At 74.5% G+C, this 52397-nt stretch carries 48 protein-coding genes, 1 tRNA gene and 1 rRNA gene; 39 read left to right on the plus strand and 11 right to left on the minus strand.

Going from position 1 to position 52397, the window contains the following annotated elements; all coding sequences use genetic code 11:
• The 3 genes from rrf to ACYVG5_RS19465 all read left to right on the plus strand — a co-directional run.
• Positions 1-94 (plus strand): 5S ribosomal RNA (gene rrf / locus ACYVG5_RS19455); the annotation flags it as partial.
• A 1475-nt stretch (positions 95-1569) separates the two neighbouring features.
• Positions 1570-2619 carry a tetratricopeptide repeat protein gene (locus tag ACYVG5_RS19460; RefSeq protein WP_460683459.1) on the plus strand — a complete coding sequence of 350 codons (1050 nt, stop codon included), beginning with the start codon at positions 1570-1572 and terminating at the stop codon, positions 2617-2619.
• A gap of 84 nt (positions 2620-2703) precedes the next feature.
• Positions 2704-3060 (plus strand): single-stranded DNA-binding protein, encoded by a 357-nt coding sequence (locus ACYVG5_RS19465; protein WP_222050345.1) that lies wholly within the window; start codon positions 2704-2706, stop codon positions 3058-3060.
• Between the two features lie 33 nt (positions 3061-3093).
• Here the strand turns inward: ACYVG5_RS19465 and ACYVG5_RS19470 are convergent, their stop codons facing one another.
• Positions 3094-4404, minus strand: coding sequence for a DUF1015 domain-containing protein (locus tag ACYVG5_RS19470; protein ID WP_222050344.1), 1311 nt, complete (start codon positions 4402-4404; stop codon positions 3094-3096).
• A gap of 81 nt (positions 4405-4485) precedes the next feature.
• Between ACYVG5_RS19470 and ACYVG5_RS19475 the strand changes: the two genes are divergently transcribed.
• The gene (locus ACYVG5_RS19475) at positions 4486-5643 is read left to right on the plus strand and encodes an HAD-IIA family hydrolase (protein WP_222050343.1); all 1158 of its coding nucleotides are present in this window, start codon (positions 4486-4488) and stop codon (positions 5641-5643) included.
• 65 nt (positions 5644-5708) lie between these two features.
• Here ACYVG5_RS19475 and ACYVG5_RS19480 read toward each other — a convergent pair whose 3' ends face one another.
• The gene (locus ACYVG5_RS19480) at positions 5709-6047 is read right to left on the minus strand and encodes an SCP2 sterol-binding domain-containing protein (protein WP_222050342.1); all 339 of its coding nucleotides are present in this window, start codon (positions 6045-6047) and stop codon (positions 5709-5711) included.
• Positions 6048-6326: 279 nt separating this feature from the next.
• Between ACYVG5_RS19480 and ACYVG5_RS19485 the strand changes: the two genes are divergently transcribed.
• The 4 genes from ACYVG5_RS19485 to recN are packed head-to-tail and all read left to right on the plus strand — an operon-like array spanning position 6327 to position 10150.
• Entirely contained in the window at positions 6327-6482 is a 156-nt protein-coding gene (locus ACYVG5_RS19485) for a hypothetical protein (RefSeq protein WP_460683460.1), read from the plus strand.
• The gene (locus ACYVG5_RS19490; protein WP_222050340.1) at positions 6482-7279 is read left to right on the plus strand and encodes a TlyA family RNA methyltransferase; all 798 of its coding nucleotides are present in this window, start codon (positions 6482-6484) and stop codon (positions 7277-7279) included. Before ACYVG5_RS19485 ends, ACYVG5_RS19490 begins: the two co-directional genes overlap by 1 nt.
• Positions 7276-8352, plus strand: a complete 1077-nt coding sequence (locus tag ACYVG5_RS19495; protein WP_222050339.1) for an NAD kinase — start codon at positions 7276-7278, stop codon at positions 8350-8352. Before ACYVG5_RS19490 ends, ACYVG5_RS19495 begins: the two co-directional genes overlap by 4 nt.
• Positions 8327-10150 carry a DNA repair protein RecN gene (recN, locus tag ACYVG5_RS19500; RefSeq protein WP_222050338.1) on the plus strand — a complete coding sequence of 608 codons (1824 nt, stop codon included), beginning with the start codon at positions 8327-8329 and terminating at the stop codon, positions 10148-10150. The genes ACYVG5_RS19495 and recN overlap by 26 nt, the downstream gene beginning before the upstream one ends.
• Before the next feature lie 105 nt (positions 10151-10255).
• Here recN and ACYVG5_RS19505 read toward each other — a convergent pair whose 3' ends face one another.
• Positions 10256-11161, minus strand: coding sequence for a TetR/AcrR family transcriptional regulator (locus ACYVG5_RS19505; protein WP_460683461.1), 906 nt, complete (start codon positions 11159-11161; stop codon positions 10256-10258).
• A 204-nt stretch (positions 11162-11365) separates the two neighbouring features.
• On the opposite strand from ACYVG5_RS19505, the gene steA reads away from it, so the two are divergent.
• The 9 genes from steA to ACYVG5_RS19550 are packed head-to-tail and all read left to right on the plus strand — an operon-like array spanning position 11366 to position 22388.
• Positions 11366-12550: a putative cytokinetic ring protein SteA gene (steA, locus tag ACYVG5_RS19510; protein WP_222050336.1), complete on the plus strand. Its 1185-nt coding sequence runs from the start codon at positions 11366-11368 to the stop codon at positions 12548-12550.
• Positions 12547-13491, plus strand: coding sequence for a copper transporter (locus ACYVG5_RS19515; RefSeq protein ID WP_222050335.1), 945 nt, complete (start codon positions 12547-12549; stop codon positions 13489-13491). Before steA ends, ACYVG5_RS19515 begins: the two co-directional genes overlap by 4 nt.
• Positions 13488-14324 carry a hypothetical protein gene (locus ACYVG5_RS19520; RefSeq protein WP_222050334.1) on the plus strand — a complete coding sequence of 279 codons (837 nt, stop codon included), beginning with the start codon at positions 13488-13490 and terminating at the stop codon, positions 14322-14324. The genes ACYVG5_RS19515 and ACYVG5_RS19520 overlap by 4 nt, the downstream gene beginning before the upstream one ends.
• A complete protein-coding gene (murJ, locus tag ACYVG5_RS19525) occupies positions 14321-16015 on the plus strand; it encodes a murein biosynthesis integral membrane protein MurJ (protein ID WP_460683462.1) in 1695 nt (564 codons plus the stop codon). Before ACYVG5_RS19520 ends, murJ begins: the two co-directional genes overlap by 4 nt.
• Positions 16008-17201 carry a glycosyltransferase family 4 protein gene (locus tag ACYVG5_RS19530; protein WP_222050333.1) on the plus strand — a complete coding sequence of 398 codons (1194 nt, stop codon included), beginning with the start codon at positions 16008-16010 and terminating at the stop codon, positions 17199-17201. The genes murJ and ACYVG5_RS19530 overlap by 8 nt, the downstream gene beginning before the upstream one ends.
• Positions 17198-19627 carry a hypothetical protein gene (locus ACYVG5_RS19535; RefSeq protein WP_222050332.1) on the plus strand — a complete coding sequence of 810 codons (2430 nt, stop codon included), beginning with the start codon at positions 17198-17200 and terminating at the stop codon, positions 19625-19627. Before ACYVG5_RS19530 ends, ACYVG5_RS19535 begins: the two co-directional genes overlap by 4 nt.
• Complete coding sequence (locus ACYVG5_RS19540; protein WP_460683463.1) at positions 19611-21341, plus strand: CTP synthase; 1731 nt, start codon at positions 19611-19613, stop codon at positions 21339-21341. Before ACYVG5_RS19535 ends, ACYVG5_RS19540 begins: the two co-directional genes overlap by 17 nt.
• On the plus strand, positions 21341-21946 hold the full coding sequence (locus ACYVG5_RS19545) for an NUDIX domain-containing protein (RefSeq protein WP_222050331.1): 606 nt from the start codon (positions 21341-21343) through the stop codon (positions 21944-21946). The genes ACYVG5_RS19540 and ACYVG5_RS19545 overlap by 1 nt, the downstream gene beginning before the upstream one ends.
• Positions 21947-21968: 22 nt before the next feature.
• Complete coding sequence (locus tag ACYVG5_RS19550) at positions 21969-22388, plus strand: GlcG/HbpS family heme-binding protein (protein WP_222050330.1); 420 nt, start codon at positions 21969-21971, stop codon at positions 22386-22388.
• Here the strand turns inward: ACYVG5_RS19550 and ACYVG5_RS19555 are convergent.
• From ACYVG5_RS19555 to ACYVG5_RS19565, 3 genes are all read right to left on the minus strand, one after another.
• A complete protein-coding gene (locus ACYVG5_RS19555; protein ID WP_222050350.1) occupies positions 22375-23085 on the minus strand; it encodes a hypothetical protein in 711 nt (236 codons plus the stop codon). The genes ACYVG5_RS19550 and ACYVG5_RS19555 overlap by 14 nt on opposite strands.
• Positions 23086-23193: 108 nt before the next feature.
• Entirely contained in the window at positions 23194-24774 is a 1581-nt protein-coding gene (locus ACYVG5_RS19560) for an ABC transporter permease (RefSeq protein ID WP_222050329.1), read from the minus strand.
• Complete coding sequence (locus ACYVG5_RS19565) at positions 24771-25679, minus strand: ABC transporter ATP-binding protein (protein ID WP_222050328.1); 909 nt, start codon at positions 25677-25679, stop codon at positions 24771-24773. The genes ACYVG5_RS19560 and ACYVG5_RS19565 overlap by 4 nt, the downstream gene beginning before the upstream one ends.
• Before the next feature lie 95 nt (positions 25680-25774).
• On the opposite strand from ACYVG5_RS19565, the gene ACYVG5_RS19570 reads away from it, so the two are divergent.
• The 5 genes from ACYVG5_RS19570 (at position 25775) to ACYVG5_RS19590 (ending at position 30155) form a co-directional block, all read left to right on the plus strand.
• Positions 25775-26260, plus strand: coding sequence for a GbsR/MarR family transcriptional regulator (locus ACYVG5_RS19570; protein WP_222050327.1), 486 nt, complete (start codon positions 25775-25777; stop codon positions 26258-26260).
• 141 nt (positions 26261-26401) lie between these two features.
• The gene (gene ald, locus ACYVG5_RS19575) at positions 26402-27517 is read left to right on the plus strand and encodes an alanine dehydrogenase (protein WP_222050326.1); all 1116 of its coding nucleotides are present in this window, start codon (positions 26402-26404) and stop codon (positions 27515-27517) included.
• Entirely contained in the window at positions 27496-28503 is a 1008-nt protein-coding gene (locus ACYVG5_RS19580) for a site-specific tyrosine recombinase XerD (RefSeq protein ID WP_460683464.1), read from the plus strand. Before ald ends, ACYVG5_RS19580 begins: the two co-directional genes overlap by 22 nt.
• Before the next feature lie 157 nt (positions 28504-28660).
• Positions 28661-29581 carry a ParA family protein gene (locus ACYVG5_RS19585; protein WP_222050325.1) on the plus strand — a complete coding sequence of 307 codons (921 nt, stop codon included), beginning with the start codon at positions 28661-28663 and terminating at the stop codon, positions 29579-29581.
• Positions 29582-29654: 73 nt separating this feature from the next.
• Positions 29655-30155 (plus strand): hypothetical protein, encoded by a 501-nt coding sequence (locus ACYVG5_RS19590; protein ID WP_222050324.1) that lies wholly within the window; start codon positions 29655-29657, stop codon positions 30153-30155.
• Between the two features lie 163 nt (positions 30156-30318).
• Here the strand turns inward: ACYVG5_RS19590 and ACYVG5_RS19595 are convergent, their stop codons facing one another.
• Positions 30319-30522, minus strand: a complete 204-nt coding sequence (locus ACYVG5_RS19595; RefSeq protein ID WP_460683467.1) for a DUF4396 domain-containing protein — start codon at positions 30520-30522, stop codon at positions 30319-30321.
• Positions 30523-30554: 32 nt separating this feature from the next.
• Between ACYVG5_RS19595 and ACYVG5_RS19600 the strand changes: the two genes are divergently transcribed.
• Genes ACYVG5_RS19600 through ACYVG5_RS19610 form a run of 3 tightly spaced genes read left to right on the plus strand, consistent with a single transcriptional unit; the run spans position 30555 to position 33307 of the window.
• The gene (locus ACYVG5_RS19600; protein WP_222050322.1) at positions 30555-31418 is read left to right on the plus strand and encodes a segregation and condensation protein A; all 864 of its coding nucleotides are present in this window, start codon (positions 30555-30557) and stop codon (positions 31416-31418) included.
• Positions 31415-32398, plus strand: coding sequence for an SMC-Scp complex subunit ScpB (gene scpB, locus ACYVG5_RS19605; RefSeq protein ID WP_222050321.1), 984 nt, complete (start codon positions 31415-31417; stop codon positions 32396-32398). Before ACYVG5_RS19600 ends, scpB begins: the two co-directional genes overlap by 4 nt.
• 39 nt (positions 32399-32437) lie before the next feature.
• Positions 32438-33307, plus strand: coding sequence for a pseudouridine synthase (locus ACYVG5_RS19610; RefSeq protein WP_222050320.1), 870 nt, complete (start codon positions 32438-32440; stop codon positions 33305-33307).
• Between the two features lie 189 nt (positions 33308-33496).
• Here ACYVG5_RS19610 and ACYVG5_RS19615 read toward each other — a convergent pair whose 3' ends face one another.
• Entirely contained in the window at positions 33497-35875 is a 2379-nt protein-coding gene (locus ACYVG5_RS19615) for a beta-xylosidase/alpha-l-arabinosidase (protein WP_222050319.1), read from the minus strand.
• A 37-nt stretch (positions 35876-35912) separates the two neighbouring features.
• Positions 35913-36920, minus strand: a complete 1008-nt coding sequence (locus ACYVG5_RS19620; RefSeq protein ID WP_222050318.1) for a LacI family DNA-binding transcriptional regulator — start codon at positions 36918-36920, stop codon at positions 35913-35915.
• Positions 36921-37233: 313 nt separating this feature from the next.
• On the opposite strand from ACYVG5_RS19620, the gene ACYVG5_RS19625 reads away from it, so the two are divergent.
• The 10 genes from ACYVG5_RS19625 to ACYVG5_RS19670 all read left to right on the plus strand — a co-directional run bounded on the left by ACYVG5_RS19625 (position 37234) and on the right by ACYVG5_RS19670 (position 46974).
• Positions 37234-38541: an ABC transporter substrate-binding protein gene (locus tag ACYVG5_RS19625; protein WP_246630990.1), complete on the plus strand. Its 1308-nt coding sequence runs from the start codon at positions 37234-37236 to the stop codon at positions 38539-38541.
• Positions 38542-38584: 43 nt separating this feature from the next.
• Positions 38585-39460 carry a carbohydrate ABC transporter permease gene (locus ACYVG5_RS19630; protein ID WP_460683465.1) on the plus strand — a complete coding sequence of 292 codons (876 nt, stop codon included), beginning with the start codon at positions 38585-38587 and terminating at the stop codon, positions 39458-39460.
• A complete protein-coding gene (locus ACYVG5_RS19635) occupies positions 39457-40365 on the plus strand; it encodes a carbohydrate ABC transporter permease (protein WP_222050316.1) in 909 nt (302 codons plus the stop codon). Before ACYVG5_RS19630 ends, ACYVG5_RS19635 begins: the two co-directional genes overlap by 4 nt.
• A gap of 57 nt (positions 40366-40422) precedes the next feature.
• On the plus strand, positions 40423-41610 hold the full coding sequence (gene xylA, locus ACYVG5_RS19640; protein WP_222050315.1) for a xylose isomerase: 1188 nt from the start codon (positions 40423-40425) through the stop codon (positions 41608-41610).
• Positions 41611-41617: 7 nt separating this feature from the next.
• On the plus strand, positions 41618-43054 hold the full coding sequence (locus tag ACYVG5_RS19645) for a xylulokinase (RefSeq protein ID WP_222050314.1): 1437 nt from the start codon (positions 41618-41620) through the stop codon (positions 43052-43054).
• Positions 43055-43085: 31 nt separating this feature from the next.
• Entirely contained in the window at positions 43086-44162 is a 1077-nt protein-coding gene (locus tag ACYVG5_RS19650; RefSeq protein ID WP_222050313.1) for an ABC transporter ATP-binding protein, read from the plus strand.
• 112 nt (positions 44163-44274) lie between these two features.
• Complete coding sequence (aroH, locus tag ACYVG5_RS19655) at positions 44275-44637, plus strand: chorismate mutase (RefSeq protein ID WP_222050312.1); 363 nt, start codon at positions 44275-44277, stop codon at positions 44635-44637.
• A 140-nt stretch (positions 44638-44777) separates the two neighbouring features.
• Positions 44778-45470 carry a (d)CMP kinase gene (cmk, locus tag ACYVG5_RS19660; RefSeq protein ID WP_222050311.1) on the plus strand — a complete coding sequence of 231 codons (693 nt, stop codon included), beginning with the start codon at positions 44778-44780 and terminating at the stop codon, positions 45468-45470.
• Positions 45467-46813: a ribosome biogenesis GTPase Der gene (der, locus tag ACYVG5_RS19665; RefSeq protein WP_222050310.1), complete on the plus strand. Its 1347-nt coding sequence runs from the start codon at positions 45467-45469 to the stop codon at positions 46811-46813. The genes cmk and der overlap by 4 nt, the downstream gene beginning before the upstream one ends.
• A gap of 87 nt (positions 46814-46900) precedes the next feature.
• A tRNA-Pro gene (locus ACYVG5_RS19670) sits at positions 46901-46974 on the plus strand.
• Positions 46975-47079: 105 nt separating this feature from the next.
• Here the strand turns inward: ACYVG5_RS19670 and ACYVG5_RS19675 are convergent.
• Together ACYVG5_RS19675 and ACYVG5_RS19680 are read right to left on the minus strand one after the other, a co-directional pair.
• Positions 47080-48051, minus strand: coding sequence for a tyrosine-type recombinase/integrase (locus ACYVG5_RS19675; protein WP_460683466.1), 972 nt, complete (start codon positions 48049-48051; stop codon positions 47080-47082).
• Positions 48052-48559: 508 nt separating this feature from the next.
• Entirely contained in the window at positions 48560-48787 is a 228-nt protein-coding gene (locus tag ACYVG5_RS19680) for a helix-turn-helix domain-containing protein (RefSeq protein ID WP_222050308.1), read from the minus strand.
• A gap of 474 nt (positions 48788-49261) precedes the next feature.
• On the opposite strand from ACYVG5_RS19680, the gene ACYVG5_RS19685 reads away from it, so the two are divergent.
• The 4 genes from ACYVG5_RS19685 to ACYVG5_RS19700 are packed head-to-tail and all read left to right on the plus strand — an operon-like array spanning position 49262 to position 52237.
• Positions 49262-49834, plus strand: a complete 573-nt coding sequence (locus ACYVG5_RS19685) for a hypothetical protein (protein WP_222050307.1) — start codon at positions 49262-49264, stop codon at positions 49832-49834.
• A complete protein-coding gene (locus ACYVG5_RS19690; RefSeq protein ID WP_222050306.1) occupies positions 49828-50742 on the plus strand; it encodes an ATP/GTP-binding protein in 915 nt (304 codons plus the stop codon). The genes ACYVG5_RS19685 and ACYVG5_RS19690 overlap by 7 nt, the downstream gene beginning before the upstream one ends.
• The gene (locus ACYVG5_RS19695) at positions 50739-51422 is read left to right on the plus strand and encodes an SAF domain-containing protein (RefSeq protein WP_222050305.1); all 684 of its coding nucleotides are present in this window, start codon (positions 50739-50741) and stop codon (positions 51420-51422) included. The genes ACYVG5_RS19690 and ACYVG5_RS19695 overlap by 4 nt, the downstream gene beginning before the upstream one ends.
• Positions 51423-51430: 8 nt before the next feature.
• On the plus strand, positions 51431-52237 hold the full coding sequence (locus tag ACYVG5_RS19700; protein WP_222050304.1) for a hypothetical protein: 807 nt from the start codon (positions 51431-51433) through the stop codon (positions 52235-52237).
• Positions 52238-52397 lie beyond the last annotated feature (160 nt).

Consider the following 52397-nt stretch of genomic DNA (forward strand, 5'->3'; position numbering starts at 1 on the left):
AACGCCCGGTCTCATTCCGAACCCGGAAGCTAAGCCTTTCAGCGCCGATGGTACTGCCCGGGGGACCGGGTGGGAGAGTAGGACGCCGCCGGACATCCTTTCGAAACGGGGGTCGGAGCATTGTGCTCCGGCCCCCGTTTTGCTTTTGTCTGCCATGTTCGCCCAGGCGTGGGCTCTGTTGCGCGTGCCCGTCCGTGGCGCGACAGTCGGACCGACGCCGCCGGGTGCGCCCCCAAGGGCGAGCGCCCGATGACCCAGTGAGGTACGTAGAACACCATGACAACTCCCCGACGAGGTCCGGCCGGTTCCGATCGTGGGCGCGGGGCGGGCGGTGGATCACGCGGTGGCAGCGCCGGCGGCTCGCGACAGAGTGGCGGCGGCGGACGCACCCCGCGCCCGGCTGGGCACCGGGGGGCTCGTCCTACCGAGGGCAGTCGAGAAGGTGCTCCAGGGAGGTCCGGGTCGTCACGTGACGATGCTTACCGCGCCCGCGGTGGTGCCGCTGGAGGCGAGTGGGGTGGCGGGTCGGCCGGCGGCCGGCCGCAGCGGGATCGTCGTCAGAATGGCGACCGCCCCCAGCGGGACCGCGTTCAAGGTGGGCGCCCGTCGGGTGACCGTCCGCAGGGCGGGGGTCGGCCGTCGGGTGATCGTCCGGCGTGGCAGGACCGGCGTCCCTCGGGTGACCGCCCGCAGGGCGGTGGCCGCCCGTCGGGTGATCGTCCGGCGTGGCAGGACCGGCGTCCCTCGGGTGAGCGTCCGCAGGGCGGTGGCCGTCCGTCGGGTGATCGTCCGGCGTGGCAGGACCGGCGCCCCTCGGGTGACCGCCCGCAGAGCGGGGGCCGCCCGTCGGGTGATCGTCCGGCGTGGCAGGACCGGCGTCCCTCGGGTGACCGCCCGCAGAGCGGGGGCCGCCCGTCGAGTGAGCGTCCGCAGGGCGGGGGCCGTCCGTCGGGTGATCGTCCGGCGTGGCAGGACCGGCGTCCCTCGGGTGACCGCCCGCAGGGCGGTGGCCGCCCGTCGGGTGATCGTCCGGCGTGGCAGGACCGGCGCCCTTCCGGTGAGCGTCCGCAGGGCGGTGGCCGTCCGTCGGGTGATCGTCCGGCGTGGCAGGACCGGCGCCCCTCCGGTGAGCGTCCGCAGGGCGGTGGTCGGCCTTCGGGTGATCGTCCGGCGTGGCAGGACCGCCGTCCCTCGGGTGACCGCCCGCAGGGCGGGGGCCGTCCGTCGGGTGATCGTCCGGCGTGGCAGGACCGGCGTCCCTCGGGTGACCGTCCGCAGGGCGGGGGCCGTCCCTCGGGTGATCGTCCGGCGTGGCAGGACCGGCGCCCTTCCGGTGAGCGTCCGCAGGGCGGGGGCCGTCCCTCGGGTGACCGTCCGGCGTGGCAGGACCGCCGCCCCTCCGGTGACCGTCCGCAGGGCGGTGGCCGTCCCTCGGGTGACCGTCCGGCGTGGCAGGACCGCCGTCCCTCGGGTGACAGTAACGAGCGCCCCACCCGTGACCGGCCGTCGTGGCAGGACCGGCGTCCCGGCCAGGATCGCCGCCCCGGCGGTGGGCGCCCCGCGGACACCGTGGCCGAACGGCGCCCCAGCGGGCCCGAGCTGCCGGAGTGGGCCGACGTGCGCGAGCTCGACCCGGCCGTCCGAACCGCCCTCCGCGGGCTCGAGTCGCGGAACGCGGAGACCGTTGGCCGTCACCTCGTCGCCGCCGGTGGCCTCCTCCGCGAGGATCCTGAGCTGGCGCTCGAGCACGCCCGGGCGGCCCGCGACCGCGCGTCCCGCATCGCTGCCGTACGCGAGGCCGTGGGCGTGGCTGCCTACCACGCGAGCGACTTCGCGGAGGCCGCGCGGGAACTGCGCGCCTACCGGCGGATGACCGGGGACGAGAGCTACCGCGCGGTCCTGGCCGACTGCGAGCGCGCCCTCGGCCGGCCGGACAACGCCCTCCGTCTGGTGCACGAGGCCCTCGACGCCAACCCCGAGCCCGACGAGGTCGTCGAGCTGCGGCTCGTAGAGGCCGGCGCCCGGCATGACCTGAACGAGCTGCCCGCCGCCCTCCTGGTCCTGGAAGCGGCCCTCGGTGGCCGCCCCACTCCCGGAGGACTGGGCCGGGCCGACCTCGGTCAGCTCCGGCTGGCCACCGCCTACGCCGACCTCCTGGAAGAGCAGGGCGACGGTGAACTGGCGGCCGAGTGGTTCGGCGCCATCGCCGCTGTCGACCCCGACGACCTGACCGGCGTCTCCACCCGCTTCGGCGATGAGGACGGCGATGAGGACGACGGGGAGGACGACGGGGATGACACGGACGAGCAGCGCGGCGGTGCCGAGGCGGCCGGAGCACAGGCTGAGCCTCAGGTTCAGGTTCAGGCTCCGGTCGGGGTAGAGGGGGAGGGCGCAACTCCGCAGCACGAGTTGATCGACGCCACGGGTGACGAGGAGTTCGACCTCGGGGACGCGGTGGAACCGGACGACGTCGAGGCCGAGGTCGCTGAACTGCTCGGTGAGGCACCGCCGGCGCGGGCGGTCCTCGAGGCCGACCACAGCCGCCTCTTCCAGGAGGCGCCGGGGCAGGCCGCGGACGAGGATCCCGGGCCGGGCGAGCAGGACCCTCCGACGAACTGAGCTACCGCGTCCACACCGGCCGGCGCCGTCCACAGTTGCCGGACGGCGCTGGCCGGGCCCCGTCCCCGGGGCGACTCTCGGGCCATGAGCCTGTCAGTCATCGACCGGAACGACGTCGTCCTGCGTGGCCGGCTGTCGGCATCCCCGGAGTTCCGCCCGCTGCCCAGTGGCGACACCCTCCTCGTGTTCAAGCTGGTCGTGCGGCGGGAGACCCCCCGCCCGCGCGGGCCGAAGTCCGACATCATCACCTGCGTCAGCTACCTCCCCGCCCTCCAGCGGTACGCAGCCGCCTGGACGCCGGACGACGTGGTGGAGGTCGAGGGGGCGCTGCAGCGGCGGTTCTGGCGGACCCCCACGGGCACCGCCATTGCTTACGAGGTCAACTGCCGCCGCGGGCGCAAGGTCCCGGGGGCAGCGCGGCGGGCGCCACGGACGGCGTGACCGCGTGCGGTCACGCCGTGTGCCGGCGGCCGGTCAGCCGTCGTGCGGTCGCAGTACCAACCCGGTCCGGGGCTTGGGCACGAACAGGGTCGACTTGCGGGGCATCCGCGCACCGGCCCGCGCGACGGCCGCCACGTCGGCCGGCGACGGCGAGTGCAGGAGGACGGCGACGCCGGCCCGCTCCCGTGCCGATCTCAGCGCCTCGTCGACGTCGTGGGCGACCAGCACCGACGCCGGGTCGTCGGAGCGGCCCCACAGCCGACCGAACAATCCGTGGTGGGCCAGCACCACGTCCAGTCCCCGCCAGGCCTCCGGCGCCTCCGCGGGGACGGCATCGCGCACCGCGCCGGTGGGTGCCGACAGCTCCGCCACCCGCTGTCCGTCGGTGACCAGGAACGTGGCCGGGCCAGGGCCCGCCGGCCAGCTCCGCAGGAACGCGTCCGTGTCCCCGTCGGGAGGGGTGAGCTCCCGGACCGTGAAACCGGCGGCGGCCGACGTCAGCGCCGTGTCCATGGTGAGGTCGGGCACCACCCGGTGAATCGCTCGCAGGTGCAGCCCGCCGGGTCCCATCGGGGTCACCAGCGCGAGAACGGCGCCGGCGTGCGCCGCACCACTGCGCTGGTGCTCCGTGGCGGCGGCGAACCGGTGGTGACCATCAGCGATGACCGCAGCGGTGCTCGCGAAGGCCGCGGTGAGCGCGTCCAGGACCGCCGCGTCGGTCACCCGCCAGAGCCGGTGCCGGACGCCGTCGGGATCGGCGACCTCCAGTGTCGGTGGCCCCACGGCCGCCGCCTGCGTCAGCGCCGCGACCGCGGCGTCGGTGTCGTGCGCCAGCACGATCGGCTCGAGGTCCGTGCGGGTCGCGGCCAGCAGAGCGCGGCGCCCCTCCACGGCAGGGGCATAGGTGTCCTCGTGCGGGAGCACCGCCGCGGACCCGCGAGGAGGGAGGGCGACCGCCCCGAGCCACCCCGTGGTGGCTGCTCGTCCCGGTGGTGCCATCTCGTAGCGCCAGAGCGCGGGCACCGGGTCGCGGACCAGGACCCCCTCGTCGAGCCACCGGTCGAGGGTCGCCGCGGCGGTCTCGGCCGGGTGGCGGTCACGCGCAGCACGACCGCCATCCTCGCGCTCGTTCGCCTCGACGTGCGGGAGGATCAGACGGACGATGTTGTGCGGGTCCTCCCCGGCCAGGCGCTCGCGGCCCGCCGCGGTCACCAGGTCGTAGGCCGGGGAACTGACCCTGGCCAGGTGCGAGGGATCGTGCCGCCGGTAGGTCAGCGCCCTGATGGGGCGGACCTGCAGCCCGTCGGGCCGGGGGAGCGGCTGGTCCACCGGCGGAACGGGCACACCGTCGATCGTAGGTCGGCGCCGGCCGATCGGCCCGAGGCGGCTGCGCGGCCTCCGGGCCCTGCGTGGTGCGATCGCCGGATGACCACCTCGCGCACCAGCCCCGCGGCGCGGCTCCACGGCAGCGCGGACCGTGCCCCCTCGCCCCTCGCAGCCGGCTCCGCCGAGCCGCCTGCGGTCCTCTTCGACGTGGCGCTGCTCGACCTCGACGGCGTCGTCTACGTCGGTCCCGCGGCCGTTCCCGGCGTTCCGGCCGCGCTCGAGGCCGCCCGCCGGGCCGGCATGCGCCTCGGGTTCGTCACCAACAACGCCGCGCGCACCCCGCAGCAGGTGGCCGACCACCTGACCGAGCTGTCCGTGCCCGCCGAGCCGGACGACGTCATCACCAGCTCCCAGGCAGCCGCCTCGGTCGTCGCCGCGCTGGTGGGTAGCAACGCACGCGTCCTGCCGGTCGGGGGCCCCGGCGTCGCCGCGGCGCTCACCGCCGCCGGGCTCACGGTCGTCGAGCGGGCCGAGGACGCCCCGGCCGCCGTCGTGCAGGGGTACGGGCCGTCGGTCGGGTGGACGCAGCTCGCCGAGGCCGTCGTCGCGGTCCGCGGGGGCGCGCGGCACGTGGCCACCAACGCCGATGCGACCATCCCCTCACCACGCGGCGTGCTACCGGGCAACGGGGCTCTCGTGGGAGTGGTCAGTGCGGTCACCGGCCAGCCACCGCTGGTCGCGGGCAAGCCCGACCCGGCGATGCACGCCGAGTGCGTCCGGCGCACCGGCGCCCGGCGCCCCCTTGTGGTCGGCGACCGGCTCGACACCGACATCGAGGGTGCCCGCCGCGCCGGGGCGGCCAGTCTGCTGGTGCTGTCCGGTGTCACCGGGCCGCCCGAGATGCTCGCCGCGGGGCCGGACCACCGGCCCGACCTGCTCGCCCGGGACGCCGCCGGCCTGCTCACCGTGCACCCGCCGGTGGTGCCGGTCGACGGGGGATGGCAGTGCGGAACCTGGCGGGCGCGCGCCGGCGGGCCGGGCGTGGTGACGCTCGTGGCAGGAGGCGCGGTCGGCCGTGGAGCCGACCGCGACGCACCCACCCGGGCGGGCAGCTCCGGAGACGACCTGGACGGGCTGCGGGCGCTCGCCGTCGCCCACTGGGCGGCGGCCGGGGAGCGGCCTCAGCCGGCCGTCGTGCGGGCCGGCGACGACGCCGCTGCGCAGGCGGTGACCGCCTGGGGCCTGGAGGTGCCGTGAACCCGTCCGCGGGATGCATGCCGGCATGCGCCGTGCGTGGGCCGGTGCGTCGCCCACGCCCGGGATCAGAGCATCGAGCGGAGCCGGAGCATGTCGCGGAGCCCGGCTTCCAGCTTGACCCGTCCGCTGGCCCACGCCGGCGTGAACGACAGCTGCCCCGACGTGAGCGCCAGGAGGTCGTCGCTGGACATGGTGAGGCGGATGTCCGCCTTGGGCGCCGACGGGCCGTCCGGAACGGCGGTCAGGTCGTGCACCGACCCGCCGGCCAGCCGCCCGCGCACCAGCTGGCCCAGATCGGTCAGCCGGCAGGAGACCGAGCGGTCCAGGCCCCGGGCGCCGTCCGAGGCGGCCAGCCGGCCGACGAAGCCCTCCAGGGCGGTCATGCACTGCTCGAGCGTCGCCACGTGCGGGGTGCCTCCTCCGGCGGACCGATCGCGGACGCGGCGTCCACGGGGTCGGACGGGGACGCTACCTCCCGGCTCCGGGTGCGGATCCCGATCGCCGGTCGCCGGCGGTGGCCGCCCGCCGGCGACCGTGCACGGTCGGTTCGGGCCGGTAGCCTCGGACGAGCCCGACCCTGGCGCTGACCGCCCGACGGAACCGGAGGAGGACCTGTGACCGAGCCCCACCCGCAGCACCCGGTTCCGGGGTCGCAGCATCCCGTCCCGGGCCCTCCGCGTCCCGTGCCGGCACTCCCGCGCGACGATGCCCTCGGGTCCGAGCAGCCCGCCGACCCGTTCGCCGGTCTCGCCGGGCAGCCAGTGGCCGAACACGTCGCTGTGTACGAGGCGGAGCACGACCGCCTGCGGCGCGAGCTGTCGACCATCGATCAGCTCTGATGGCACGACGCAGCCGGCTCGACGCCGAGCTCGTTCGCCGTGGTCTCGCGCGGTCGCGGGAGGACGCGGTCCACCTGATCGCCGAGGGGCGCGTGCTCGTCTCCGGACAGGCGGCCACCAAGCCGGCCACCGGCGTGGAGGCCGGCACGCCGGTGCTCGTCCGCACCGACCCCGACGAGCCCCGGTGGGTCAGCCGGGGTGCCCACAAGCTGCTGGGCGCACTGGCGGCCTTCCCCGTCGAGGTCGGCGACCGCCGAGCGCTGGACGCAGGTGCGTCCACCGGAGGTTTCACCGAGGTGCTGCTCAGCCGGGCCGCCCGTGAGGTCGTCGCCGTCGACGTCGGGTACGGCGAGCTGGCCTGGTCGCTGCGCACCGACGAGCGGGTCGTGGTGCACGAACGCACCAACGTCCGCGACCTGTCGCCCGGGACGATCGGCGGGCCGGTCGACCTGATCGTCGCCGACCTCTCCTTCATCTCCCTGCGCCTGGTGCTGCCTGCGCTCATCGCCTGCGCCACGCCCGACGCCGACCTGCTCCCCATGGTCAAACCGCAGTTCGAGGTGGGCCGGGACCGGTTGGGCGCCGGGGGAGTGGTCCGGGACCCGGCGTTGCGCGCCGACGCCGTGCGCACCGTGGCGCGGGCCGCGGCCGACCTCGGCTGGGGCACCGCGGGAGTGGTGGCCAGCCCGCTGCCCGGCCCCGCCGGGAACGTGGAGTTCTTCCTCTGGCTGCGGCGGGACGCACCCGCACCGGAGCCGGCCGACATCGAACGAGCAGTCCAGGAAGGACCCCAGTGAGTCAGAGCGCCTCCTCGCCGCCGGAGCAGGCGACCCGGCGGGTGCTGCTGGCCGTGCACACGGGCCGGGCCGACATCGTCGAGCTCGCCCGGGCAGCGGCCGCCCGGCTGGCCCGGGCCGGCATCGTGGTCCGGGTGCTGGACGACGAGTCCGTCGCGCTGGCCATCCCCGGCGCCGAGGTCTGCGCCTTCGGCCCGGACGCAGCCCTGGACGCCGAGATCGTTCTCGTCCTCGGTGGCGACGGGACGTTCCTGCGCGCCGCCGAACTGGCCCGGGCCACCGACGCCGCACTGGTCGGGGTCAACCTCGGGCGGGTCGGGTTCCTCGCCGAGACCGAGCCCGAGACGGTCGAGGACACCCTCAGCGCTGTCGAGCACTGCCGCTACGAGGTCGAGGAGCGGCTGACCATCGAGGTCGCGGTGCTCGACGCCGACGGCCGTCAGGTGGGGGCCACCTGGGCGCTCAACGAGGTGTCGGTGGAGAAGGCCGAACGCTCCCGGGTCCTCGATGTGGTGCTGGCCATCGACGGTCACCCGCTCACCAGTTTCGGCTGCGACGGCGTGCTGTGCGCCACCCCCACCGGGTCCACCGCCTATGCGTTCTCCGCCGGCGGCCCGGTGGTGTGGCCCGACGTCGACGCGCTGCTCGTGGTGCCGACCAACGCCCACGCCCTGTTCGCCCGGCCGCTGGTCACCTCGCCGACCTCGGTGCTCACCGTCGCCGTGCCTCCCGACGGCAACCGGGCACGCATCTCGGCCGACGGCCGCCGCATCATGGAGGTGCCCGACGGCGGCCGGGTCGAGGTGCGCCGCTCCGACCGGCCCGTCCGCATCGCCCGGGTCAACCACACCTCCTTCGGTGACCGGCTGGTGGCGAAGTTCGGGCTGCCCGTCCGCGGTTTCCGGGACGCCCGCTCGCACGGCCCCGGCCACGAGGCCCCGGGCTGGCGCAGCGTTCTCGACCGGGAGATCACCGCCACCGACGGCACCACGGCGCCCCGGGGCGTTCCCGGCCCGCAGAGCCGGCACCACGGGCAGGAGGTGACCGGTGGCGACCAGGACGGCCGGGCGTGAGTCCGTCAAGAAGTCCGGGAAGGCCCCGACGCCACCGGCCCCTGACCCCGTCGGCGCGGCACCGGGCAACGGCGCGCTCGCCGAGCTGCACATCCACGGCCTCGGGGCCATCGACGACGTCACCCTCGAGCTCGGGCGCGGCCTGACCGTCGTGACCGGCGAGACCGGTGCCGGCAAGACCATGGTGGTGACCGGGCTGACCCTGCTGTTCGGCGGCCGTGCCGACCCCGGCCGTGTCCGGGCCGGTGGCCGGGCCGGCGTGGAGGGCCGGCTGCTGCTCCCACCCGAGTCGCCGGTGTGGGCCCGGGCCGCCGACGCCGGCGGCGAGCCGGACGAGGACGGCACCCTCATCCTGGCCCGCACGGTGAGCGCGGAGGGGCGCTCGCGGGCGTATCTCGGCGGCCGGAGCGTCCCGGTGGGCGTGGTCGCCGAGCTCGCGGAGGACCTGCTGGCCGTCCACGGGCAGACCGACCAGCTCCGGCTCACCCGGCCCGCCGAGCAGCGGCGCGCGCTCGACCGCTACGCCGGTCCCGAGCACCTCGCCCTGCTCGACGAGCACCGTGCCGCCCACGCGCACTGGCGCCGGCTGGCCGACGATCTCGACCGCCGGCGCAGCCAGGCCCGCGAGCTCGCGCAGACCGCCGACGTCCTGCGGCACGGTCTCGAGGAGATCTCCGACTTGGCCCCCGAGGCCGGGGAGGATGAGGCGCTCGACGCGCAGGCCACCCGGCTCGGTGACGCCGACGCGCTACGGGCGGCCGCCGACGAGGCCCGGCTGGCCCTGGTCGGCGACGTGACCGGCGACTTCGGTGGGGGAGCTGAGCTCCCGCAGGACGCCACCACGTCCCTCGCCGTTGCCGAGCGGGCCCTGGCCGGTTCCAACGACCCGGCGCTCGTCCTCCTGTCCCGGGACCTCGCCGACGCCGTCGCCGTGGTGTCCGACGTCGCCGTCCAGCTGGCCGGCTACGTGGCCGACCTGGATGCCGACCCGGCCCACCTGGCCGAGGTGCTCGACCGGCGCGCCGCGCTCACCGCGCTGGTCCGCAAGTACGCCGACCCCGGCGAGGGGTTGGCCGGGGTGCTGGCCTGGGCGGCCGACGCCACGGACCGGCTGGCCCAGCTCGACGTCTCCGACGAGGCGCTCGAGGCCCTGACCGCCGCCCGGGACACCGCCCGCGAGGAACTGGCCGCGCTGTCGGCCCGGGTCACGGCCGGCCGCACCGCCGCCGCGGAAGGGTTCGCCGCGGAGGTCGGCACCGAGCTGGCCGGACTCGCGATGAAGAACGCCCAGGTGTCCTTCCGGATCGACACCGACGCGGACCACCCGGGCCCGGAGGGCGTTGACGAGGTCGCGCTGCTGCTGTCCCCGCACCCGGGCGCACCGGCCCGGCCGGTGCACAAGGGCGCCTCCGGCGGGGAGCTCTCCCGGGTCATGCTCGCCATCGAGGTGGTCTTCGCCGGCGCCGACCCGGTGCCGGTGATGGTTTTCGACGAGGTCGACGCCGGTGTCGGCGGGCAGGCCGCCGGCGAGATCGGGCGGCGGCTGGCCCGGTTGGCCCGCGAGCACCAGGTCGTCGTGGTCACCCATCTGGCGCAGGTCGCCGCCTTCGCCGACAACCACCTCGTGGTGGACAAGTCACCGGACACCGCGCAGGGCGTCACGGCCACCGACATCCGGGCCGTGGACGGCGAGGACCGGGTCCGGGAACTGGCCCGGATGCTGTCCGGACTGGCCGACAGCGACACGGGGCAGGCGCACGCGCGGGAGCTGCTCGCCGTCGCGGCGGGGCGGCAGTAGCAGGGCCCGTTCCGCGACGGGCGGGGAGGAGGGGGAACGCGGTTTGTGGCCCCCTCCCGGGTCCCGGCCCGAGCTTGCGAGGGTTGGGGAGGAGGGGGTCCTTTCTCAGCGGCGCTTGGCGTACCCGGCCAGGCCGAACTGGAGCAACGCCAGCCCGCGGCGGCCCGTGGCGCGCAGCTCGGCGACCAGCTCGGGCCCCGAGGCGCCGGCCAGCACCCGATCGCGGGCCAGCTCCAGCATCGCGGCGTACAGCCCGAGCACCGCGTGCGCGGCCAGCCACGGCTCGAGCGCCGCCGCCGGGGAGTGCGTCTCCAGCGCGATCTCCTCGGCCAGCGCGTCGGTGAGCGTGCCGAGGATCTCCCGCTCCCGCACCTGCAGGGTCCGGCTGCCCCGGATCACCCGGGCCATCTCCGCCACGCCGTCGGCTGCGGCCGGCGAGCCCAGCTGGCTCACCGCCGCCACGACGAAGCTGCCGGCGGCCGCGGCTGCGGACTCCCCGGCCGGACGGCGGCGCACCGCCGCGACCAGGGCGGCCCCCATCGGCGGGTCGGCCTCGAAGACCAGCCCCTCCTTCACCGGGAAGTGGTTGAACACCGTCTTCTCCACGACCCCGGCGCGCTGGGCGATCTGCTGCACGCTGACGGCGTCGAAACCGCGCTCGCTGAACAGCGCGGCCGCGGCGTCCACGATCGCCTCGCGGGTCTGCTGGTGCCGCACCTCGCGCTTGTTCGGGCCGCTGCGGGTCCGCCCCCGGCCGGCCTTCCGCGGGACGCCCGCGGCACCCTCCGCGGGGACGTCGGTGCCTCTCCCGACGGATTCCGGGGCGGCGGCCGTCCGGACGGCGAACTCGACCACCTGGGCGGTCCCGTCTGACTCCGGCGAGCCGGCCGGTCCGTCGCCGGCGCGCTCCCCGGGCGCGGTGCCGGGGGCCCCGGCCCGCGCTGAACCGACGTCACCGACCTCCTCGACGTCGTCGCCGTACCCGGGCACCTCGGCCACCACGTTGCCCACGACAGTCGCTGTACGCGGCTGTGCGGCCGCCCCACCAGTCACGACAGTCACGCTAGTGACGGACCGATCACCCTTCCGCGGAGCTGGCGCGACGCCGCGCCGGGCGTGTCGCGTCGGACCCGGTGTCGTTCACCGAGCGTGATCGAATCGTTGCAAACGCGCGTCGGCATCGGGTCGTCGACCCGCCCATGGGAGCATCGGGAGATGCGCATCGGCACCGTGCGGCGCGGTAGGGCGTCCGAGACGGCACCCGGGGTGAACGGGACCGTTCGCGTCGACCGCCGGACCAAGAACCTGACCAAGCGGCTGCGGCCCGGCGAGATCGCGGTGATCGACCACATCGACATCGACCGGGTCAGCGCCGACTCGTTGGTCGCCGGCAAGGTCGGCGCCGTGATCAACGCGGCGCCCAGCATCTCCGGGCGCTATCCCAACCTCGGTCCCGGGATCCTCGTCGCGGCGGGGATCCCGCTGATCGACGGCGTGGGCAAGGACGTCCTCACCCGGATCAAGGAGGGCGCGGCGGGTCGCGTCGAGGGCAATCAGCTGTTCATCGGCGACGAGGTGGTCGCCGAGGGCGTGCGGCAGGACGACGACTCGGTCGCCGCCGCGATGGCCGAGGCCCGCACCGGACTCTCCGCGCAGTTGGAGGCCTTCGCCACCAACACCATGGAGTACATGAAGCGCGAGCGCGCGCTCCTGCTCGACGGGGTCGGCGTCCCGGACGTCACGACCACCATCGACGGCCGGCACGTGCTGGTCGTGGTCCGCGGCTACGACTACAAAGAGGACCTCCAGGCCCTCCGCCCCTACATCCGCGACTACCGGCCGGTCCTCATCGGTGTCGACGGCGGCGCCGACGCGATCAAGGAGGCCGGCTACCAGCCGGACATGATCATCGGCGACATGGACTCGGTCAGTGACTCCGTGCTGCGCTGCGGGGCCGAGGTGGTCGTGCACGCCTACCCCGACGGGCGGGCGCCCGGGCTGAAGCGCGTGCAGGACCTCGGCGTGGACGCCATCACCTTTCCGGCGGCGGCCACCAGCGAGGACATCGCGATGCTCCTGGCCGACGAGAAGGGAGCGACCCTGATCGTGGCCGTCGGCACGCACGCCACGCTGGTGGAGTTCCTGGACAAGGGTCGCGGCGGCATGGCCTCGACCTTCCTCACCCGGCTGCGGCTGGGCGGCAAGCTGGTCGACGCCAAGGGGGTCAGCCGGCTGTACCGCAGCCGCATCTCGACCCCCACGCTGGTGGTGCTCGTCCTCGCGGCGTTCCTGGCGATCGGCTCGACGCTGGCGGTGTCCACCGCGGGCCGGGTCTACCTCGACCTGCTCATCGACCAATGGGACAGCTTCGTGTTCTGGCTGGAGAACCTCTTCTCGTGATCGACTTCCGTTACCACCTGGTCTCCCTGATCGCGGTCTTCCTGGCCGTGGCGCTGGGAATCGTCATCGGGACCACCCAGCTCAACGGCCCCGTGCTGTCGAACCTCGAGGCGCAGGTGACGGCCCTGCAGGAGGACAAGCGCCAGCTCGAGGACGAGACCCAGCAGCTGCAGATCGCGCTGGACGAGGACGGCGCCTTCGACGAGGCCGTCGGCCCGACGCTCGTGCAGGACACCCTCGCCGGCCGCAGCGTCGTCCTGGTCGTCGGCAGCCCCGACGTGCCCACCGACGTCGTCGAGGGCGTGACGGCGCTGCTGGGCAGCGCCGGGGCCACCGTCACCGGCAGCATCCGGCTCGCCGGCGCCTACAGCGACCCCGACACCGCCAGCAGCCTGCAGTCCTACGTGACCGGCCCCGGACGGCCGCCGGGTGTCGTGCTGCCCGAGACCGACGACACCGGGGAACTGGTGGCCGCGCTGCTGGCCGGCGTGCTGATGGTGCCCGCCGACGGTGCGGCACCGCCCGATCCCGGCGCGACCTCCTCGGTGCTGGCCGGGCTCGAGGAGCTCGAGCTGCTCAGCCAGGACACCACCTCGGTGAGCCCCGCGAACTTCGCCGTCCTCCTCACCGCGGGTGGGTACCCCGAGGACGAGGACGCAGCCGAGCGCAACGACGCGCTGATCGACCTGGTCACCGCGCTGGACGCCCGTGGCTCGGGCGCCGTGGTGGCCGGGGACTCCACGTCGGCGACCGAGGGCGGCCTGGTCGCCGCGGTGCGTGCCGACGCCGCGGTCACCTCGGACGTCTCCACCGTCGACAACGTGGAGACCCCGGCCGGCCGGATCACCACGGTCCTCGCCGTCGCCGCCGAGGGACGCGGCACGTCGGGTGCGTACGGCACGGGCGAGGACACCCTGCCCGTTCCCGTTCCCGCGCCGTGACCGCCGGGCGTCGTCTCGCGCTCGCGGCCGGGGGCGCGCTGGCCGCGCGGGCCGGGCTGGCCGCGGCCGCGGTCCTGGACGCCGGGCCGGCCGGGGCCCGCTGGCAGCGCACCAACTACGCCCGGCGCCCGGTGACCCTGCTCGGCGGGCCGGTGCTGGCCGCCGCCGCGACCGGCACGGCCATCGCGGGCGCCCCGGCGGGGCAGCGGGTCGCCGCGGCGCTCGTCGGCACGGTGTCCGGTCTCGTCGGCGGCTACGACGACCTCGCCGGTGCCCGGCCGGAGCAAGCTGCGGACAAGGGCCTGGCGGGGCACCTGGCCGCGCTGCGGGCCGGGCGGATCTCGGCCGGCGCGGTGAAGGTGGCCGGCATCGGGGCCGCGGCCGCGGTCGCGGCCGTGCTGACCCGGCGCGGCGCCGGCGGCTCCGCACTCGTCGACGGCGTGCTCACCACCGGCCTGGTGGCCGGGACGGCGAACCTGCTGAACCTGCTCGACCTGCGTCCCGGCCGGGCCGGGAAGGCGGCCGTCGGTCTGGCCGTGGCCGGCGTGGGTGGGCCGGCGGGTGGCCTGGCGGCCGGACCGCTGGGCGCCGCGCTCGGTGTGCTGCCGGCCGACCTGGGCGAGCAGGTGATGCTCGGTGACTGCGGCGCGAACGCCGTCGGCGCCCTGCTCGGGCTCCGGTTGGCGGCGCTGCCCGGCCGGCCCGTCCGGATCGCGCTGCTCGGTGTGGTCACCGCCCTGACGCTGGCCAGCGAGAAGATCAGCTTCACCCGGGTGATCGAGTCGACGCCGGGGCTGCGGGAGCTCGACCGACTCGGCCGCCGCCCGGCGTGATCCCGCAGCCGGGCCTGCCGGCCGCGTCGCGCCTCCCTTCCCCGCGCGGCCGCCGGGCGCTGACGGGCGTCGCCGCCGCGGCGCTGCTGATCTCCGTGCTCACGCTGCTGGCCCGGATGGCCGGTTTCGGCCGCACGCTGGTGTTCACCAACACCGTGGGCGCCGGCACCACGGGCGACACCTACGTGGTGGCCAACAGCGTTCCCAACATCGTCTTCGAGGTGGTGGCCGGCGGCGCGCTGGCCAGCCTCGTCGTCCCGATGCTCGCCGGCGGGATCGCCACCGGCGACCGCGAGCAGGTCCGCCGCACCGCCTCGGCGCTGCTGGGCTGGACCCTGCTGCTGCTGGTCCCGCTGGCGGTGCTGCTCGCCGTGCTGGCCCGGCCGATCGCGGCGCTGCTGCTCGGCGCCGACTCCGCCGACTCCGCGCAGGTCGACCTCGCCGCGCGCTTCCTGCTGGTGTTCGCCCCGCAGGTGGTGCTCTACGGCATCGGCATCGTGCTGACCGGCGTGCTGCAGGCCCACCGGCGGTTCGCCGGCCCGGCGCTGGCGCCGCTGCTGTCGTCCGTGGTCGTCGCCGGCGCCTACCTGCTGTTCGCCGGCATCGGCGGGGGGCGGCAGATCGCCGACCTGTCGACCGCGGCCGAGCTCGTGCTGGGGGTCGGGACGACGCTCGGCGTGGTGGCCCTGAGCCTGTCGTTGCTCGTGCCGCTGCGCCGCCTGCGGCTGGGGCTGCGCCCGGCGCTGCGGTTCCCGGTCGGCGCCGCCCCCCGGGTCCGGCGGCTCGCGCTGGCCGGGGTGCTCACCCTCGCCGGGCAGCAGCTGGTCGCCCTGGTGGCGATCCGGCTGGCCAACGACGGCGCCCCTGCCGGCACCCAGGTCACCTACCTCGCCGGCATGACGGTCTTCCTGCTGCCCTGGGCCGCCCTCGCGGTGCCGCTGGCCACCTCGGCCTACCCGGGGCTGAGCGAGCGGGCCGAAGTGGGGGACGAACCCGGCTACCGGCGTGCGCTGGCCCCGGTGCTGGTGCTCACCGTCGTCTCGGCGGCGGTGGCGGCCGCCGGCCTGGTCGCGGTCTCCGGCCCGCTGGCCCGGGTGTTCTTCGCCACCGAGGACGGCAGTGGCCCGGCGGCGGCGCTGCAGGCCACGATCGTCGGCTTCGCGCCCGGGCTGCTCGGTTACGGACTGGTGGCGCTGCTGTCCCGGGCCCTCTACGCCCGCGGGCTGTGGCGCGCGCCCACGGCCTGCGTCGCCGGTGGCTGGCTGGTCGCCGTGGTCGCCGACATCGTGCTGGCCCGGGCCTTGCCGGCGGCGGACCGGGCCTGGGCGCTCGGGGCCGGGCACAGCGTCGGAGTCACCGTGGCCGGGCTCGCGCTGCTGGTCGTGGTGGGCCGGATCGCCGGACCCGGGGCGCTGGCCGGGCTGGCGCGCACCGGACTGCCCGCGCTGCTCGCCGCGGTGCTGGGCGGGGCCGCGGGGGTGCTGGTCGCGCGCCGGCTGGGCGCCGACCCGGTCCCTGACGACGGCGTCCTCGCCGCACTGGGCGTCGGGGCGCTGGCCGGCAGCGCCGTGCTCGTCGTCGCCGCGGCGGTCATGATGGGAACCGCCCGTCGGCCCCTGAGATCGGCGGTGCGCGGGCTGCGGACTCCGACAGCTCCCGACGGCACGGACGCGGAGGTGGCGGATGGCTGAGTCGAGGCAACGGCCCGGTGGGGAGCCGGCGCCGCAGCCGCGCCCGCTGGCGGAGCGACGGATCGCGGAGGTGCTGGCCACCAGCACCGGCGGCGTCGGCACCCATCTGCGCTCGGTGCTGCCCGCGCTGGGCCGGGCCGGTGCGGCCGTGCGCGTGTGCGGGCCGCTCGCCACCGAGGAACTGTTCGCCTTCACCGCCACCGGAGCGGACTTCCGCCCGGTCGGCATCTCCGCGGGGCTCGCCCCGCTGGCCGACCTGCGCGCGGTGCTCGCGCTGCGCCGGGCCACCACCGGCGCGGACCTGGTGCACGCCCACGGGCTGCGCGCCGGGCTGGTCGCTGCCGCGGCGCGCCGGCTGGCCGGGGAGCGGGCGCGGCCGCTCGTGCTCACCCTGCACAACGCGCTGCCCGAGGGCGGTGGGCTGCGCCGGCGGGTGCTCCAGGCGGCCGAGCGGGCCACCATCCGCGGCGCGGACCTGGTGCTGGCCGCCTCCGGCGACCTGGCAGCCAACGCCCGCCGGCTCGGCGCCCGCGACGTGCGGGTCGCTCCGGTCTCGGCGCCACCTCTCCCGCCGGCCCAGCGCAGCCGGCCGGAGGTGCGCCGCGACCTGGGCCTGGACGACGACCTGCGGCCGCTGGTGGTGGCCGTCGGCCGGCTGCACCCGCAGAAGGGGTACGACGTCCTGCTCGACGCGGTGCAGCGCTGGACCACCGATCCGCGGTTGCGGTCGGCGCCGCCGCGCGTGGTGATCGCCGGCGACGGCCCGCTGGAACAGGCGCTGTCCGAGCAGATCGGCGCCCGGCGGCTCCCGGTCAGCCTGCTGGGCCGGCGCACCGACGTCGCCGACCTGCTCGGCGCCGCCGACGTGTGCGTGCTGCCCTCGCGGTGGGAGGCGCGGTCGTTGACCGCCCAGGAGGCGCTGCGGGCCGGCACGCCGCTGGTCGCCACCCGGGTCGGCGGGATCCCCGAGCTGGTGGGCGACGCGGCGGACCTGGTGCCGGACGGGGATGCCGCCGCCCTGGCCGACGCCGTCGCCGCGGTCCTCACCGACCCCGGGCGGACGGCGCGGCTGTCCGCGGCCGGCCTCCGCCAGGCGGCCAGCTGGCCCGACGAGGCCGGCACCGCCCGCCAGCTCGTCGCCGTCTACCGCGAGCTGCTCGGGCCGCCCGGCGGGCCGCACCGGTGACCCCCGCCGCGCGGCTGGCCGGGCTGCTGCTCGCGGTGGGGATGCTCCTGGGGCTCGCCGCACCGGCCGCCGCCGCTGCCGGGGACGGGGCGGACGGCGCCGCCGCCGACCGGCGGGCCGCCCGGGTGCTCGTCGTCGGCGTCCCCGGCCTGGTGTGGGGGGATCTGGACCCCGACCGCACCCCGCAGCTGTGGGACCTCGCCGAGGGTGCTGCCATCGGGGCCATGTCGGTGCGCGCCGCCCGGTCGACCACCTGCCTGCTCGACGGCTGGGCCACCCTGGGCGCGGGCAACCGGGCGCGTTACCCGGGGCCGCCCGAGCCGATCCCGCCGGTCCCGGTCGAGAACGAGGCGGGCGGGGCGACGGACGACGCCGGCGGTGCGCCCGACGACGGCGAGCCCCCGGCTCTCGACGCGTCCTTCTCCTTCTGCGGGCTGGAGCAGCAGACCGCCTCCCTCGGCCTGCACCAGCCGCAGACCACCCTGGAACGGATCGCCGAGGACGAGGCCACCGCCCGCTTCGGCGCCGAGCCCGGCGCGCTGGGGGGTGCGGTCGGCTGCGCCACCGCCGTCGGTCGGGCCGCGGCGCTGGCCGTCGCCGGGCCCGACACCGAGCTCACCGTGCACCAGCGGCTGCCGGCCACCGCCGAGCAGATCGCCTCGCTGCTCCTTCCGTGCCCGCTCACGGTGATCTCCCTGGACCAGCTCACCGACGCCGGCCGGCCGAGCCCCGACCAGACCGACACCGGTACGCAGCCCGCGCCCCGGCAGGGTGCGCTGGCCGACATCGACCGGCAGGTCGGCCTGCTCCGCGACGCGGTGGCCGCGCTGCCGGGGGAGACGCTGCTGCTGCTGCAGGGCATCTCCGAGGTCAACGACGGCCGTGCGCAGCTGCACGTCGGCCTGGTCTCCGGCGCGGGCACGAGAACCGGGTGGCTCACCTCGGCCAGCACCGGCCGGGCGCCGTTCGTGCAGCTGATCGACGTGGCCCCCACGGCGCTGCGGGCGCTGGGGATCGACCAGCCGGCGTCCATGAACGGCCAGCCGATGACCGTGGCCGGCGACCGGCCGGCGCTGCCGGCGGCGATCGCCGAGCTCACCGACGCCAACATCCGGGCCTCGACCCACTACCGCAGCACCAGCCTGTTCTTCTCCTGCCTGGTGGTCGTCAACGCGCTCCTCGTCGCCACCGGGATGCTGGTGCTCGGCGGGTGGGGGCGGCCGCTGTCCCGGTGGCCGCTGCGGTCGGCCGGCCTCCGGTGGCGGGCGGCGCTGCGCGCCGGCTGCCTGGTCGCCGCCGCCCTCCCGGTGGCCACCTACCTGGCCAACGCCCTGCCCTGGGAGCACGCCGCCTCGCCCCGCTGGGCACTGGCCGGTGCCGTCCCCGCGGTCGCCCTGCTGGTCGCGCTGGTCGCCGGGCTCGGTCCCTGGCGCCGGTCGCGGACCGGCCCCGCGGTCGTCGTCCTCGCCGTCACCCTGGCCACGCTGGTCGGCGACGTGCTCACCGGCTCGCACCTGGAGCTGGACGGGCTGCTCGGCTACGACGCGATCGTCGCCGGGCGCTTCGTGGGGTACGGCAACCTCAGCTTCGGGCTGTTCTCGGTCAGCGCGCTGCTGCTCACCGCAGCGGCCGCCGCCGTCGTCGCCCGCTCCGGCCGGCGCGGCGGCGCCGGGGACGGCACGGACCGGCGGGACGCCGCACCCGCCGACGGTGGGCCCGGCCGGGCGAGGTGGCTGCTGCCGGTGCTGGTCGCCGGCGCGGCCGCCGTGGTCGTGATCGGCGCACCGGCGCTGGGCCGCGACTTCGGTGGCGTGCTCGCCGCGGTGCCCGGGTTCGTCGTCCTGGGCATGCTGCTGGCCCGCATCCGGGTGACCGTCGGCCGGCTGGTGGCCGTGCTCGCGGCCGCCGTCGTCGTGGTGGGCGCCGTGGCGGTGCTGGACTGGCTGCGGCCGGCGTCCGAACGCAGCCACCTGGGGCGCTTCGTCGCGCAGCTCCTCGACGGCGAGGCGTGGACGGTGGTGCTCCGGAAGGGGCAGGCGAACCTCGGCATCCTGACCGGCAGTCCGCTGGCCTGGCTGCTGCCGGTGGCGCTCGGGGCGGCGCTGTGGCTGCTGCGCCCCGGCGGCCTGCTCCGCAGCCGTCCCGGCGCCGGACCGGCCGGGTTGCCGGCTGCCGATGCCCGCGTGCTCCGGTCCGGGCTGACCGCCGTCGCGCTCAGCCTGGTCGTGGCAGCCGCCGCCAACGACTCCGGCGTCGCCGTGCCGGCGACGGCGGCCGCTCTGCTCCTCCCGCTGCTGGTGTGGCTGGTCGCCGGGACGCTCCCGCCGTCGTCCCCGGACGACGGCGCGGCCGACGGCACCCCGGGTTCGACCCCGGGTGGTGGTTCGACCCGTGTTAGCGTGAGCGCCCGTGGGTCGACTGGCTGAAGCTCGTGATCGCGGATCTCTCTCCAACTCCCAGCCGACGAAGTTCGTCTTCGTCACCGGTGGCGTCGTGTCGTCACTGGGCAAGGGACTGACCGCCAGTTCGCTGGGCGCGTTGCTGTCCAGCCGCGGGCTGCGGGTCACCATGCAGAAGCTGGACCCGTACCTCAACGTCGACCCGGGGACGATGAACCCGTTCCAGCACGGCGAGGTCTTCGTCACCGAGGACGGCGCCGAGACCGATCTGGACATCGGGCACTACGAGCGCTTCCTCGACACCGACCTGACCGGCCGGGCGAACGTGACCACCGGGCAGGTCTACTCCGACGTGATCGCCCAGGAGCGGCGCGGGGAGTTCCTCGGCGACACCGTGCAGGTCATCCCGCACATCACCAACGAGATCAAGTCCCGGATCATGGCCGTCACCGCCGCGCCGGACGCGGCCCGGGTCGACGTGGTGATCACCGAGATCGGTGGCACCGTCGGCGACATCGAGTCGCTGCCCTTCCTCGAGGCCGCCCGCCAGGTCCGGCACGAGATCGGCCGGGACAACTGCTTCTTCCTGCACATCTCGCTGGTGCCCTACATCGCCCCCTCCGGTGAGCTGAAGACCAAGCCCACCCAGCACTCGGTCGCCGCGCTGCGCAGCATCGGCATCCAGCCCGACGCGCTGGTCTGCCGCTCCGACCGGGAGATCAGCGACGGGCTCAAGCGCAAGATCAGCCTGATGTGCGACGTCGACGCCGACGGGGTCATCTCCTGCCCGGACGCGCCGTCGATCTACGACATCCCCCGGGTGCTGCACCGCGAGGGCCTGGACGCCTACGTCGTGCGCCGGCTCGGCCTGCCGTTCCGGGACGTCGACTGGACCGTGTGGGGCGACCTGCTGGACCGGGTGCACGCGCCGAAGCAGACGGTGACCGTGGCCCTGGTCGGCAAGTACATCGATCTGCCCGACGCCTACCTGTCGGTCACCGAGGCGCTGCGCGCCGGTGGGTTCGCGCACCGCTCGCGGGTGGAGATCCGCTGGGTCCCCTCCGACGACTGCGAGACCGCCGAGGGCGCCAAGGCCGCGCTGGCCGGCGCCGACGGGGTGTGCATCCCCGGCGGGTTCGGGGTCCGCGGCATCGAGGGCAAGCTCGGCGCGGTCCGGCACGCCCGGGTCAACGGCATTCCGCTGCTGGGGCTCTGCCTGGGCCTGCAGTGCATGGTCATCGAGGCCGCCCGCGACCTGGCCGGCATCTCCGACGCCAACTCCAGCGAGTTCGACCCGGACACCCAGCACCCGGTCATCGCGACCATGGCCACCCAGGTCGACGTGGTCGCCGGCACCCGCGACATGGGCGGCACCATGCGGCTGGGCAGCTATCCCGCCGCCCTGCAGAAGGGCTCGGTGGTGGCCGCCGCCTACGGGTCCACCGAGATCACCGAGCGGCACCGGCACCGCTACGAGGTCGCCAACGCCTACCGCGACCAGCTGTCCGCCGCGGGGCTGGTCTTCTCCGGCACCTCACCGGACGGCACGTTGGTGGAGTTCGTGGAGCTGCCCGCCGACGTCCACCCGTTCTTCGTCGGCACCCAGGCCCACCCCGAGCTGAAGAGCCGGCCCACCCGGCCGCACCCGCTGTTCGCCGCGTTCGTCCACGCCGCCATCGGCTACCAGGACGCCGCCCGGCTGCCGGTGCCCGACGACGAGAGCGAGAAGGTCGGCATCTGATGGCTGCAGCACCCGACGGAGCCCGTCACGACTACGAGGTGCTGGCCTCCGAGGAGGTCTACCAGGGGCGGGTGATCTCGCTGCGCCGGGACACCGTGGCCATGCCCGGCGGTGGCGACAGCAACCGGGAGGTCGTCCACCACCCCGGCGCGGTGGGGGTGGTGGCGCTCGACGACGAGGGCCGGGTGGTCCTGCTGCGCCAGTACCGGCACCCGATCGGGGAGCACCTGTGGGAGCTGCCGGCGGGCCTGCGCGACGTGGACGGCGAACCGCCGCTGGAGACGGCTCGCCGCGAGCTGGCCGAGGAGGTCCAGCTGTCCGCCGAACGGTGGTCGCTGCTGGCGACCCCGTACTCGACCCCGGGCTTCTGCGACGAGATGGTGCTGGTCTACCTCGCCGAGGGGCTCACCGACGTCGCCCTTCCCGACGGGTTCACCGTCGAGCACGAGGAACTGGACATGACGATCGAGCGGGTTCCCCTCGCCGACGCCGTCCAGCAGGTCTTCGACGGGCGGATCCGCAATGCCCTCGCCGTGATCGGGGTGCTCGCCGCGGCCCAGGCCAGGGCCACCGCTCCGCAGCTGCGCCCGGTCGACGCGACCTGAGGGCGGATGGCAGGGTGAGCGGGTGCTGACACATGACCAGGCCCTGTCCCTGCTCGCCGCCGCCCGTACCGAATCCGAGCGGGTCGGCATCCCGATGTCCTTCGCCGTGACGGACCCCTACGGCCACCTGCTGGCCCTGCTGCGGCTGGACGGCGCTCCGTGGATCTCCGCCGAGGTCGCCCAGGGCAAGGCGTGGACGGCCGCCGCCTACGGCATGCCCAGCGCCGGGCAGAAGACCAAGATGGACCCGCTGCCGAACTTCGCCGGCGCGCTCACCGAGATGACCCACGGCAAGTTCACCCCGCAGCCCGGCGCCGTGCCGGTGTTCGACGGCGGTCGGCTGATCGGCGCGCTCGGTGCCAGCGGGGGTACCGGCCAGGAGGACGAGGACGTCTGCTCGGCCGCAGTCCAGGGCTCGGGTTTCTCGGTCACGAAGGGCTGACGTCGGGCAGCGACAACCCCAGCCGGCGCAGTTCCAGGCCGGCCAGCGAGCGCACCGCGGCCGGGTTCCCGGCCCGCCACCCGGCGCCGGTGCCGGCCGGGAGACCGGCCAGCTCCGGCAGCGGGGCGGTGGCCAGGGCCCGGGCCGCGAGCAGCTCGAGGTCCGGGCCGTGCGCGCCGGCGGGGACGCTGTCGCCGTCCCCGCCGTCCCCGCCGTCCCCGCCGTCCCCGCCGGGCGCCCCGGCACGACGGGGCGCCCGGGCACCGCGGGCCAGCCGGTCGGCGGCCGCGGCCTCCCGCGCCCAGCGCAACCGCCCGGGCGCCCACCACAGCAGCAGCAGGCCGACGGGCAGCACGACGAGGACGACGGCGAGCACCGTGGCCAGCGTCTGCACCGCGTCCTGGGTGCCCTGTCCGGCGTCCGCGACCGAGCTACCGGCGTCCCCGAGGGTCGAGAACGGGTCGGCCAGTTCGTCCCCGGCCAGCGGCACGCCTTCGGCCACCCCGGCCGCGGAGCCCATCGTCCGGGAGATCGACCGGCCCAGGTCCTCCACCGCGCGGCCGGGCTCGGCCAGCACCAGCACCGCGCCGTGCACCACCCGCGCGACGAGCACCCAGAGCACCGCCCAGGCGAGCATGCCGAGGTCGGCGGCCAGCTGCCGGGCCCGGCGGTCGGAACGGTCGGCGTAGACGCGCATGGGATCCCCTCCGGACGGGAGCGCGGCCGCTCCTGCCCGGCCATCGTCGGTCACCGGCCGCTCGGCGGCAGGCCCACGGTGCGCGCAGCCGCGGGGAAGGCCCCGGGCTCAGCCGATGTCGCGGCGGCGGAACCCGAGCAGCCCGGCCCCCGCCAGGGCGAGGGCGACGGCGGTGAGGGCGAGCAACGGGGGAGCCGACACCGCTTCGGACGGCAGCTGGGGGACGTGCTCGAAGGGGGACAGGCCCACCGCCCAGTCCGGCAGCTGCACCGTGCGGCCCAGCAGCAGGAGGAAGGCGGCCGCGGCCAGCAGCGCCCAGACGGCGCCGACCGCTCGGGGCAGCAGGCCGAACAGCGCGGCCGCCACGCCGGTCAGGGCCCACGCGGCCGGGGCCCAGACGAGCGCGGCGACGGTGAGCCGGCCGACCTGCCCGGGGTCGGCGGTGAGCGTGGCGTGCAGCAGCCCCGTGCCCAGGCCGCCCAGCGCCAGCAGCACCGTGCTCCCCGCGACGGCCACCAGCAGGTGGACGGCGAGCCACCGCCCGCGCGACACCGCGGTGCCCAGCAGCGGTTCGAGCCGGCCGGCGGTCTCCTCACCGCGCATGCGCACCGCCACCTGCAGAGCGAATCCGGTCACGACCAGGGCGGTCATCGAGGTGGCGACGGCGAAGAACGTGTCGACCAGGTCGGTCCCCGACCCGGCGACGAACTCGGCGAGCGCGTCGTTCTGCGAGACGAGCTCCTCGACGGACTCGCCGACCGAGCCGTAGGCGGCGCCGAGCAGGAACATCCCGATGCCCCAGCCCAGCAGGGCCGCCCGGTGCTGCCGCCAGGCGAGGCCGAGGGGGCCGGCCAGCCCGCCGGACGCCGTCGCGCGGCCGGGCCGGGCGGCGACCAGGCCGGCGCCGACGTCCCGCCGGTCCAGCAGCGCGAGCGCCGCGGCGGTGAGGACGGCGGCCGCGGCCAGCGGGAGCAGCAGCACCGCCCAGCGTGCCCCGGCGAAGGGTCGTACGGCCAGCGCCCAGCCCATCGGCGAGGTCCACGACAGCGTGCCTCCGCCGATGTCGCCCGCGGCCCGCAGCACGAAGAAGACCGCCAGGGCGGCCGCGGCGATCCCGCTGGCCCCCCGGGAGTGCTCGGTGAGCTGCGCGGCGACCAGGCCGACCGTGGCCATGACCAGGCCGAACACCACGAAGGAAGCGGCCAGCGCGGCCGACCCGGCGGCCGGTAGCCCGGTGGCGACCAGGCCGGCGCCCACGCCGAGCCCGATGCCGGCGTTCGCCGCGCCCGCGACGACCAGGGCGGCGCCGGGGCCGGCCCACCGGCCGACGACGGCCGCCCGGAGCAGCTCGGTGCGACCGGCCTCCTCCTCGGCCCGGGTGTGCCGGACCACCAGCAGCAGGCTCATCAGCCCGACGGCCACGTAGCCCACGATGGCCACCTCGAACACCACGATCCCGCCGAGCGAGGGCAGCCCGGCGCCGGGGCCGCCCATCATCACCGCGACCGGGTTGTCGCCGACCGCGCCGGCGTAGGCCTCCCGCTCGGCCGTCGACCCGTACAGCGAGGTGACCGACACGACGCTGCTCATCAGCAGCCCGACGACGGCGATCACCCAGACGGGCAGCCGGACCCGGTCGCGGCGCAGCGCCAGGCGCACCAGCGCGCCGGTGCCGGCGAGGGCGCTCACCGGGCGGTCTCCGGCTCCGGCACGGACTCGCCGTAGTGCCGCAGGAACAGCTCCTCCAGCGTGGGCGGGGTGCTGGTGAGGGCGCGGACCCCGGCTCCCGACAGGTGCCGGACCACGTCGTCCAGGGCCGCGCTGTCGACGTCGAACCGGACCCGGCCGTCGCCGGAGACGAGGTCGTGGACCCCCGGCAGCTCCGCCAGCTCGGGCACCGGCCGAACCGTCTCCACCGACATCGAGGTCCGGGTGAGGTGGCGCAGCTCGGCCAGGGTGCCGCTCTGCACCGTGCGGCCCAGCCGGATGATGCTCACCCGGTCGCAGAGCGACTCCACCTCGGCGAGGATGTGGCTGGACAGCAGGACGGTGCGGCCCGCGGCCTTCGCCGCCAGGACGCAGGCCTGGAACTCGGCCTCCATCAACGGGTCCAGCCCCGACGTCGGCTCGTCGAGCAGCAGCAACTCGACGTCCGAGGCTAGCGCCGCGACCAGCGCCACCTTCTGCCGGTTGCCCTTGGAGTAGCTGCGGCTCTTCTTCCGCGGATCGAGGTCGAAGCGCTCGAGCAGGTCGTCCCGGCGCCGCCGGTCCAGCCCGCCGCGGAGCCGGCCGAGCAGGTCGATCGCCTCGCCGCCGGTGAGGTTGGGCCACAGGGTGACGTCGCCGGGGACGTAGGCCAGCCGGCGGTGCAGGTCGACGGCGTTCCGCCAGGGATCACCGCCGAGCAGCGTCGCCGAGCCCCCGTCGGGCCGCAGCAGCCCGAGCAGGACCCGGATGGTCGTGGATTTGCCGGACCCGTTGGGCCCCAGGAAACCGTGCACCTCGCCGCGGGCGACCGCGAGGTCGAGCCCGTCGAGAGCCCGGGTGCTGCCGAAGGACTTGCGGAGGTCGCTGACCTCGATCGGGAACGCCATGGTTCGACGCTACTCAGCTTTCACACATGTGTGAAGGCCGTGTACTAGGGTGGTGCACGCGAACCCGGCGGGTGGGTCGGAGAGGAGGTGTGCCGGTGTCCGGAGACGTCCGGAAGGGCTCGGAGGACGCCCTGCTGTCCTTCGTGGAGCGCTTCGCCCTGGTGCTGTCGGAGACCGGCCTGCCGCGCATGCCGGCACGGGTCTTCGCCTACGTCCTCGCCGATGACGCCGAGCGCTACACCGCCGGCGAGCTCGCCGCCGGCCTGCGGGTCAGCCCGGCCGCCATCTCCGGCGCCGTCCGGTACCTGGTGCAGGCCGGTCTGCTGGGCAAGGAACGCGATCCCGGCGCCCGCAGCGACGTCTACCGCATCTACGACGACGACGTCTGGTCACGGATCTACGGCCAGCAGCTCGAGGTGCTGGCGCGGTACGAGGCGGCGGCAGCCGACGGGATGGCGACGCTGGGCCTCGAGCGACCCGGCGGCCGGCGGATGGCCGAGACGCAGGCGTTCTTCGCGTTCCTGCAGGCCGAGCTGCCGGAGATGCTGGCCCGGTGGCAGGACTTCCGCGCCAGATCGTGACCGGAGCGCCGCGGTTCGGCGGACATCGGGGGCCCGGCGCTGCCTAGACTCCGCCCGAGGCCGGCCCCGACCGGGTCGCCTCCCACGCGGAGGAGCCTCCAGCACCCCGGGGGCTCGCCGCCGAGCCGGGGAGTTGCGTCGATGCGGGTCGGTGTCGCCAGAGAGGTCAAGAACCGCGAGTACCGGGTCGCGCTGACGCCGTCGGGGGTGACCGAGCTGGTCGCCGCCGGACACCAGGTCCTCGTCGAGCGCGACGCCGGCGCCGGCTCGTCGATCCCGGACGACGACTTCAGCGCCGCCGGGGCCCGCATCGTGCCCTCGGCCGACGACGTCTGGGCCGAGGCCGACCTGTTGCTCAAGGTGAAGGAGCCGGTGGCCGAGGAGTACGGCCGGATGCGTGCCGGGCAGACCCTGTTCACCTACCTGCACCTGGCCGCTTCCCGCGAGTGCACCGACGCGCTGCTCGCCGCCGGCACCACCGCGGTGGCCTACGAGACCGTGCAGACCGACGACGGCGCGCTGCCGCTGCTGGCCCCGATGTCCGAGGTGGCCGGCCGGATGGCGCCGCAGGTCGGGGCGCACACCCTCGAGCGGGCCCAGGGCGGCCGGGGCGTGCTGCTCGGCGGGGTGCCCGGCGTCCACGCGGCCAGGGTCGTCGTGCTCGGCGCCGGCGTGGCGGGCATGAACGCGGCCACCATCGCCCTGGGCATGCAGGCACAGGTCACCGTGCTCGACCGGGACCCGGAGAAGCTGCGCGCCGCCGACCGCAGCTACCGCGGGCACCTGCGGACCGTCGCCTCCAACGCCCTGGAGGTCGAGCGGGCGGTGCTGGACGCCGACCTGGTGATCGGCGCGGTCCTGGTGCCCGGCGCCAAGGCTCCGATGCTGGTCGGCAACGACCTGGTCGCGGGGATGAAGCCGGGCTCGGTGCTGGTCGACATCGCCGTCGACCAGGGCGGCTGCTTCGAGGCCACCCGGCCCACGACCCACGACGAACCGACCTTCGGCGTCGCCGGGTCGGTCTTCTACTGCGTGGCCAACATGCCCGGCGCCGTCCCGCACACCTCCACCTACGCGCTCACCAACGTGACGCTGCCCTACGTGCTGGCCCTGGCCGGCCAGGGAACGGCCGCCGCCCTGCACGCCGATCCGGTGCTGTCCCGCGGGGTGAACGTCGCCGGCGGGCAGCTGGTGCACGCCGGTGTCGCCGAGGCGCACGGGCTGCCCAGCGTGCCGTGGACGGAGGTGCTGTCCTGACCATCGTCTCCGCACCGCCCACCGCCGGCAGCGCACCGGCCGGGCCCGAGGTCGAACGGGTCGTCACCGGCTACCTCGACCACCTGGTCGTCGAACGCGGCCTGGCGGTCAACACCATCTCCTCCTACCGCCGGGACCTGCGCCGCTACACCGAGTTCCTCGCCGCTGCCGGCGTGCGGGAGCTGGGGGAGGTGGCGGAGAGCGACGTCGCCGGCTTCCTCACCGCCCTGCGGCAGGGGGACGACGCCCATCCACCGCTGTCGGCCACCTCGGCCGCCCGCGCCGTGGTCGCCGTCCGCGGCTTGCACCGGTTCGCGCTGCTGGACGGGCTGGTGCCCGACGACGTCGCCGCCGAGGTCCGCCCGCCCGCGCCGGCCCGCCGGCTGCCCAAGGCCATCCCGGTCGAGTCGGTCGAGGCGCTGATCGCCGCCGCCGGGTCGGTGGAGGGGCCGCGCGGGCTGCGCGACCGGGCGCTCCTCGAGCTGCTGTACGGCACCGGGGCGCGCATCTCCGAGGCCGTCGGGCTGGCCGTCGACGACGTCGATCCACGCAGTGCGGCGGTGCGGCTGGCCGGCAAGGGGGGCAAGGAACGCGTCGTCCCGGTGGGCAGCTACGCCGTCCGCGCGGTCGAGGAGTACCTGGTGCGGGCCCGCCCCGCCCTCGCCGAGGCCGCCCGCCGCGGGGCCGGCGGTGCGCTGTTCCTCAACAGCCGCGGTGGCGCGCTCACCCGGCAGAGCGCCTGGGCCATCCTGCGGGCCTGCGCCGAGCGGGCCGGCGGGGTGGGTGGGATCTCGGCATCGTCGATCTCCCCGCACACCCTGCGGCACTCCTTCGCCACGCACCTGCTCGACGGCGGCGCCGATGTGCGCGTCGTGCAGGAGCTGCTCGGGCACGCGTCGGTGACGACCACGCAGGTGTACACGCTGGTCACCGTCGAGCGGCTGCGCGAGGTCTACGCGACCAGCCACCCGCGCGCGCTGCGCTGAGGAACCCGCCCGGATCTTCCCCCGGCCAGGTGGTCACGCCCACCCGCCGGCCTGCCGAGAGGAAAGGTGGAGCGACCGATCGGCGGCGAGCGTGCCTCGACCGCCGGCGGCACGCCAGCCCGACTCCAGCCGAGCCGCACCAGGGAAGGTCCAGACGATGTCGACACGAGCCGAGGCGGCGGGGTCCGCCGTCGCGCTCCCGTCCGACGGGGCACTTGCCGGCAGCGGCGAGATGGGTAGCCCGATGAGCCGGGCCGACCCGGCCCGGGCCCGGCAGCGCCGACTGCCCGACCCGAAGCCGATCACCCGGCACGGACCGGCGCGGATCATCGCCATGTGCAACCAGAAGGGCGGCGTCGGCAAGACGACGTCCACCATCAACCTGGGTGCCGCGCTCGTCGAGCAGGGGCGCCGCGTGCTGCTGGTCGACCTCGACCCGCAGGGCGCGCTGTCCGTCGGGCTCGGCGTGCCCGCCCAGCAGATGGACCGCACCATCTACAACGCGCTGATGGAGCCGAACACCACGCTGGCCGACGTCCGGCTGCCCACCCGGGTGCCGGGCCTGGACCTGGTGCCCAGCAACATCGACCTGTCCGCCGCCGAGGTGCAGCTGGTCAGCGAGGTCGCCCGCGAGCAGACCCTGATGCGGGTGCTCGGTCCGGTCCGCGCCGAGTACGACTACGTCCTCATCGACTGCCAGCCCTCGCTCGGGTTGCTGACCGTCAACGCGCTCACCGCCGCCCAGGGGGTGATCATCCCGCTGGAGTGCGAGTACTTCTCGCTGCGCGGGGTCGCCCTGCTGGTCGACACGATCGACAAGGTCAAGGAGCGGCTCAACCCGGGGCTGCAGATCGACGGGATCCTGGCGACCATGTACGACTCGCGGACCGTGCACTGCCGCGAGGTGTTCAGCCGCGTGGTCGAGGCCTTCGGCGACACCGTGTTCCGGACCGTCATCACCCGCACCGTGCGCTTTCCGGAGACCACGGTGGCCGGGCAGCCGATCACCACCTGGGCGCCCACCTCGACCGGGGCCGCCGCCTACCGTGACCTCGCGAAGGAGATGCTGATCCAGTGACCGGGCTCGCGAGGTCCCAGGCCAGCACTGCCCCTGGCGGCACACGTTCGACGAGCGCCGGCGAGGTGGCAGCGTGACGCGCCGTCCCGTCCTGCCGGGCGCCGCCGAGCTCTTCCGCCGCACCGACGTGTCGGCGCAGCAACCCGCCGCGGTCACCGAGCTGCCGACCCTGGCCGCCGCCCAGTCCTCCCCGGCGCTGCGCACCGGCGCCGCCCCGCGGCGACCGGGCGACGAGCCGGCGGCCGACCAGCCGGCGTCGGGCGGCCAGCCGCTGTCGCTGGTGCCGGCCGCCTCCGGCGACGACCTGTCCGCCCTGCGCGCCCAGCTGCCCTCCGCCCCGCGTGCCCCGCGCGGGCAGTCCGACAGCGGCCGTACCCGGCACGCCGAGAAGATCACCGTGTACTGCTCGGCGGAGGAGCTGCTGGCGATCGAGGGCGCCCGGCTCACGCTGCGCGGCCAGCACGGCGTGGTCGCCGACCGCGGGCGGATCGTCCGCGAGGCGATCGCCGTGCTGCTCGCCGACCTCGACGAGCGCGGCGACGACTCGATCCTGGTGCGGAGACTGCGGCGATGACATGGTGATCCTCCGGATCACACCGCGACCAGGCACCGTTCCCCGGTGGCGCTGAGCCGTTGCGCGCGCCCCGGGCGGGTGGCCTCCGGCCGCCGCGCCCAGGCCGCGCACGGCCACTTCGTGGCCGGTTCTCCGTAGTGCGGAGCTCGACCCGTCCACTACCTCAATGCCAGGCATGCACGATGGCGTGGCCCTTGCCGCGGCCCATCAGCCACCGGTTGATCGGCGTGGTCACGACGAAGGCCACCGCGAGGGCGAACGCCAGCGCCGCCCAGAACAGCAGGAAAGCGATGTCGGCGTCCATCGCGCCCGGGACGGGGGTATCCGCGGCACGGCGTCCGGTGCCCCGCTGTGGTGTCGTCCGCAGGGCCCCGACCTGCGCAGCCCTACGCTGGGCAGGTGCGGACGGCGGAGGTCGAGGGGCGGTTCACCGTCCGGCTGACCAACTTCGAGGGGCCGTTCGACCTGCTCCTGCAGCTGATCAGCAAGCACAAGCTCGACGTCACCGAGATCGCCCTGTCGACGGTCACCGACGAGTTCATCGCGCACCTGCACGCCCTGGGCGACGAGTTGGACCTCGACCAGGCCAGTGAGTTCCTCGTGGTGGCGGCCACGCTGCTCGATCTCAAGGCCGCCCGGCTGCTGCCGGCTGCCGATGTCGAGGACGAGGAGGACCTCGCCGCCCTCGAGGCCCGCGACCTGCTCTTCGCCCGGTTGCTGCAGTACAAGGCCTACAAGCAGGCCGCGGACTTCCTCCGGCAGCGCGAGGCCGGAGCCGCCCGCCGCTTTCCGCGCGCCGTCACCCTGGAGCCGCGGTTCGCCGACCTGCTCCCCGAGGTGCTCCTCGGCGTCACCCCCGAGCAGTTCGCCGCCCTGGCCGCCCGCGCACTCACCCCCAAGGCACCGCCCACGGTCAGCGTCGCGCACCTGCACGCCCCGGCCGTGAGCGTCACCGAGCAGCTGCTGCTGGTCCGGAACCGTCTGGCCGGAGCCGGGACGACGACGTTTCGGGCGCTGTCCGGCGACTGCGCGCACACCCTGGAGGTGGTCACCCGCTTCCTCGCGCTGCTCGAGCTCTACCGCCAGCAGCTGGTCACCTTCGACCAGGTGTCGCCGCTGGGCGAGCTGCACGTGCGCTGGGTCGGCCCGGCGCTCGTCGACGGCCGGCTGCCCGGGGACGACGACCTCTGGGCCCGGACGTCCGGCGGCGAGCTCGCCGAGGACGGCGGGGCCGGGGAACTCGTGAAGGAGGAGGATTTGTGAGTGAGCCGACCGGCGGGGAGCGGCTGCCGATCTCCTGGGAGGCGCTGGCCGCCGAGCTCGCCGGCGAGCTGAGCCGGGACGACGGGCGGGGCGCCCCGCCGGGAGAGGCCTGGGATGCCGTCGCCGCCCAGCTGGCCGCCGCGCTGCGCCCGGCGGGCGACGGCCCCGATCCGGTCGCGGCGGACGCAGCGGACGCGGCGGAGGCCGAGCCCGTCGCCGGACCGGACGTCGCCGCATCTCCGCCCGTCGCCGACCCTGCGGCGGCCGAGGAGGAGGCCACGGTCGAGGAGGCGCCGCACCTGCAGCCGCCGACCCGGCTGGCGCGCGCCCCCCGGCCGGCCCCGGTCGAGCTCGAGGTGGTGGAGCAGCCGGAGCCCGCGGTCGAGGAGGTTGTCCCGGCCGGTGACGGGCCGGCCTGGCCCGGCGCCGCCGACCCGGGGGAGGTCCGCGCCGGCTTGGAGGCGTTGCTCTTCGTCGTCGACACCCCGGTCGACGAGGCCACCCTGGCCGCCGCGCTGCGCTGCCCGGTCGGCCAGGTCCGCGACGGGCTGGCCGGCCTGGCCGGCGACTACGAGCGGCGCCGGGCCGGGGTGACCCTGCGCCGGGTGGGGGAGGGGTGGCGGATCTACACCCGCGAGGAACAGGCCGCGGTGGTGGAGCGGTACCTGCTGGAGGGCCAGCGCGGCCGGCTGACCCAGGCCGCCCTGGAGACCCTCGCCGTCATCGCCTACCGGCAGCCGGTCACCCGGGCTCGGGTGTCGGCGATCCGCGGGGTCGGCGTGGACGCCGTCGTCCGGACGCTGGTCAACCGCGGGCTGGTGTACGAGTGCGGCAGCGACCCGGACACCGGCGGCGGGCTCTACGCCACCACCCCGCTGTTCCTGGAACGGCTCGGGCTGACCGGCCTCGCCGAGCTGCCCGAGCTCGCACCGCTGCTCCCCGACACCGCCAGCATGCTCGACCAGCACCCCGACAGCTGACGGTCGGCCAACCCGGCCGGCGGTGAGAGACTGTCGGGGATGAACACCGAGAGCCCCGAGGGCCGGCCCCAGGCCGATGAGCAGGGCACCGAGCAGGGCGATGCGCACGGCGTGTGGTCCGAGGACATGGAACTGGCGCCGGTGCACCCGGGCGACCGCGAGCCCGGCGACACGTCGGGCGACCGGCAGGGGGAGCGGCTGCAGAAGGTCCTCGCCCGGGCCGGCGTCGGCTCCCGGCGGGTCTGCGAGGACATGATCGCCGAGGGCCGGATCAGCGTGAACGGCAGGCAGATCCTCGAGCAGGGCCTCCGCGTCGACCCGCAGACCGACCAGATCGCGGTCGACGGCCAGCGTCTGGACGTCCGCAACGACCGGGTCACCTACGCGATGAACAAGCCGTTCGGCGTGGTCACCACGATGAAGGACGACCGGGGACGGCCCTCGGTCGGCGAGATGGTCGGCGACCTCGCCGCCGGGCTGGTGCACGTCGGCCGGCTGGACCAGGACACCGAGGGCCTGCTGCTGCTCACCACCGACGGCGAGCTCGCCCACCGGCTGGCGCACCCGTCCTACGAGGTGCCCAAGACCTACCTCGCCCAGGTGTCCGGTTCGGTGCCCCGCGACCTGGGCAAGCGGCTGCGCCACGGCATCGAGCTGGACGACGGCCCGGTCGCCGTCGACTCCTTCACCCTCAAGGACACCCACGCCGGCCAGTCGGTCGTCGAGATCGTGCTGCACGAGGGCCGGAAGCACATCGTCCGCCGGCTGCTGGCCGAGGTCGGGCTGCCGGTCTCCCGGCTGACCCGCACCGCCGTCGGCCCGATCGAGCTGGCCCGGATGCGCAGCGGGTCGCTCCGCCGGCTCAACCGCACCGAGGTCGGTGCCCTGCACGAGCTGGTCGGCCTCTAAGGCCCTCCTGCAGGGGCCCGCCGCGAGCTTGCGAGCGGTGGGGGGCAGGAGGGTCCTTCTCCTGCAGGGGCCCGCCGCGAGCTTGCGAGCGGTGGGGGGCAGGAGGGTCCTTCTCCTGCAGGGGCCCGCCGCGAGCTTGCGAGCGGTGGGGGGCAGGAGGGTCCTTCTCCAGGAGGGCCGACTCCCAGATCACAGCGGGCAGATGCGCACCGGGGTGGTCAGCACCCGGTCGGCGCCGACCACGCGGCCCGGCCCGGTCAGCCGCAGGGGCACGGTGAGCCGCAGGTCCTCGCTGGAGTCCCCCAGCTGAGCGATCAGCTCGCCGGGTTCGACCACCCGCTGCAGGTCGCGGCCGGTGAACGACGCCCGATCGGCATGCAGCGTGAAGGTGACCTCCGCGGCGGCGCCGGCCGCCAGCTCCACCCGGGCGAAACCGGCCAGCTGCCGCACCGGCCGGGCCACGCTGGCCACCGGGTCGGACAGGTAGAGCTGCACCACCTCGGCGCCGGCCCGGCCGCCGGTGTTGCGCACCGTGCAGGAGATCGTCACCGCGCCATCGGTGGGGAAGGCGGCCGGCATGTCGCCGGGAACCGCGCCGTCGACCCGCGGGCCGTCCCACTCGAACGTCGTGTAGGACAGGCCGTGCCCGAAGGGGAACGCCGGGGTCGGGTCGGCCGAGCTGATCCCGCTCTTCCCGCCCAGCACCGCGTGCAGGTAGGTGGCCGGGGAGCCTCCGGGGGTGGCCGGCACCGACACCGGCAGCCGCCCGGAGGGGTTCACCCGGCCGCTGAGCACGCCGGCGACGGCGCCGGCGCCCTCCTCACCGGGGAAGAAGGCCTGCACGATCGCCGCGGCCCGGTCGACCACGCCACCCAGCGCGTAGGGCCGGCCGGTCAGCAGGACGACGACGACCGGCTTGCCGGTGGCCAGCAGCGCGTCGAGCAGCTCGCCCTGCACACCGGGCAGCTGCAGGTCGTCGGCGTCGCAGCCCTCACCGGAGGTGCCCCGGCCGAAGAGTCCGGCGACGTCGCCGAGCACGGCCAGGACGACGTCGGCGTCGGCGGCCACCCGGACCGCCTCCTCGATGCCGCTGCGGTCGGCCTCCTGCACCGGGCACCCGGGGGAGTAGGCGACCTCGGCGCCCGGGAACTCGGTGCGCACCGCCTCCAGCAGGGTCGGCAGCTCGATGCCCAGCGCGAGGTCCGGGTGGGCGACCCCGACGTGGTTGGGAAAGGCGTAGCAGCCCATCAGCGACAGCACCTCGTCCGCGGCGGGGCCCACGACCGCCATCCGTGCGGGCGCCGCCAACGGCAGCACCTGCGCCCGGTCGGCCAGCAGCACCACCGACCGCTCGGCCAGGGTGCGGGCCAGCGCCCGCAGGTGCGGCGGGTCGAAGTCCGGCGGCCCGCCCTCGCGCAGCGCCGGCGGCTCGGGGTCCCAGCCGGCGTCCAGCAGGCCCAGTTCGCCCTTCTGCCGGAGCACCCGCGCCAGCGCGCGGTCGACCAGCCCGACCGGGATCCGGCCCGAGCGGACCCGTTCCAGCAGCGGCTCGCCGTAGCAGCGGACGGTGGGCAGCTCGACGTCGATGCCGGCGGACAGGGCCAGCGCCGCGGCCTCGCCGGGCGACCCGGCCACGCCCTGGTGGGTCTGCAGGAACGACACCGCGAAGTAGTCGGCGACCACCACCCCCTCGAAGCCGAGCTCGCCGCGCAGCAGGTCGGTGAGCAGTGCGGGGTCGGCGCCCGGCGGCACACCGTCGACCGCGGCGTAGGAGTTCATCACCGAGCGGGCACCGCCCTCACGCAGCGCCGTCTCGAACGGCGGCAGCACGACGTCGCGGAACTCGCGGGGGCCCATCCGCACCGGGGCGTGGTTGCGGCCGGCGCCGGAGGCCGAGTACCCGGCGAAGTGCTTGAGGGTGGCGACCACCCCGGCGCTCTCCAGCCCACGGGTGTAGGCCGAGCCGAGCACGCCCACCAGGTAGGGGTCCTCGCCGATGGTCTCCTCGGTGCGGCCCCACCGGTGGTCGACGGCGACGTCCAGCACCGGGGACAGGCCCTGGTGCACGCCGACCGAGCGCATCAGCGCGCCGATCCCGGCCGCCATCGCCTGCACCGACGCCGCGTCGAAGGAGGCACCCCAGGCCAGCGGGGTGGGGAAGACCGTGGCCTGCCAGGCGGTGAAGCCGGTGAGGCATTCCTCGTGGGCGATCGCCGGGATGCCGAGCCGGGAGCCGGCGACGATGCCGCGCTGGGTCTGCGCCAGCACCCGGGCGCCGGTCAGCGGCTCGACCGGCCCGGTGCCGAACACCCGGGTCAGCTGGCCCAGACCGGGGGCGGTCAGCTCCTGCCACGGCGGCAGCGGCTCGGCGAAGTCGTGCTGGTTGGGGGCGACGTCCTCGCCCTCGGAGATCGCCGTCCAGACGCCGTAGAGCTGGGCGATCTTCTCCTCCAGGGTCATGACGGCCATGAGGGCTCGCACCCGGTCGGGCAGGGCGACCGCCGGATCGGTCCAGTCGACGGCGGCCTGGTCCGCCGGCTCGACGCTGAGGGCGGGGTTCTCGGTCACGAAGCGGGCTCCCGGGTGGTCGTTCGGAGGAGTGCGGTCAGCTCGGGGGAGGAGCCGTGGAGGCGCGGGTCACCAGGTGGGTGGACAGCTCCAGCCGCTGGGAGTCCAGCCGGCCACCGGTGATCAGCTCGTGCAGCACGCGACCTGCCATCCGGCCCATGTCGGCCAGTGGCTGGCGCACGGTGGTCAGCGGTGGGGAGGACCAGCGCGCCATCGGCAGGTCGTCGAAGCCGACGACGCTGAGGTCGCCGGGCACCGACAGCCCGGCGACCCGGGCGGCCTCGATGACCCCGAAGGCCTGCTCGTCGCTCCCGGCGAAGATCGCCGTCGGCCGGTCGGGCAGGGCCAGCAGCGCCCGGGCCTCGTCGTGGCCGCCCTCGTGGTGGAAGTTGCCGTGCCGCACCAGGTCCGGGTCGACCGGGATGCCGGCCCGCTCCAGGGCGGTCCGGTAGCCGTCGATCCGCGCCCGGCTGCACAGGTAGGACTCCGGCCCGCCGATGACGGCGATCCGCCGGTGACCCAGCTCGACCAGGTGCTCGGTGGCCGACAGGCCACCCGCCCAGTTGGTGGCCCCGACGCTGGGCACGTCCTGGCCCGGCAGGTCGACCGGGTCGATGACGACGACCGGCAGGTGCGAGCGGCCCAGCCGGCGCTGGTCGGTCGCGGTGAGCCGGGAGGTGACCACGATGGCCCCGCGGCGCCCGCCGGCGATGAGCGACTGCACCCAGTCCGGCTCCCGCGAGCTGGCCAGCGAGGAGACCACGACCGCCAGGCCGCTGTCGGTCACGCCGCGCAGGATCTCCACCGCCCAGGGGCTGTCCAGGGCGGTGAAGACGACGTCGACGAGCAGGTCCTCGGGGGCCTCGTTGCTCCGGCGGGCGACGGGCACGTAGTTGTGCTCCTCGAGCAGCCCCTGGACCAGTGCGCGGGTCGCCGGGGCGACGTCCTGCTTGCCGTTGACCACCTTGGACACGGTGGGCAGGGAGACGCCGGCTGCCGCCGCGATGCTCGCGAGCGTGGGTCGACCCAGCTGGTGGGGCGGCATCGGGCGATCCTCCGGTCCTCGGGTGGTACGGGCCGTCCGCCCCGTCCCGGGCCCCGGGACGGGCCTGCCCGGAACCGCTGGCAGCGTGCGGGGCGATGCTAACCGGAACAGCGGCAGTTTATCGAAACTTCTCGGCCCAGTTTCTGTCCACGGTGGCGCGGGCGCCCCGTCGGCGGCTGTCGTCGTGGGTCGATGATCACGCTGGATGCGCGGCCCGCAGGGGCGCGTTGACAGCCAGGGTGGCCTGGCTTACGTTCTCGCAACTGCTCGAAACTTTCGGTTTGCGTCGACGAAACAGGAAGGTGGCGGTGGGATGACTCCCCGGCGTCTGACCCGCGTGGCCGCTTCGGCCAGCACCCTCGTCCTGCTCGGCTCCCTCGTGGCGTGCGGGTCCTCGGGCCCCAGTGGCTCGGGGGGCGGCGGCGGTGACACGGCCCAGGTGTGGGCGCTGCAGGACACCAACCTCAACCCGATCGAGGAAGCCTCCATCGAGCGCTTCAACGAGCAGTCCGAGGCCGGCGACGCCGAGCTGGCGACCTTCGGCAACGACCCGTACAAGCAGCGGCTGCGCACGGCCATCGGCTCCCCGCAGGCCCCCGACCTGTTCTTCAACTGGGGCGGCGGCAACCTCAAGGAGTACGTCGACGCCGGCAAGGTCGAGGACCTGACCCCGCTGCTCGACGAGAACCCCGAGCTGAAGGACGCGTTCCTGCCCAGCGTCCTCGCCGGTGCCCAGCTGGACGGCCAGTACTACGGCCTGCCGATGCGCGGCATGCAGCCGGTGGTGCTGTTCTACAACGAGCAGGTCCTCGACGCCGCCGGCGTCTCGGTGCCCACCACCTGGAACGAGCTGCTCACTGCCGTCGACGGTCTCGAGGCCGCCGGCGTGACCCCGATCGCGCTGGCCGGCAACCAGGCGTGGACGGAGCTGATGTGGGCCGAGTACCTGCTCGACCGCGTCGGTGGCCCCGAGGTGTTCCAGAACATCCGGGACGGCAAGGAGGGCGGCTGGAGCCAGCCCGAGGTCCTCGAGGCCATGACCATGCTCGAGGACCTCATCGACCGGGGCGCCTTCGGCAGCGACTTCGCCTCGGTGGGCTACGACGTCGGCGGTGCCTCGACGATCCTCGCCCAGGGCGACGCCGGGTTCCACCTGATGGGCTCGTGGGAGTACACCAACCAGCTCGGTCAGAGCCCGGACTTCGTGACCACCGGCGACCTGGGCTGGACGGCGTTCCCCGCCGTCGAGGGCGGCGCGGGCGACCCGTCCAACCTCGTCGGAAACGTGTCGAACTTCTACTCGCTGACCACCGACTCCACGAACAAGGAGACCGCCCGCGAGTATCTGTCGACCGCGCTGACCGACGACCAGTACATCGCCGACCTGATCGCGGCCGGCGACGTCCCGCCGGTGACCGGGGTCCGGGACCAGCTGGAGCAGACGGAGAACGCCGACTACAGCACCTGGATCTACGACCAGACCGTCGAGGCGGAGAACTTCCAGCTGTCCTGGGACCAGGACCTGGCGGCCGACGAGGCCACGGAGATGCTCGAGCAGCTGTCGTTGTTCTTCCTCGGCGAGCAGACCCCGCAGGGCTTCGTCGACGCCATGGCCGGCTGAGGAAGACCGAGAAACTACGGTCATGGGCTTTCGAGGGTCATCCGTGCGGACGGGGCAGCAGCGCCCCTCCGCCTGGTACGCGGCACCGGCATTGCTGTTCTTCGGGCTGTTCGCGGTGCTGCCGATGGTGCTGGTCGTGTACCTCAGCTTCACCGACTGGGACGGGTTCGGCTTCCCGCAGCCCTCCGGGGCCGAGAACTGGAGCCGGCTGGTCCAGGACGGCGAGGCGCGCGACGCGCTGTGGCTCACCCTCGTGCTCATGGTCCTGTCCTGGGCCGTCCAGACCCCGGTCGCCCTGCTGATCGGGGTCTGGGCGGCCGGCAGGCAGCGCAACCGGGCCGTCCTCAGCTCGCTGTTCTTCCTGCCGCTGCTGCTCTCGACCGCCGCCATCGCCCTGCTGTGGCGGTCGGTGCTCGACCCGAACTTCGGCGTCACCCAGTCGCTGCCGTTCCTGGACCGGTTCAACTTCCTGGGCAACACCGAGATCGTCATCTACACGGTGGTCTTCGTGATCACCTGGCAGTACGTGCCCTTCCACACCCTGCTGTACCAGGCCGCGGCCCGGAGCATCCCGGTCAGCCTCTACGAGGCCGCGACCATCGACGGCGCGGGACGGTACAAGCAGTTCTTCACGATCACCCTGCCGCTGCTGAAGTACACGGTCATCACCTCGACCGTGCTCATGCTGGTCGGGTCGTTCACCACCTTCGACACGATTCTCATCCTCACCGGCGGCGGCCCCGGGACGACGACGCGCATCGCACCGCTGTACATGTACATCACGGGCTTCAGCGGCTTCGAGTTCGGCTACGCCAGCGCGATCGCGGTGTTGCTGCTGGCCCTCGGCGCCGGGTTGTCGCTCGTGGTGACCAGGGCGACCGGATTCCGCGACATGCAGAGCCAGCAGGAGGGGGTGTGACCGTGACCCGGACCGCGACCCTCCCGGCGGCCCCGGCCGGCCCGCCGGTGGCCCGACCACCGCGTCGCCGCGGCCGGGCCGGCGGCCGGCGGGAGCGGCCGAACTGGCTGGCGGGTGTGCTGGCCACGGGATGGCTGGTGCTCGTCGCCGTCCCGTTGTACTACCTGGTGGCGGCCAGCTTCCGTACCCGGCAGGACTACCTGTCCACCAGCCCGCTGAAGCCCCCGTCGGCCCCGACGGTCGAGAACTACGTGACGGTGCTGCAGGGCGGCTTCACCACCTACCTGCTCAACACCGTGATCGTCACCGTGGGCACGGTGCTGATCGTGCTGGCGGTGACCGTGCCGGCGGCCTACGCGGTGGCGCGCAACGCCGGCCCGCTGGTGCAGCGGATGTTCTCGCTCATGTTGATCGGTCTGGCCATCCCGGCCCAGGCCACGATCATCCCGGTGTACCTGCTGATCACCCAGCTGCGGCTGTACGACACGCTGCTGGCGATCATCCTGCCGACGGCGGCCTTCGCGCTGCCGGTCGCGATGCTGGTGCTGACCAACAGCCTGCGCGACGTGCCCAAGGAGCTCTACGAGGCGCAGACCCTCGACGGCGCCGGCCCGCTGGCGGTGCTGCGGCACCTCGTCCTGCCGCTGGCCAAGCCGGCGATCACCACCGTCTCGGTGTTCACCGCCCTGAACGCCTGGAACGGATTCCTCTTCCCCCTCGTGCTCACCCAGTCCCAGAGCACCCGGGTGCTCACTCTGGGGCTGTGGGACTTCCAAGGCCAGTTCGGCACCAACGTGCCGGGCCTGCTGGCAGCGGTCACGCTGTCGGTCGTCCCGATCTTCGTGCTGTACCTCATCGGGCGGCGTTACCTGCTGAGCGGCCTGACCGCCGGCTTCGGCAAGTGACCGCCCGGCCGACCCGCCCGATCCGCTGGACCACCCGCCCATGAGAGGAACTCCCCGATGACCCCGCAGCCCAACCGCGAGGACAAGTTCACCTTCGGTCTCTGGACGGTCGGCTGGCCGGCGCGCGACCCCTTCGGCGACGCCACCCGCGCCGACGTCGACGTGGTCGAGTCGGTGCACCGGCTGGCCGAGCTCGGCGCCTACGGCGTCACCTTCCACGACGACGACGTCATCCCGTTCGGCAGCGACGCCACGGCGCGGGAGAACCGCATCAAGCGCTTCCGGGCCGCCCTGGAGGAGACCGGCCTGGTCGTCCCGATGGTGACCACCAACCTGTTCACCCACCCGGTGTTCAAGGAGGGCGGGCTCACCGCCAACGACCGCGAGGTGCGGCGGTTCGCGCTGCGCAAGGTCATGCGCAACATGGACCTCGCCGCCGAGCTGGGCGCGCAGACCTACGTGCTGTGGGGCGGCCGGGAGGGCACCGAGGTCGACACCGCCAAGGACCTGATCGCCGCGCTGGACCGCTACGCCGAGGCGATCGACACCCTGGCCCAGTACTCGGTCGACCGGGGCTACGGGCTGCGGTTCGCGCTGGAGCCCAAGCCCAACGAGCCGCGCGGCGACATCTTCCTGCCCACCGTCGGGCACGCCATCGCCTTCATCTCCAGGCTGCAGCACGCCGACCTGGTCGGGATCAACCCCGAGGTCGGCCACGAGCAGATGGCGAACCTGAACTACACGCACGGCATCGCCCAGGCGCTGTGGTTGGGCAAGCTCTTCCACATCGACCTCAACGGCCAGCACGGCCCGAAGTTCGACCAGGACCTGGTGTTCGGCCACGGCGACCTGATCCAGGCCTTCTCCACCGTGGACCTGCTGGAGAACGGCGGCCCGCAGGGCGGCCGGACCTACGACGGGCCGCGGCACTTCGACTACAAGCCGCACCGCACCGAGGACATGGACGGCGTGTGGCGCTCGGCGGCGGCGAACATGCGCACCTACCTGCTGCTCAAGGAGCGGGCCGCGGCCTTCCGCGCCGATCCGGAGGTGCAGGAGGCGCTGGCCGCCGCCCGGGTGCCCGAGCTGCGCACCCCGACGCTGGCGGAGGGGGAGACCTATCAGGACCTGCTCGCCGACCCCACCGCGCTGGAGGACTTCGACGCCGCCGCGGTCGCGCAGCGCGGTGCCGGCGTCGCGCGGGTCGACCAGCTGATGATCGAGCACCTGCTCGGCGCCCGCTGAACCCGCGATGACGCTGGTGGCGGGGGTCGACTCGTCGACCCAGTCGTGCAAGGTCGTGGTGCGGGACGCCGACAGCGGTGGCCTGGTCCGCGCGGGCCGGGCCACGCACCCCGAGGGCACCGAGGTCGACCCGGCCGCCTGGGACGCCGCCCTGCAGCAGGCGATCGCGGCCGCCGGCGGGCTGGACGACGTCGCCGCGATCGCCGTCGGCGGGCAGCAGCACGGCATGGTCTGCCTCGACGAGGCCGGCTCGGTCGTGCGCCCGGCCCTGCTGTGGAACGACACCCGGTCGGCCGGTGCGGCCGGTGACCTCATCGCCGAGCTCGGCGGCGGGGACACCGGCCGCCGGGCCTGGGCGGATGCGGTCGGGCTGGTCCCGGTGGCATCGTTCACGGTCACCAAGCTGCGCTGGCTGGCCGAGCACGAGCCGGAGAACGCGGCCCGCACCGCAGCGGTCTGCCTGCCGCACGACTGGCTGACCTGGCGGCTGGCCGGGGATCGCGGGGATGGGTCGGCGGGTGGCAAGCAGAGCCTGGAGTCGCTGGTCACCGACCGCGGGGACGCCAGCGGCACGGGGTACTGGTCCGCGGCGCGCGGCGCCTACCGGATGGACCTGCTGGAGCGGGCCCTGGGCTCCTCGGCGCTCGTGCCGCGGGTGCTCGGCCCGGCCGAGGAGGCCGGCCGATCCACCGGCGGCGCCGTCCTGGGCCCGGGCACCGGCGACAACGCCGCCGCGGCGCTCGGGGTGTCGGCCGAGCCGGGTGACGTGATCGTCTCGATCGGCACCTCGGGGGTGGTCTCCATCGTCTCGACGACCCCGACGGCCGACCCGTCGGGGACCGTGGCCGGCTTCGCCGACGCCACCGGCAACTTCCTGCCGCTGGTCGTGACGCTCAACGCCGCCCGGGTGCTGGACGCGACCGCCCGCCTGCTGGGCGTCGACCACGACGGGCTGTCCCGGCTGGCGCTGAGCGCGCCGGCCGGGTCCGGCGGCCTGGTGCTGGTGCCCTACCTGGAGGGCGAGCGGACGCCGGACCGGCCGTACTCGACCGGTGCACTGCACGGCCTCACGCTGTCCACCGCCGAGCCCGCGTTCCTGGCCCGGGCCGCGGTGGAGGGGCTGCTGTGCGGCCTGGCCGACGGGCTGGCCGCGGTCGCCGCCGGCGGCACCCCCGTGCGCCGGGTGCTGCTGGTCGGCGGTGGCGCGCGCTCGGCGGCGGTCCGCCGGCTGGCGCCCGCGGTGCTCGGCGTCCCGGTGCTCGTGCCGCCGCCGGGGGAGTACGTGGCCGACGGCGCGGCCCGGCAGGCGGCCTGGGTGCTGGCCGGTGGGAGCACCCCGCCGGTCTGGCCGGCCACCGAGACCCGGACGTTCGAGGCCGAGCCGCTGCCGCAGGTCCGCGAGCGGTACGCCGCGGTGCGCGAGCTGACCGCCGACCGCACGTGACGGCAGCACCACCCCCACGAGAGGAAGCACCATGGCGACCGTCACCTACGAGAGCGCGACGCGCAGCTACCCGGGCGCCGAACGCCCGGCCGTCGACGCCCTGGACCTGCAGGTCGAGGACGGCGAGTTCCTCGTCCTCGTCGGCCCGTCCGGTTGCGGCAAGTCCACCTCGCTGCGGATGCTCGCCGGCCTGGAGGACGTCGACGGCGGCCGGATCCTGATCGGCGGCCGCGACGTCACCGACGTGGCGGCCAAGGACCGGGACATCGCCATGGTGTTCCAGAACTACGCCCTGTACCCGCACATGACCGTCGCGGACAACATGGGCTTCGCGCTCCGGATGGCCAGGCTGCCCAAGGGCGACATCCGCACCCGGGTCCAGGAGGCCGCCCGGTTGCTGGACCTGGAGCCCTACCTGGACCGCAAACCCCGGGCGCTGTCCGGCGGGCAGCGGCAGCGGGTCGCGATGGGGCGGGCCATCGTCCGCCAGCCGCAGGTGTTCCTGATGGACGAGCCGCTGTCCAACCTCGACGCCAAGCTGCGCGTGCAGACCCGCACCCAGATCGCCCAGCTGCAGCGCCGGCTCGGGATCACGACCGTCTACGTCACCCACGACCAGGTCGAGGCGATGACCATGGGCGACCGGGTCGCGGTGCTCAGGGACGGGCTGCTGATGCAGGTCGGCCGGCCGCGCGAGCTCTACGACCAGCCCCGCAACGTCTTCGTGGCCGGTTTCATCGGCTCGCCGGCGATGAACCTGCTCGAGCTCCCCGTCGTCGACGGCGGGGTGGCGTTCGGGGACGTCGTCCACCCGGTGCCCCGCGACGTGCTGGGCCGGGCCGGGGGCGACCGGGTGGTCCTCGGCGTCCGGCCCGAGGACCTGGAGCCCGCCGAGCACGGCCTGCCGATCGAGGTGGACGTCGTCGAGGAGCTCGGCGCCGACGCCTACGTCTACGGTCGCACCACCCAGGGCGGGCAGGAGCACACCCTCACCACCCGGGTCGACGGGCGACGCCCGCCGGGCAAGGGCGACGTGCTGCACGTGCGCCCGCGGCCCGGGCACATGCACCTGTTCGACGTCGGCAGCGGTGCGCGGCTGGGTGATTGAGCGTTCCTGGTCGGGCCGTTCCGGCTCCGGCCCGAGCCGGGTGGCGGAGGCTCCCTAGACTCGGCCGAGGTGCACGGCGATCCGTGCACCGGCATCGACGTCAGGAGTGTGCATGGCCGTCCGAGCCATCCGAGGTGCGACACAGGTGGCCGCCGACGACCGCGACGAGGTGCTGTCGGCGACCCGTGAGCTGGTCGTCACCGTCCTCGAGCGGAACGACGTGTCCGCGGAGGACCTGATCAGCATCCTGTTCACCGCGACCCCCGACCTGGTGTCGGAGTTCCCGGCGCTCGCCGCGCGCGAACTGGGGCTCGGTGACGTGCCGCTGATGTGCGCGACCGAGATCGCCGTCCCGCACGCCCTGCCCCGGGTGCTGCGCCTGATGGCGCACGTGGAGACCGTCCGGCCGCGCAGCGAGGTGCAGCACGTGTACCTGCGCGGTGCGGTCGCCCTGCGCCGGGACATCGCGCAGTGAGCGAGCATCGCAGTGAGCGCCAGCGAGCGAGGAGCGGAGCGAACGTCGCTGCGCAGGGGCACAGCGCAGTGAGCGAGCATCGCAGTGAGCGCCAGCGAGCGAGGAGCGGAACGAACGCCGCTGCGCAAGGGCGCAGCGCAGTGAGCGAGCGCCGCTTTTCCGGCCAGGTGACGCTGGACGGGCCGTCGGGGACCGGCAAGTCCAGCGTGGCCCGCGCGGTCGCCACCCGGCTGGGTGCGGCCTACCTGGACACCGGGGCGATGTACCGCGCCGCCACCGTCGCCGTCCTGGACGCGGGGGTCGACCTGACCGACGCCGAGGCGGTGACCCGTGCGGTCTCGGAGGCCGCCATCGAGGTCGGGACGGCGGCCGACGCCGAGGTCGTCACGGTCGACGGGGTGGACGTGGCCGAGCGGATCCGCGGCGCCGAGGTGACCCGCACCGTCTCGCCGGTCTCCGCCGTCCCGGCGGTGCGCCGGTTGCTGGTCGACCGGCAGCGGTCGCTGGTCGCCGCCGCGGACGCCGTGGTGGTGGAGGGCCGCGACATCGGCACCGTCGTGCTGCCCGACGCGACGCTGAAGGTCTACCTGACCGCGGCGCCGGAGGCCAGGGCGCAGCGGCGGGCCGGCCAGCTCGGTGTCACCGACGCGCACAAGATCGCCGAGATCGCCGCGGACCTCCGCCGCCGGGACAGCTACGACAGCAGCCGGGCCGACAGCCCGCTGCGCCCGGCCGCGGACGCGATCGTGGTCGACAGCACCGGACTGGACCAGGACGCCGTCGTCGACCGGGTGCTGGACCTGGCGCTGACCGCCGTGGGGGAGCCGGCATGAGCGGGACGCAGCAGGGCCCGCTGCCGGTGGTGGCCATCGTCGGACGCCCCAACGTCGGCAAGTCGACGCTGGTCAACCGGTTCCTGGGCCGCCGCGCCGCGGTGGTGCAGGACGTCCCGGGGGTCACCCGCGACCGGATCGCCTACGAGGCGCTGTGGAACGGCAAGTCGTTCACCGTCGTCGACACCGGCGGCTGGGAGCCCAGGGCGACCGGCATGGCCGCCTCGATCGCCCGGCAGGCCGAGTACGCGATGAAGACCGCCGACGTGATCGTGCTGGTCGTCGACGCCTCGATGGGGGCGACCGAGACCGATCTGGCCGCCGCCCGGGTGCTGCGGCGCAGCGACCGGCCGGTGATCCTGGTGGCCAACAAGGTCGACGACGAGCGCGGTGAGTCCAATGCCGCCGAGCTGTGGTCGCTGGGCCTGGGGGAGCCGTACTCCGTCAGCGCCCTGCACGGGCGGGGCAGCGGCGACCTGCTGGACCTGGTGCTCGATGCGATGCCCGAGGCGCCGCGCGAGCAGGAGGGGGAGGGTGGCCCGCGCCGGGTCGCGCTCGTCGGCCGGCCCAACGTCGGCAAGTCCAGCCTGATCAACCGGCTGTCGAAGGAGGAGCGCTCGGTCGTCGACTCCGTCGCCGGCACCACCGTCGACCCGGTCGACTCCCTGGTCAGCCTGGGCGGGGAGCAGTGGCGCTTCGTCGACACCGCGGGCCTGCGTCGCAAGGTGAACACCGCCAGCGGCACCGAGTACTACGCCAGCCTGCGCACCGAGGCGGCCATCGAGGCCGCCGAGGTCGCCGTCGTGCTGCTGGCCGCCGACGAGGTGATCAGCGAGCAGGACCAGCGGGTGATCACCCAGGTGATCGAGGCCGGCCGGGCGCTGGTCATCGCGTTCAACAAGTGGGATGCCCTCGACGAGGACCGGCACGCCCAGCTGGAGCACGAGATCGACCGCGACCTGGCCCGGGTGCAGTGGGCCAGCCGGGTGAACATCTCCGCGGTCACCGGCCGCGGGGTGAACAAGCTGGCCGACCACCTGAAGGCGGCGCTGGCCGGTTGGGAGACCCGGGTGCCGACGGCGGCGCTGAACGCCTACGTCCGGGCGCTGGTGCAGGAGACCCCGCCGCCGGCCCGCGGCGGCCGGGCGCCGAAGATCAAGTACGTGACCCAGGCGGACATCCGGCCGCCGCGGTTCGTGGTCTTCTCCACCGGGTTCCTCGAGGCCGGCTACCGGCGCTTCCTGGAGCGCAAGCTCCGCGAGGAGTACGGCTTCGCCGGCACCCCGATCGACGTGTCGGTCAAGGTTCGCGAGGGCCGGGGGAGCGAGAAGAAGCAGGGGTGACCGGTCGCCGGGCAGCCTGAGGCCGTGCGGTAACCTGCTCCAGCAGCGATCGAGCGCGCCCGGCCCAGCCGGGAGCTGCTCGACGCTCGGGCTGTAGCGCAGCTTGGTAGCGCACTTGACTGGGGGTCAAGGGGTCGCAGGTTCAAATCCTGTCAGCCCGACAGAGCGAAGTTGCAGGTCAGGGGCCGTTCCCGGAGAGATCCGGAACGGCCCCTTTTGCTGTTGCGGGGCGTTTGACCACCATTTTGACCACCATTAGGCGACCCTTACTCGCTGAAAGCGGCACCGAGGACGTCCATGGCGCCGCGGGACACGTCGGGTGCGACGTGCCCGTAGACGTCTCCGGTGATGGCGATGGAGGAGTGGCCGAGGACCTCGGACACGACCTTGAGCGGGACGCCCTGGGTGAGCATCACGCTGGCCGCTGAGTGCCGGAGGGTGTGCAGGCCCGCGTGGGGCAGGCCGGCCCTCGTGGCGGCGACCTTGAGGGCTCGCAGAGCGTTGCGGGGGTCGTACGGCTCGCCTGTCTCGGTGGTGAAGACGAAGCCGGTCTCCTGCCAGAGCGAACCGGCCCGCCGTCGCTCCTCGGCCTGGCTGCCGCGCAGACCGCGGAGCAGTCGCTCAGCGGGTGCGGAGATCGGGACGGATCGCTTGGACTTCGCCGTCTTCGGCACCGTCACCAACAGGCGCCCCTGGACCCGGGCGAGCGTTCCGCGCACCCGCAGCAAGCCTTTGTCCAGGTCGACGTCCGACCAGCGCAGGGCAAGCGCCTCACCGCGGCGCAGGCCGGTGTGCACCAGCAGCGCGAACAGCGGGGCGTAGCGGGTGTCCCGGGCGGCGCGGAGGAGCTCCGCCACTTCGGCGGGTGTCAGGTGTGGGGCCTCCTTGACCGTCACCCGGGGCCGCCGCACGATCGCGGCCGGGTTGGACGCCAGCGCACCGTCGCGGACGGCCGTGTCCAGCACCGCCCGGAGGATCGTGTAGGCCGACCGGATGCTGGACTCCGCTAGTCCCTTGCGGCGGAGCTCGACCACCCAGCCTTCGACGTGCGATGGCCGGATCCTGTCCAGGGTGAGCCGCCCGATGGAACTGCTGAGGATGTGGGTGCGTGCGACGCCGGCGTACATGACCTTGGTCGTCTGCTTGCGCTCGGAGGCCTGCAGCGTCGTGTCGATCCAGTGCTGGGCGAAGGCTGCGACGGTCTGCCTCCGGTCCCTTGCCGGCTGGCCGTCTGCCACCCGTTTCCGGATCGCGGCCGCCTTTTCTCGGGTCTCCTGCGGGGTGTCGCCGTAGACGGTGTGGCGGCTCGCTTCGCCGAACTCGTCGGTGACACGGAGGTTGATCTGCCAGCGGCCGTCCGGCCGGCGGCGTGGCGTCGATCCTTCGCTGTTGCCACGACGTTTTGCCGAGGACCCGGCCCTTGACGTCCGTGGACTCACTGTCTGCCTCTTCCGCTCATCAGGCGACGAGTGTCAGCGCTCTGAAAGACAGGGACCGCCGTGCATCCACAGGCGGGCTCCCTCTCCGAGGGCTGTGGATGACGTCGGACAGCTCGCCCTGGTTCATGGCCGTCCGCCGGCGCCGGTGCCCCCGATCGGAAAGCGGCGGTGGGGGAGCGGTCCACGAAGCGGCAGCTGCGTGCGATGAGGACCGGGCGCAGCATGCCGGCTTTCACCAGGGCGTCGGTCGCGGTGCGGCCGATAGCGAGGACGGACTCTGAGGGCCCGATGCCCTGGCGATGGTGCATCAGTGCTCGGAGGCAGTGCCTGTGGCCTGGAGGAGCCCCACGTAGCGCTCCAGTTCGCTGCGGGCCAACCGGCAGCTGCGTCCGATGTGGACGGGACGGAGCTCGCCGGCCTTCATCAGGCCGTAGACCGTCGTGCGACCCACGCGCAGCATCTCCGCTGCCTCTTCGGGGGTGAACAGCAGCGGACCGCCGTCGAGCGCGTTCTGGAGGATCTCTGGATCGCCCATGGCCGCTTCCCCTCAGGCTCTTGCCATTCCGCGACGACCTGGGCCGCGACGGGACGGACGGAGCAGGACCGGCGCTGCTCGTTCGGCCACTCTGCGAGCGGAGCCTCCAGTCGCGCTGTCGTCCGCGCGGCGACCTCTCTGCCGACATTCGGGATCCCCTTTCGGTGCTGCTTCGCTCCCTCACGGCAGCGCAACTGGAGGGTGTCGTGCTCCGAGACACGGTGGGTGAGTGCTGCCAACAACTGTGGAAAACAGTCGGGTTGTGGAAAAGGTCTTTGGCGCAGCGGACCTGTGCTATGGCACCAGATCAAGCTGGCGAACTGCAGATTTACCGGAGAACGGGTATTGCTCCAGTAGGCGAGGCCGGTGGTAACTTCCCGCACCCACCGCAGGGAAGGTGCTCATGTTCCGCCTGAATGTCGCGCGTCGATCACCCCGCCGGGCATGGCCAATGCCTGATATGGCGCTCTGGTCATGACGCAGCGGTGGTTGCACGGTGCCGCACTGAGTCTGCTGGCGTTCGTCGCTGGCTGCTCCAGTGACGCCCCGTCTTCGGCAAGCGCCCCAGGCGCACGTGTCTCGACCTCGCCGACGACCGAGGCGTCGACTCCGGAGGAGGCGGCAGCGAAAGCGGCCACTCCGGTGCTCAGGGAACTCATCCAGGTCTCGGACGCCGCCCGGCAAGACCCCGGCGCCCGGGACTGGGAGCCGGAGATCCGTCGTCACGCTGCCGACCCGGCCGCTTACCTCGCCGTCCAGTCGGTGCGCGAGTACGCCACGCTCGGGCTGCGCCAGAACGGCAACACGCAGTTCGACGTGAAGGTCACCGATGTCCAGTTGGCTTCCCCGGCGGGACCCTCGGTCAAGCTGACCGGCTGCTACGACAGCGGCAGCACCCAGGTCGTCGACGCCGACACCGGTGCGGCCGTGCCGCCCGGCACTCCGGATCGCTACGTCTGGGACGTCACCGTCGTCCAGTACCAGTCCGAGGCGGGATCTCCGTGGCTCGTCACCACGCTCGACCCGCGGACGGACCAGCCGTGCTGATCCGCAGAGCAGGAGCGATCGTCGGTGTCGCGCTCCTGGCGCTGGTCGGTTCGCCGGCCATCGCCCTCGCCGCACCGCCGGTCGAGTGCGCCAAGAAGGACCCGCTGACCGGTGTCTGTCTGCTGATCGCCTCCACACCGTCGGCGGCCGAGGAAGCCAGCGCCAGGGACGACGATGCGCCGGTGCGCGCGGAAGGGGGGAGCACCGGGGGTGAGGCGGCGGCTCCGGACCCGTGCGTCTATCACCCGGCGTCCCCGCAGCCTCCGGAGTCCGACCCGATCTGGGGCGGCCGCACGGCAGCCGAGGGGACGATCAACCTCCGGCTCTGCCCCTCCGACAGCTCTCCCACCGGCTATCAGGTGAGCTTGATCTTCCTCGGGACCGGCACCGATCCTCCGGCTGGTCCGCCCATCGACCCGAGGGTGCTCGCCGAACAGGCCATCTCCGCGATGGTCATGCGTGCGCCTGAGATCCGGATGGCACCCCCACCGGGATCGACCAGCGGGCTCGTCGGCCTGCCGGTCTGGATGTGGGCCGAGCGCGGTGCGGACACCCTGGGTCCGGCGGAAGGATCCGCTTCGGCCGGCGGCGTCACCGTCGTCGCACGGGGGCAGGTGAGCCGCATCGCCTGGGACATGGGCGACGGCACCACCGTCGTCTGCGGTGCGGGAACGCCCTACGCGGCGGGTGCGACCGGACCGTCCCCCGATTGCGGCCACGTCTACGAAAGAGCCTCGAGTCGGCACGTGCCGGGAGGCGGAGCCTGGCCGGTCACGGCGACCAGCACCTGGACCATCACCTGGTCCGGTGGCGGGCTCTCGGGCACCGAGACGCTGGAGCTCTCGTCGTCGACGGAACTCTTCGTCGGGGAGCTCCACGTCCTCAACCAGGACGGGGGCCGGAGATGACTCGCACGCAGCCGCAGGTGAACAGCACGCCTGCTAGCTCGCACGGCATCGGGCTCTCGCGGGCGCCGGTGCTGGCACCACCGCGTCGTCGCCGTAGGCCGGCGCTGCTCGCTCTTGCCGTGGTGATGGTGGTGCTCGGGGCCCTGGGCGCCGCCTACCTCGCCACCTCGCTCGGTCAGTCGGCACCGGTGATCGCGGTGGCGCGCCCGGTGCCCTGGGGGCAGCCCATCACCGCCGCCGACCTGGTCGAGGCGCGTGTGCCGGTGGACCCGGCACTGGCACCCATTTCCTACGGCGATCGGGAACGGGTGATCGGAATGGTGGCGGCCACGGAACTGCTGCCTGGCTCGCTGCTGACGCAGGACGCAGTGATCGACCGACGCCTTCCGGCCGAAGGACAGCAGTTGGTCGGCGTCGGGGTGTCATCGGTGCAGGTGCCGACGACGCCGCTCCGACCGGGCCAGCCCGTGCTGCTGGTGTCGGTCGGTGCTCCGGACTCGACCGCGAAGACTGCCGCCGTAGCCCCGGACCCGGTCCCGGCCACGGTGCTACGCGTCGGACCCACAGGTACCGATGGACGGCGGGTCGTCGACGCGTTGGTCGATGAGACGGACGGACCGGACGTAGCTGCTCGAGCGGCGGCCGGGGCGATCGCCGTTGTCGTGGTGTCGGACGAGTAGGCCTGACCATGTTGATCGCCGTCTTGTCGGCGAAGGGCGCCCCGGGTGTGACCACCGCAGCGCTGGCGCTGGCCCTGTCCTGGCCACGGCCGGTGGTACTGGCCGAACTCGACCCCGCCGGCGGTGACGTGCTCGCCGGCTACGGCCGAGGAGAGCAGGCCGCAGACGGTCTGGGTGAGCTCTCACTTGCGGCGCGTCGCGGTGACGTGATCGCTCGGCTCGACGCCCACCTGCTCCAGTTGGACCAGGCCGGCCGGGCGCGCTTGCTGCCGGGTCTCGCCGACCCGACCGGTGCTGCCCACGTCGACTGGTCACGGATGGCCGGAGCCCTGGACGCGATCGGCGATGGCACGACCGACGTCCTCGCCGACTGCGGGCGGCTGCGGACCGAGCACTTCCCCACGCCTGTGGTCAGCCAAGCCGCGGCGGTTGTGGTGGTGACCGGCTCGAACCTGCGCGCCGTGCGCGCGGCATCCCAAGCCATCGCACATCTCCGACGCGAAGAGGCCGAGCCCGGGACCGGGCCGGTGGCCGTGATGGTGGTGGCGCCGGGGGAGCCGTACACCGAACGAGAGATCGGCGATGCGCTCGCCGTCCCCGTGATCGGCGCCTTGCCGCGCGACGCCAAGACCGCGGCGGTGCTCAGCGACGGCGCGCCGGCTGGTCGCGGATTCGCCCAGACGGCCCTGATGCGCGCTGCTCAATCCGTCGCGGCGGACCTGGTCGCCTTCTCGGCGAGCAGGCAAGCCGTTCTGGCGCCGGCCTGGAGCGCTTCGGCCGATCCGGTGGACTCTGCGGGACCGATCCGTGGCTGAACCACGCCAGGCTGTGCCGTTTGGACGTGATGTCCCCGAGTCGCCTGCGGCGCCTTCGCGCCTTAACCTTGATCTTTCGTGATCTTGTCGGGGTTCATGATCGTCGGGGTTCTGAGCCCGCGTGGGCGTGAGGATGACATCGGGGTGTGACGGTTCGCCC

It is taken from the genome of Modestobacter lapidis, assembly GCF_054780755.1.

Bases quoted from the DNA above. Each gene is read 5' to 3' on its own strand.
- steA (WP_222050336.1), top strand. From the start codon at position 11,366: ATGCGCATCGGCACCGTGCGGCGCGGTAGGGCGTCCGAGACGGCACCC.
- ACYVG5_RS19700 (WP_222050304.1), top strand. From the start codon at position 51,431: ATGTTGATCGCCGTCTTGTCGGCGAAGGGCGCCCCGGGTGTGACCACC.
- ACYVG5_RS19565 (WP_222050328.1), bottom strand. From the start codon at position 25,679: ATGGCGTTCCCGATCGAGGTCAGCGACCTCCGCAAGTCCTTCGGCAGC.
- ACYVG5_RS19530 (WP_222050333.1), top strand. From the start codon at position 16,008: ATGGCTGAGTCGAGGCAACGGCCCGGTGGGGAGCCGGCGCCGCAGCCG.
- ACYVG5_RS19475 (WP_222050343.1), top strand. From the start codon at position 4,486: ATGACCACCTCGCGCACCAGCCCCGCGGCGCGGCTCCACGGCAGCGCG.
- xylA (WP_222050315.1), top strand. From the start codon at position 40,423: ATGACCCCGCAGCCCAACCGCGAGGACAAGTTCACCTTCGGTCTCTGG.
- ACYVG5_RS19620 (WP_222050318.1), bottom strand. From the start codon at position 36,920: ATGCCGCCCCACCAGCTGGGTCGACCCACGCTCGCGAGCATCGCGGCG.
- ald (WP_222050326.1), top strand. From the start codon at position 26,402: ATGCGGGTCGGTGTCGCCAGAGAGGTCAAGAACCGCGAGTACCGGGTC.
- ACYVG5_RS19610 (WP_222050320.1), top strand. From the start codon at position 32,438: ATGAACACCGAGAGCCCCGAGGGCCGGCCCCAGGCCGATGAGCAGGGC.
- ACYVG5_RS19650 (WP_222050313.1), top strand. From the start codon at position 43,086: ATGGCGACCGTCACCTACGAGAGCGCGACGCGCAGCTACCCGGGCGCC.
- ACYVG5_RS19685 (WP_222050307.1), top strand. From the start codon at position 49,262: ATGACGCAGCGGTGGTTGCACGGTGCCGCACTGAGTCTGCTGGCGTTC.
- aroH (WP_222050312.1), top strand. From the start codon at position 44,275: ATGGCCGTCCGAGCCATCCGAGGTGCGACACAGGTGGCCGCCGACGAC.
- ACYVG5_RS19680 (WP_222050308.1), bottom strand. From the start codon at position 48,787: ATGGGCGATCCAGAGATCCTCCAGAACGCGCTCGACGGCGGTCCGCTG.
- ACYVG5_RS19465 (WP_222050345.1), top strand. From the start codon at position 2,704: ATGAGCCTGTCAGTCATCGACCGGAACGACGTCGTCCTGCGTGGCCGG.
- ACYVG5_RS19585 (WP_222050325.1), top strand. From the start codon at position 28,661: ATGTCGACACGAGCCGAGGCGGCGGGGTCCGCCGTCGCGCTCCCGTCC.
- ACYVG5_RS19555 (WP_222050350.1), bottom strand. From the start codon at position 23,085: ATGCGCGTCTACGCCGACCGTTCCGACCGCCGGGCCCGGCAGCTGGCC.
- ACYVG5_RS19645 (WP_222050314.1), top strand. From the start codon at position 41,618: ATGACGCTGGTGGCGGGGGTCGACTCGTCGACCCAGTCGTGCAAGGTC.
- ACYVG5_RS19695 (WP_222050305.1), top strand. From the start codon at position 50,739: ATGACTCGCACGCAGCCGCAGGTGAACAGCACGCCTGCTAGCTCGCAC.
- ACYVG5_RS19545 (WP_222050331.1), top strand. From the start codon at position 21,341: ATGGCTGCAGCACCCGACGGAGCCCGTCACGACTACGAGGTGCTGGCC.
- der (WP_222050310.1), top strand. From the start codon at position 45,467: ATGAGCGGGACGCAGCAGGGCCCGCTGCCGGTGGTGGCCATCGTCGGA.
- ACYVG5_RS19625 (WP_246630990.1), top strand. From the start codon at position 37,234: ATGACTCCCCGGCGTCTGACCCGCGTGGCCGCTTCGGCCAGCACCCTC.
- ACYVG5_RS19490 (WP_222050340.1), top strand. From the start codon at position 6,482: ATGGCACGACGCAGCCGGCTCGACGCCGAGCTCGTTCGCCGTGGTCTC.